The organism is Haloarcula quadrata (assembly GCF_003634715.1).
Classification (GTDB): Archaea; Halobacteriota; Halobacteria; order Halobacteriales; family Haloarculaceae; genus Haloarcula; species Haloarcula marismortui.
In genome coordinates this window covers 631902-687794 of the sequence record NZ_RBWW01000002.1, presented here as the reverse complement: position 1 = coordinate 687794, position 55893 = coordinate 631902, and the positions used below count along the sequence as shown (strand labels likewise).

Annotated in this window: 49 protein-coding genes and 5 pseudogenes (1 of these 54 cut by a window edge); 23 read left to right on the top strand and 31 right to left on the bottom strand. The window is 59.5% G+C overall.

What is annotated here, in order from left to right; genetic code table 11:
* Window positions 1-110: 110 nt before the first annotated feature.
* Window positions 111-2140, top strand: a pseudogene (locus BDK61_RS24300) (AMP-binding protein).
* Window positions 2141-2253: 113 nt separating this feature from the next.
* On the opposite strand, the gene npdG reads toward BDK61_RS24300, so the two are convergent.
* Complete coding sequence (gene npdG, locus BDK61_RS20500; protein WP_049919470.1) at window positions 2254-2925, bottom strand: NADPH-dependent F420 reductase; 672 nt, start codon at window positions 2923-2925, stop codon at window positions 2254-2256.
* A 134-nt stretch (window positions 2926-3059) separates the two neighbouring features.
* Entirely contained in the window at window positions 3060-4421 is a 1362-nt protein-coding gene (locus BDK61_RS20495) for an NAD-dependent succinate-semialdehyde dehydrogenase (protein WP_004966564.1), read from the bottom strand.
* Between the two features lie 104 nt (window positions 4422-4525).
* Between BDK61_RS20495 and BDK61_RS20490 the strand changes: the two genes are divergently transcribed.
* The 4 genes from BDK61_RS20490 (at window position 4526) to BDK61_RS20475 (ending at window position 8856) form a co-directional block, all read left to right on the top strand.
* Complete coding sequence (locus BDK61_RS20490) at window positions 4526-5245, top strand: EthD domain-containing protein (RefSeq protein WP_208644703.1); 720 nt, start codon at window positions 4526-4528, stop codon at window positions 5243-5245.
* A 1-nt stretch (window position 5246) separates the two neighbouring features.
* Complete coding sequence (locus BDK61_RS20485) at window positions 5247-5831, top strand: HD domain-containing protein (protein WP_004966566.1); 585 nt, start codon at window positions 5247-5249, stop codon at window positions 5829-5831.
* An 872-nt stretch (window positions 5832-6703) separates the two neighbouring features.
* Window positions 6704-7534 carry an IS5 family transposase gene (locus BDK61_RS20480; RefSeq protein WP_121303441.1) on the top strand — a complete coding sequence of 277 codons (831 nt, stop codon included), beginning with the start codon at window positions 6704-6706 and terminating at the stop codon, window positions 7532-7534.
* A gap of 569 nt (window positions 7535-8103) precedes the next feature.
* Complete coding sequence (locus BDK61_RS20475) at window positions 8104-8856, top strand: IclR family transcriptional regulator (RefSeq protein ID WP_121304406.1); 753 nt, start codon at window positions 8104-8106, stop codon at window positions 8854-8856.
* Between the two features lie 256 nt (window positions 8857-9112).
* Here the strand turns inward: BDK61_RS20475 and BDK61_RS20470 are convergent, their stop codons facing one another.
* The 6 genes from BDK61_RS20470 to paaK (BDK61_RS20445) all read right to left on the bottom strand — a co-directional run bounded on the left by BDK61_RS20470 (window position 9113) and on the right by paaK (BDK61_RS20445) (window position 18342).
* A complete protein-coding gene (locus tag BDK61_RS20470; RefSeq protein ID WP_121304404.1) occupies window positions 9113-9835 on the bottom strand; it encodes an ABC transporter ATP-binding protein in 723 nt (240 codons plus the stop codon).
* Window positions 9832-10596: an ABC transporter ATP-binding protein gene (locus tag BDK61_RS20465; RefSeq protein ID WP_121304402.1), complete on the bottom strand. Its 765-nt coding sequence runs from the start codon at window positions 10594-10596 to the stop codon at window positions 9832-9834. Before BDK61_RS20465 ends, BDK61_RS20470 begins: the two co-directional genes overlap by 4 nt.
* Window positions 10589-12613: an ABC transporter permease gene (locus BDK61_RS20460; protein WP_121304401.1), complete on the bottom strand. Its 2025-nt coding sequence runs from the start codon at window positions 12611-12613 to the stop codon at window positions 10589-10591. The genes BDK61_RS20465 and BDK61_RS20460 overlap by 8 nt, the downstream gene beginning before the upstream one ends.
* Before the next feature lie 8 nt (window positions 12614-12621).
* Window positions 12622-13869, bottom strand: a complete 1248-nt coding sequence (locus tag BDK61_RS20455) for an ABC transporter substrate-binding protein (RefSeq protein WP_011224934.1) — start codon at window positions 13867-13869, stop codon at window positions 12622-12624.
* 129 nt (window positions 13870-13998) lie between these two features.
* On the bottom strand, window positions 13999-16848 hold the full coding sequence (locus BDK61_RS20450) for a penicillin acylase family protein (RefSeq protein ID WP_121304399.1): 2850 nt from the start codon (window positions 16846-16848) through the stop codon (window positions 13999-14001).
* Between the two features lie 207 nt (window positions 16849-17055).
* Window positions 17056-18342 carry a phenylacetate--CoA ligase PaaK gene (gene paaK, locus BDK61_RS20445; RefSeq protein WP_121304397.1) on the bottom strand — a complete coding sequence of 429 codons (1287 nt, stop codon included), beginning with the start codon at window positions 18340-18342 and terminating at the stop codon, window positions 17056-17058.
* Between the two features lie 214 nt (window positions 18343-18556).
* On the opposite strand from paaK (BDK61_RS20445), the gene BDK61_RS20440 reads away from it, so the two are divergent.
* Window positions 18557-19027, top strand: a complete 471-nt coding sequence (locus BDK61_RS20440; protein ID WP_004966575.1) for a VOC family protein — start codon at window positions 18557-18559, stop codon at window positions 19025-19027.
* A gap of 58 nt (window positions 19028-19085) precedes the next feature.
* Here BDK61_RS20440 and BDK61_RS20435 read toward each other — a convergent pair whose 3' ends face one another.
* Window positions 19086-19412, bottom strand: coding sequence for an EthD domain-containing protein (locus BDK61_RS20435; RefSeq protein ID WP_121304395.1), 327 nt, complete (start codon window positions 19410-19412; stop codon window positions 19086-19088).
* Window positions 19413-19524: 112 nt separating this feature from the next.
* Here BDK61_RS20435 and BDK61_RS20430 point away from each other — a divergent pair, with 112 nt between their 5' ends.
* Window positions 19525-20295, top strand: coding sequence for an IclR family transcriptional regulator (locus tag BDK61_RS20430; protein ID WP_004966577.1), 771 nt, complete (start codon window positions 19525-19527; stop codon window positions 20293-20295).
* A gap of 105 nt (window positions 20296-20400) precedes the next feature.
* On the opposite strand, the gene BDK61_RS20425 is transcribed toward BDK61_RS20430, so the two are convergent.
* Together BDK61_RS20425 and BDK61_RS20420 are read right to left on the bottom strand one after the other, a co-directional pair.
* Window positions 20401-21213, bottom strand: a complete 813-nt coding sequence (locus tag BDK61_RS20425) for an enoyl-CoA hydratase/isomerase family protein (protein ID WP_121304393.1) — start codon at window positions 21211-21213, stop codon at window positions 20401-20403.
* The gene (locus BDK61_RS20420; protein ID WP_121304438.1) at window positions 21210-22094 is read right to left on the bottom strand and encodes a 3-hydroxyacyl-CoA dehydrogenase family protein; all 885 of its coding nucleotides are present in this window, start codon (window positions 22092-22094) and stop codon (window positions 21210-21212) included. Before BDK61_RS20420 ends, BDK61_RS20425 begins: the two co-directional genes overlap by 4 nt.
* 99 nt (window positions 22095-22193) lie before the next feature.
* Between BDK61_RS20420 and BDK61_RS20415 the strand changes: the two genes are divergently transcribed.
* Window positions 22194-23339, top strand: a complete 1146-nt coding sequence (locus BDK61_RS20415; protein ID WP_121304391.1) for a thiolase family protein — start codon at window positions 22194-22196, stop codon at window positions 23337-23339.
* A 6-nt stretch (window positions 23340-23345) separates the two neighbouring features.
* Here BDK61_RS20415 and BDK61_RS20410 read toward each other — a convergent pair whose 3' ends face one another.
* Together BDK61_RS20410 and BDK61_RS20405 are read right to left on the bottom strand one after the other, a co-directional pair.
* Complete coding sequence (locus tag BDK61_RS20410) at window positions 23346-24782, bottom strand: zinc ribbon domain-containing protein (RefSeq protein WP_121304390.1); 1437 nt, start codon at window positions 24780-24782, stop codon at window positions 23346-23348.
* The gene (locus BDK61_RS20405) at window positions 24779-25951 is read right to left on the bottom strand and encodes a thiolase domain-containing protein (RefSeq protein WP_121304389.1); all 1173 of its coding nucleotides are present in this window, start codon (window positions 25949-25951) and stop codon (window positions 24779-24781) included. Before BDK61_RS20405 ends, BDK61_RS20410 begins: the two co-directional genes overlap by 4 nt.
* A gap of 132 nt (window positions 25952-26083) precedes the next feature.
* On the opposite strand from BDK61_RS20405, the gene paaK (BDK61_RS20400) reads away from it, so the two are divergent.
* The gene (gene paaK, locus BDK61_RS20400; protein WP_121304388.1) at window positions 26084-27373 is read left to right on the top strand and encodes a phenylacetate--CoA ligase PaaK; all 1290 of its coding nucleotides are present in this window, start codon (window positions 26084-26086) and stop codon (window positions 27371-27373) included.
* A 3-nt stretch (window positions 27374-27376) separates the two neighbouring features.
* Here paaK (BDK61_RS20400) and paaI read toward each other — a convergent pair whose 3' ends face one another.
* On the bottom strand, window positions 27377-27772 hold the full coding sequence (gene paaI, locus BDK61_RS20395; protein WP_121304387.1) for a hydroxyphenylacetyl-CoA thioesterase PaaI: 396 nt from the start codon (window positions 27770-27772) through the stop codon (window positions 27377-27379).
* A 98-nt stretch (window positions 27773-27870) separates the two neighbouring features.
* Here paaI and BDK61_RS20390 point away from each other — a divergent pair, with 98 nt between their 5' ends.
* Both BDK61_RS20390 and BDK61_RS20385 read left to right on the top strand, forming a co-directional pair.
* Window positions 27871-28329, top strand: a complete 459-nt coding sequence (locus BDK61_RS20390; RefSeq protein ID WP_121304386.1) for a MaoC family dehydratase — start codon at window positions 27871-27873, stop codon at window positions 28327-28329.
* A 147-nt stretch (window positions 28330-28476) separates the two neighbouring features.
* Window positions 28477-29928: an aldehyde dehydrogenase family protein gene (locus tag BDK61_RS20385; protein ID WP_121304385.1), complete on the top strand. Its 1452-nt coding sequence runs from the start codon at window positions 28477-28479 to the stop codon at window positions 29926-29928.
* Between the two features lie 110 nt (window positions 29929-30038).
* Here the strand turns inward: BDK61_RS20385 and paaE are convergent, their stop codons facing one another.
* The 6 genes and pseudogenes from paaE to paaA all read right to left on the bottom strand — a co-directional run bounded on the left by paaE (window position 30039) and on the right by paaA (window position 32937).
* A complete protein-coding gene (paaE, locus tag BDK61_RS23625) occupies window positions 30039-30206 on the bottom strand; it encodes a 1,2-phenylacetyl-CoA epoxidase subunit PaaE (protein ID WP_004594293.1) in 168 nt (55 codons plus the stop codon).
* Entirely contained in the window at window positions 30203-30637 is a 435-nt protein-coding gene (gene paaD, locus BDK61_RS20380; RefSeq protein ID WP_004966591.1) for a 1,2-phenylacetyl-CoA epoxidase subunit PaaD, read from the bottom strand. The genes paaE and paaD overlap by 4 nt, the downstream gene beginning before the upstream one ends.
* A complete protein-coding gene (gene paaC / locus BDK61_RS20375; protein WP_121304384.1) occupies window positions 30630-31463 on the bottom strand; it encodes a 1,2-phenylacetyl-CoA epoxidase subunit PaaC in 834 nt (277 codons plus the stop codon). The genes paaD and paaC overlap by 8 nt, the downstream gene beginning before the upstream one ends.
* Window positions 31463-31762, bottom strand: a pseudogene (locus BDK61_RS24400) (PacF protein); the annotation flags it as partial. The pseudogene BDK61_RS24400 and the gene paaC, both read right to left, overlap by 1 nt.
* Window positions 31763-31816: 54 nt before the next feature.
* Window positions 31817-31990: pseudogene (locus tag BDK61_RS24395) on the bottom strand (PacF protein); the annotation flags it as partial.
* 5 nt (window positions 31991-31995) lie between these two features.
* On the bottom strand, window positions 31996-32937 hold the full coding sequence (gene paaA / locus BDK61_RS20365; protein WP_007188584.1) for a 1,2-phenylacetyl-CoA epoxidase subunit PaaA: 942 nt from the start codon (window positions 32935-32937) through the stop codon (window positions 31996-31998).
* A 106-nt stretch (window positions 32938-33043) separates the two neighbouring features.
* Between paaA and BDK61_RS20360 the strand changes: the two genes are divergently transcribed.
* Window positions 33044-33700: a helix-turn-helix domain-containing protein gene (locus tag BDK61_RS20360; protein ID WP_079891029.1), complete on the top strand. Its 657-nt coding sequence runs from the start codon at window positions 33044-33046 to the stop codon at window positions 33698-33700.
* Between the two features lie 73 nt (window positions 33701-33773).
* On the top strand, window positions 33774-34535 hold the full coding sequence (locus BDK61_RS20355) for an enoyl-CoA hydratase/isomerase family protein (RefSeq protein ID WP_121304383.1): 762 nt from the start codon (window positions 33774-33776) through the stop codon (window positions 34533-34535).
* On the opposite strand, the gene BDK61_RS20350 is transcribed toward BDK61_RS20355, so the two are convergent.
* Complete coding sequence (locus tag BDK61_RS20350) at window positions 34532-35407, bottom strand: amidohydrolase family protein (RefSeq protein ID WP_121304382.1); 876 nt, start codon at window positions 35405-35407, stop codon at window positions 34532-34534. The two genes, BDK61_RS20355 and BDK61_RS20350, sit on opposite strands and share 4 nt — an antisense overlap.
* A gap of 214 nt (window positions 35408-35621) precedes the next feature.
* Here BDK61_RS20350 and BDK61_RS20345 point away from each other — a divergent pair, with 214 nt between their 5' ends.
* Complete coding sequence (locus tag BDK61_RS20345) at window positions 35622-36455, top strand: HpcH/HpaI aldolase/citrate lyase family protein (protein WP_121304381.1); 834 nt, start codon at window positions 35622-35624, stop codon at window positions 36453-36455.
* A gap of 42 nt (window positions 36456-36497) precedes the next feature.
* On the top strand, window positions 36498-37220 hold the full coding sequence (locus BDK61_RS20340; RefSeq protein WP_007188588.1) for a class I SAM-dependent methyltransferase: 723 nt from the start codon (window positions 36498-36500) through the stop codon (window positions 37218-37220).
* Window positions 37221-37261: 41 nt separating this feature from the next.
* On the opposite strand, the gene BDK61_RS20335 is transcribed toward BDK61_RS20340, so the two are convergent.
* The 8 genes from BDK61_RS20335 to BDK61_RS20300 all read right to left on the bottom strand — a co-directional run bounded on the left by BDK61_RS20335 (window position 37262) and on the right by BDK61_RS20300 (window position 47703).
* Entirely contained in the window at window positions 37262-37726 is a 465-nt protein-coding gene (locus tag BDK61_RS20335) for a MaoC family dehydratase (protein WP_004966601.1), read from the bottom strand.
* A gap of 3 nt (window positions 37727-37729) precedes the next feature.
* A complete protein-coding gene (locus tag BDK61_RS20330) occupies window positions 37730-39448 on the bottom strand; it encodes an acyl-CoA carboxylase subunit beta (protein ID WP_121304380.1) in 1719 nt (572 codons plus the stop codon).
* A gap of 2 nt (window positions 39449-39450) precedes the next feature.
* The gene (locus tag BDK61_RS20325; RefSeq protein WP_121304379.1) at window positions 39451-41235 is read right to left on the bottom strand and encodes an acetyl/propionyl/methylcrotonyl-CoA carboxylase subunit alpha; all 1785 of its coding nucleotides are present in this window, start codon (window positions 41233-41235) and stop codon (window positions 39451-39453) included.
* Window positions 41235-42401 carry an acyl-CoA dehydrogenase family protein gene (locus tag BDK61_RS20320; protein ID WP_121304378.1) on the bottom strand — a complete coding sequence of 389 codons (1167 nt, stop codon included), beginning with the start codon at window positions 42399-42401 and terminating at the stop codon, window positions 41235-41237. Before BDK61_RS20320 ends, BDK61_RS20325 begins: the two co-directional genes overlap by 1 nt.
* Before the next feature lie 45 nt (window positions 42402-42446).
* Window positions 42447-44129, bottom strand: coding sequence for an acyl-CoA synthetase (locus BDK61_RS20315; protein WP_121304377.1), 1683 nt, complete (start codon window positions 44127-44129; stop codon window positions 42447-42449).
* A gap of 170 nt (window positions 44130-44299) precedes the next feature.
* Window positions 44300-45703, bottom strand: coding sequence for a UbiD family decarboxylase (locus BDK61_RS20310; RefSeq protein ID WP_121304376.1), 1404 nt, complete (start codon window positions 45701-45703; stop codon window positions 44300-44302).
* The gene (locus tag BDK61_RS20305) at window positions 45700-47205 is read right to left on the bottom strand and encodes a UbiD family decarboxylase (protein ID WP_121304375.1); all 1506 of its coding nucleotides are present in this window, start codon (window positions 47203-47205) and stop codon (window positions 45700-45702) included. Before BDK61_RS20305 ends, BDK61_RS20310 begins: the two co-directional genes overlap by 4 nt.
* A 3-nt stretch (window positions 47206-47208) precedes the next feature.
* Window positions 47209-47703: a hypothetical protein gene (locus BDK61_RS20300; RefSeq protein WP_004966609.1), complete on the bottom strand. Its 495-nt coding sequence runs from the start codon at window positions 47701-47703 to the stop codon at window positions 47209-47211.
* Between the two features lie 518 nt (window positions 47704-48221).
* Between BDK61_RS20300 and tnpC the strand changes: the two are divergent.
* The 4 genes and pseudogenes from tnpC to BDK61_RS20280 all read left to right on the top strand — a co-directional run bounded on the left by tnpC (window position 48222) and on the right by BDK61_RS20280 (window position 52141).
* Window positions 48222-49695, top strand: a pseudogene (gene tnpC / locus BDK61_RS20295) (IS66 family transposase).
* A 48-nt stretch (window positions 49696-49743) separates the two neighbouring features.
* Window positions 49744-50574 (top strand): IS5 family transposase, encoded by an 831-nt coding sequence (locus BDK61_RS20290; protein ID WP_121303441.1) that lies wholly within the window; start codon window positions 49744-49746, stop codon window positions 50572-50574.
* 143 nt (window positions 50575-50717) lie between these two features.
* Window positions 50718-51710, top strand: coding sequence for a transposase (locus tag BDK61_RS20285; RefSeq protein WP_121303151.1), 993 nt, complete (start codon window positions 50718-50720; stop codon window positions 51708-51710).
* Between the two features lie 194 nt (window positions 51711-51904).
* The gene (locus BDK61_RS20280; RefSeq protein ID WP_394295550.1) at window positions 51905-52141 is read left to right on the top strand and encodes an SHOCT domain-containing protein; all 237 of its coding nucleotides are present in this window, start codon (window positions 51905-51907) and stop codon (window positions 52139-52141) included.
* A gap of 21 nt (window positions 52142-52162) precedes the next feature.
* Here the strand turns inward: BDK61_RS20280 and BDK61_RS23620 are convergent, their stop codons facing one another.
* Together BDK61_RS23620 and BDK61_RS20275 are read right to left on the bottom strand one after the other, a co-directional pair.
* Window positions 52163-52336: a hypothetical protein gene (locus BDK61_RS23620; RefSeq protein ID WP_160164335.1), complete on the bottom strand. Its 174-nt coding sequence runs from the start codon at window positions 52334-52336 to the stop codon at window positions 52163-52165.
* Window positions 52337-52714, bottom strand: a complete 378-nt coding sequence (locus BDK61_RS20275) for a tautomerase (protein ID WP_121304374.1) — start codon at window positions 52712-52714, stop codon at window positions 52337-52339. It lies immediately after the preceding gene.
* Between the two features lie 310 nt (window positions 52715-53024).
* Between BDK61_RS20275 and BDK61_RS20270 the strand changes: the two genes are divergently transcribed.
* The 4 genes and pseudogenes from BDK61_RS20270 to BDK61_RS20255 form a co-directional block, all read left to right on the top strand.
* Entirely contained in the window at window positions 53025-53228 is a 204-nt protein-coding gene (locus BDK61_RS20270) for a hypothetical protein (RefSeq protein ID WP_011225062.1), read from the top strand.
* A 60-nt stretch (window positions 53229-53288) separates the two neighbouring features.
* A complete protein-coding gene (locus BDK61_RS20265; protein WP_121304373.1) occupies window positions 53289-54905 on the top strand; it encodes an SLC13 family permease in 1617 nt (538 codons plus the stop codon).
* Between the two features lie 31 nt (window positions 54906-54936).
* A pseudogene (locus tag BDK61_RS20260) lies at window positions 54937-55332 on the top strand (MFS transporter); the annotation flags it as partial.
* A 179-nt stretch (window positions 55333-55511) separates the two neighbouring features.
* On the top strand, window positions 55512-55893 hold the 5' portion of the coding sequence (locus BDK61_RS20255) for a universal stress protein (RefSeq protein ID WP_121304371.1). 62 nt of this gene lie beyond the right edge of the window; only the first 382 of its 444 coding nucleotides appear in the window; its start codon is at window positions 55512-55514; the stop codon falls past the right edge of the window.

Below are 55893 nucleotides of genomic sequence, written 5' to 3'. Positions count from 1 at the left end.
TACGCCGAAGACGATACACAGGTCGCGGATGCACGCGGCGTCTACAAGACGGGGTAGCTCGACTGCAGCAACTAAACAGCTTCTGGACATCGTCACAGCCACTAATCCCAATGTCAGATTCACTCACAGCACTCGACGAGGTACGGTACGAACCGAGCGAGACGTTCGTGACCGAGAGCAACGTCTACGCGTTCATGCAAAAGCACGGCATCGAGGAGTTCGAAGAACTCCACAGGCGGACGGTCACCGATATCGACGGTGAACCGGCATCCGGACTGGACTGGTTCTGGGATGAGATAGTCGACTATCTCGACCTAGAGTTTTACGAGGAGTACGAGCAGGTCCGCGATGACACAGACGGCCCGCAGTTCACGGACTGGTACGTCGGCGGGGAACTCAACATCGCCCACAACGTCGTTGACCGTCATGCAGCCCCCGACGCTGCGAACCGAAATACAATCGCGACACTCTGGGAAGGTGAGGACGGGACAGTCCGTGAGATAACCTACCACGAGCTCCACCAGCAGGCCAATCGCATTGCCAATGCACTCGAAGCGCGCGGTATCGGACCCGGTGACACCGTCGGGCTGTATATGCCGATGGTCCCGGAAATCGTTCCGTTGCTGTATGGCTGTTTCAAAGTCGGTGCGATTGCTGTCCCTATTTTCTCCGGCTTCGGGGTCGACGCGACACGCAACCCGTATCCGAAGACGCCGAGTGTCCAGTTCCCCTGATTCACCGGCGATGGCTCTCTACCCGCCGGGGCAGCGAAAATCGACCTGAAATCGGCCGCCTGACGAGGCTACCGGAAGCGGCGTGCCACTGTCGAACACACCATTGTCCTTATAATCGGCTTGGGTTCTACGGACTCTGGGCTCTCGTGGGACTCAGACCGGTGGACGATATGGTGGGGCAAGACGCCAGTCGGGTCCCAATCTTGATGAGATTACGGAGACCCAGTCGCTCCCCGCCGACCACGAGTCGATGCTGCTGTACTCATCCGGGACAACAGGCAAACCGAAGGGTATCGTCCACACACACCGCTGGCGGGCTCGTCCAACCCGGCGAAAGAAATCTTCTTTTCCTTCGACCACAAGCCGCAGACCGGTTTTTCTGGGTCTCGGACATCGGCTGGATGATGGGGCCGTGGACGCTGATCGGCAATCACGTCCACGGTGGCACCGTCTTCCTGTATGAGGGGGCCCCCCGGACTATCCCGAGCCGGACCGGTTCTGGGAAATGATCGACACCCACAATCTGTCGGTGTTTGGGGATTTCACCGACAGCGATCCGTTCGCTACAGAAACACGGCGACGAGTGCTGGAGGGCCACGACCTTTCGACGTTGCGCCTGCTGGGTTCGACTGGTGAGCCGTGGGACCCAGATTCCTGGGAGTGGTTTCTGGAGAACGTCGGCGACGGCACGACACCAATTATGAACATCTCCGGCGGAACGGAGATCTTCGGCTGTTTCCTCCAGCCGACGCCCGCTGCATTCGCTGAAGCCGGGGACGCTTGGTGGCCCGGCGCTCGGCATGGACATCGACGTTGTCGATGCACAGGGGGAATCCGTTGCCGAAGACAACGAGAAGGGGTATCTGGTCTGTCAATCGTCAGCGCCGTCGATGACAAAGTCGCTGTGGAGTGGTGACGAGCGGTATCTTGCGGAGTACTGGTCGCGGTTCGGCGATATGTGGGACCACGGTGACTGGGCACAGAAAGACGAAGACGGGTTCTGGTTCTTGCACGGTCGTTCAGACGATGTCCTCAACGTCGCCGGTCGGAAGGTCGGCCCGGCCGAGGTCGAGAGTACACTTATCGAACACGATGCGGTCAACGCCGCTGTTGCGATCGGTGCGGACGACGAAACGAAGGGGACTGCAGTTGTCACATATGTCATCCTCAACGAGGGGTTCGAGGAGTCAGCGGACCTTCGCGAGGCGCTGCGCGCGCAAGTCGGGAGAGCGCTTGGCAAGCCGTTCCGTCCGCGTGAAGTCCGCTTCGTCGATGAATTTCCGGAGACCCAGTCGGGAAAAATTGTACGGCGAATCATTCAGAATGTCTACGAGGGCGCAGAACTGGGGGACCTCTCAAGTATCGAGAACCCCGACGCGATCGACGAAATCGACAACGCGCGGTGAAATACTTCCCTGTCTGTTTGTGACTGTTTGCGGACACAGGCAATACAAGCACACAATCAGCCGCACGACGACACTACTTGAATCACGGCGGAGGACAGAACCGCTGCCGGAGTCTACGTAAAGCTCACACCGACATCGTGCATATCCTCGTTGTATCGAGCGATATTGATGAGCAGTGGCGTCAGACTCTCGACCTCCGTAGCGTTCGATAGCGGCCCAGCAGGGATAGGCCGGATACCTGCGAGGTCAGCAGTTAGCGCCACGACTCGCTCGCTGATCGTCGGGTCATCCGCGACCACCAGCGTATCTACATCGAGCGTGGCCTCTAGATCTGCCAGCCGGTCCGCTGCAAGGTTGTGGAACGCGCCGGCCACTGGAACAGATTCAGGGGCTCGCTCCGCGACAAACTCAGTAACGCTCCCTGTCGACGGTGGTCGGTAGTGAAGTCCATCCCCATCGCCGTTCATTCCGACGGCGGGGCTAATGAGCAGTTGGTCTGAGAGCACGTCATCTTCTGCCAGTGCTTCAACTGTATCGCCGACGTGATGTGGTGGAATGGCCAAGATAACCACGTCTGCACTGGCCGCGGCGCTACTGTTATCCGTCCCGTCGATTTCAGTCTCGACACCGTGATCGGATAATCGTTCTTCGTACGCTCTGGCTCGCTCGCCGGCCTTTGCAGCGTCCCGCGAGCCGATCGTAATCGCATGGTCCGTATCGGCGGCAAACCGCATCGCGAGTCCCTCACCAATGTCACCAGTTCCGCCTAAGATAGCTAACTCCATGCACCTACATAACGCCCCTTGAAACAAGAAGCTTTGTCCTGCCACACGGATCGCTACCGACCGTACGTTGCTGCCATCACGTCAAAACCGGGCACGCCAGCAATAGAAGTACCGTCCAGTATCAACTGCGGTGGTTATTCGACCCAGACCGTCTTTTTGTTGACGAACTCTTTGATTCCCATCTCCGAGAGTTCACGGCCGTAGCCAGCGTCCTTGATGCCGCCGAACGGGACTCGCGGGTCGGATTTGGTCATCTCGTTGATGTAGACACAGCCCGCGGAAATATCTCGTGCCAGCCGCTGGCCGCGTTCTCGGTCCGCTGTCCAGAGGCTTGCACCAAGGCCAAACCGGGTGTCGTTTGCGACTGCGATTGCTTCCTCCGCATCGGCAACCTCGTAGACGGTCGCCACTGGTCCGAATGTCTCCTCTGTGTCGGCAGGGCATCCTGAAGGGACATCAGTCAGTACTGTCGGTGGGTAGAACGCGCCGGTCCGGTCAAGCGGCTCGCCCCCGGTCAACAGCGTTGCTCCGGCGTCGACGCTGGCCTGTACCTGGTCGTGGAGTTCGGCCATGAGGCCAGGGTCGGCCTGTGGACCGACATCAGTTTCGTCGGACATCGGGTCGCCGACAGTGAGGCCTTCGAAGGCAGCGACGAGTCGATCAACGTACTCATCGTAGACGTCTGTGTGAACAATAAAGCGCTTGGCGGCGATACACGATTGGCCACCGTTCAGCGTCCGTGCTTGCACCCCAGTTTCGAGGGCCGCATCGAGGTCTGCGTCGTCAAGGACGATAAACGGGTCAGACCCACCGAGTTCCAGTACGGTCTTTTTCAGGTGTTTGCCGGCGGTTTCGGCGACGGCACGGCCAGCAGGGCCACTTCCGGTCAACGTCGCCGCACGGACACGGTCGTCTGCGAGGATGCCGTCAACGTTACTGGAGCCAACCATCAGCGTCTGGAACGCGCCGTCAGGATAGCCGGCTTCAGCAAACACTTCCTCAAGTGCGAGCGCACAGCCGGGGACGTTTGAGGCGTGTTTGAGGAGGCCAACGTTGCCGGCAGTGAGATAGGGTGCAGCAAAGCGAATGACCTGCCAGAAGGGGTAGTTCCAGGGCATCACTGCAAGCACTGGTCCGAGCGGGTCATGGACTGTCTTTACCTCTGTCCCCGGTGGACTGGGGTGGTGCTCCTCGGAGAGATACTTGTGTGCGTATTCGGCGTAATGGTCACACGCCCAAGCACACTTTTCGACTTCAGCGACGGCTTGCGTGATTGGTTTCCCCATCTCCCGGGTCATCAGTTCAGCGTACCGCTGTTTGTTCTCTCGTAGAACCTCACCGGCGTTTACCAGCAATTGCTCGCGCTTGCGCAATGGGACCTCACGCCAGTCCTCGAACGTCGACGTGGCACGGTCCAGTTTCCGTTCGACTGCGTCGTCGTCATCAAGGTCGTACACGTTTAGCCGCTCGCCTGTGGCTGGGTTGACTGCATCCATATCAGTTCAATATTCAGCGTCATGCATACATTAATCTTTAGTGACCCAAATATTCTGACAGGCAACAACGTTAGCTTTTATACTCATAGGTCAGAAATGTGTTGATGATGTACAAGCATGTAGCCCTGTTAGTCAGACAGGACGATATGTCTCACGAGGAGTTCGTTGATTACTGGCAGGCCAATCACACGCCGATTGCAAAAGACATCGAGGGCGTGGTTCGCTATCAACAAGTCCTGCCAACAAAACCAGCACACGCCGAGTTTGACGGATTGGCGGAACTGTACTTCGAGACGCTTGAGGACCTGCACGAGGCACTGGGTAGCCCCGGCTCCCGGGACTATGACCCCACCAAGGAGATCGCCGCAAAGGCCCGCGAGGACGTGAACAACTTCCTCGCTGTCGAGGAACGGCCGCGTATTATCGGCGAAGAAATCGTCCAGAAAGACGAGGTCGACGGCGACACTGACGGTCTCTACAAGCACTCGGCGTTTCTCGTCCGACAGGACGACATGACCCACGAGGAGTTCGTCGACTACTGGCAGACCAACCATACGCCGATTGCCCGCGAAATCGAGGGCGTCGTCAAGTACAACACGGTCATCCCAACAGACCCCGAGAACGCCGAGTTCGACGGTGTCGCCGAACTCTATTTCGACGATATTGAGAAGCTATACGACGCTCTCGGTAGCGAAGGCTCACGGGACTACGCACCGGACAGAGGCAAAGCGAAAGCGGCCCGCGAGGACGTGAATAACTTCCTGGCTATCGACGAGCGGCCCCGGTTTATCGGACAGGAACAGCTCGTCAAGGACGAGGGGTAGTATGCCCGATTACGAGGAGCAGGTCACGCAGGCGTTCCCGGAACTCGATTACATCTCATCGGACGACCTTCGTAGCAAAGTCATCGAAGCGTGGACACTCGCGCTCGACCGAGGCGGCTGGCGCGACATTATGGACATTCCCTATGCGTGGAATATCCACGAGGTAACCAACGTCAGGCACGTCCGCGGTGTCACCAAAATTGCGCGGGAATCCGCTATCGAACAGCAGGAGTTCCACGGAGCCGACCCCGATATCGACGTCATCGTCGCGGCGACATTACTCCACGATGTCGGAAAGTGCTATGAGTACGTTGACTTTGTCGAGGACGAGAAGCTACTCGACCCAGACCCAAGATACGCAACCGAAGAGATCCCACACTCCCTGTCGGGCTATGCGCTTGCTCACGAAGTCGGCTGTCCGCTGGCGGTCCAGCGAGCGATTCCGCACTTTATCGGCGAGATTCCGACGCGGACACTGGAAGCCGAACTCGTCAAGAGTGCAAACTCCGCGTCCTCGAACGCGATTACGCAGTCAACGATGGGTATCACGTTGCAGGAATGGGTTGATGAGTACTCCCAGACGTAGTCACTGGCGCGAGCGATAACGCCCCGCGAAAGAATCGGTCGGCGGAGTTAGTCCCTCGTAGCCCACCGATAGTAACTGCGTAATCCAACGCATCGTTGTCACCCGGTAGCTTCGAGGTTGGCAGTACTGAAGACACTACGCCGGGGTTCCCCTACTCGTATTTTGCGATCAGCAGCTTATCTCTACCTGCTTAGCAGCAATTTACACCTAAACGCACGGAAAGTATTTTGACCGAATGATATCCATTGGTATAAATATCTCTACAACAGGTCGACCCATTCATACCTGTCTCAAAGACAATTAAAATTATTTTTAATGCGCGTACCTGGGGAGAATACAACTCTTTGGACCAGATATGCACATACAACGGGTGTGCTGTAACTCAGGTGCTAAACTCAATGTACGATTTGATGCTATCCGATGAGCGCTTGCGTAGTATTCAATATTCTCTCCCCACGAGCGAGGACAAGAGTTTGTTTCATAATGTGAAATTATTCGGACAACCGCCAGAAGTAGCTAGCAAGGCGGAATCACTTCCTAAATGAACTCTCATAGCTGAGAGCTGTTAAGATAGCACCGCTGCTTTGTTTCGTAATGCGACATCTGCGGAGTGTTCAGATAACAGGCGTACAGGTATTATTAGAGTGGTCTCCATCTCTCACCAGACGCACAAGAGGAGCAGGAAGACACACTCATTCCTGCCTGATATTCAACAGATATGAACAACACAATATAATCCTGATGGTTGCACTGTGGGACACTACTACTCGCAAGTTCCAGAGTATCGGTCATAGCGGCTCTGTTGAATCACTAGACGGCGTCGGGATAGGTCGCTAAATCAAAGGAGTTGAAGCGGGATGATTCGGTTGCCTATGACACAAATCTCCCGCTTCACTGGTGAGATTGTGCCGATTGCTCAAGTTGTTACCGGTGATGGAGACGAATCCGCCGCCCCGGAAGGCGGCGGCGGATTCGCCGACTATGCCATCGTTTCCCTGCATTGTCTGCGGATCTATCTTGATACATCCTACCGGATGACGATTGACCTGCTCAAAGAGATGCCACAAATAATCGGGGAGATCGGCCTCAGCGCGGCCGATCTCCCCTCTCCATCTACGTTGTGTAAAGCGTTCGACCGAATCGAAATGAGCGTCTGCCGAGTGTTGCTGCGCCAGTCGGCGCAGCTGCACGACCCATCGAAACACGCTGCTATCGACGCTACATTCTACGAACGCTCAGCAGCGAGCCGTCACTACTGCCAGCGCATAAGCTACCGCGTCCAGAAGCTGAAAGTCACGAAACTCGTCGATACAGAGACCCAAGCAATCCTTGACGTACACTGCTCAACGACTCGGGAAGGAAGCGACGCAGACCTCGCTGAGCAGATCGTCCGCCGGAACGCGGGCGATCTGCGGTCTCTAGCGGCCGATAAAGGCTACGACAAGCAAGCGCTCCGTAAAGCACTGCGTGAACTCGGCATCAGACCGCTCATCAAGCACCGCATCTTCGCTCCCTACGACCACGCTCACAACGCCAGAATCGACAAACAACGCTACAATCAGCGCTCTATGACTGAGACCGTTAATTCGGCCGTGAAGCGCTCGCTCGGCTTCGCCGTGCGAGCGCGTTCCTGGTTTCGTGAGTTCCGAGAAATCGCCCTGATGTGTGTCGTCTATAACATCAAACGTGCCGTCAAACAGTGAATTCCACCGCCTTATGGCGATTCAACACAGCCGTCATAGCATAACAGGTGTGCAGCTATTATTCAAACTGAGTATCGCACTGAGAATCGCCGATTTCGGGTGACAGTGTTGGACTGCAGCAACTCATCAGTATTGAGGCGCTACAGAAAGCGGTTGCAGTTGTGCAAGGAGAGCGTGAGTACGCACAGGGCCAGCCGAAGCGGACTGGGATACGGTGGCGGGACTGGTCTCGGTTGCCGCTGATATCCTTCGCATGGTTTCACTGCATTTCGTATGCTGCGTTCAGATTCAATCAGATTGAACACGACACTGAGCAGTAAACGTGCCAGCCTTCAATATCTGCAGCAGTCGAAGCTAGTACACTACTATGAGACCGTCCTCCTCCGTTTTCAGTGACTATACAACGTCACCAGAAAGAACGGAGTCCAAGGAAGTAGTCTGCGAGGCTGGGAGGCCGTGTCGCAGTACAGTCACCGGGACGCCACTGAGAATGCACCGGGCAGAACACCTTGAGGTCAGAGTTCAATGTGGTTGAATAATTTTATAAACACTTAGCCAAACATACGTGTATGACAGGACAAGACACAATCGAGTCCGCCGGGAGAGTGCTGGATATTATTGAAGCACTGAAAACGGAGCAGTCACTCGGCGTCACCGAACTGGCAGAGCGGGTGGGGATGCCAAAGAGTACAGTCCACGTTCATCTCTCAACTCTCAAGAGTCGAGGCTACGTCGTACAGGACCAGAACAAGGCCTATCGGCTGAGCTTACGGTTTCTGGACATCGGGATGAAAGTCCGCGAGCGACAGGAAATGTATCAGGAAGTCGCTCCGAAACTGAACGAAATAGCCAACGAAACTGATGAAAAAGCGTGGTGGATAGTCGAAGAGAACGGCAAGGCAGTCTTCCTGGCCAAAGCACTCGGCAGTCGGGCGATCCAGACAAACTCACAGATCGGCCAGTACACCGAACTGTACAGGCTGGCTGGTGGAATGGCGATCCTCTCAGTGTTGCCGAAACACCGGCGAGAATCAATCCTCGAAAGCTACGACCACCCCCTTCCGGACGGTCGAAATCGGCAAGAACTCGAAGCGGAGCTCGACGAGATTCAGGACCGTGGGGTCGCCTACGGCATTGACCAGTTCCTCGAAGGCGTAGCCGGTGTCGGGGCACCGCTGGTAGACAACGCCGGCAACGCGTACGGTGCAATCAGTGTCTCGGGCCCAGCGAACCGGTTGGACTCGGAACGCATCGAGAACGAACTGACCGACCTCATCCGTGGGATCTCCGGCGAACTACAGGTGAATCTCTCATACCAATAGTTCTAATAACTCGAACACCGCTGATTTGGGCGATCTATCCGCAAGACCGTTTGTTCCCCATCCAATAAGGCGCTGACACGACAACTCCCTATTCAATAGAATAGAACGTTCCATGTGGTGTGTTTACATCAAACTAGTCGCTACTGCTCGGTGCATGGCACTCGAACGATGGTCGAGGCCTTGCGTTGAGCGAGGTCCTACGCCATATGATCCAATGACCGGAGATTGGATCGATATCTGCCGATTGTCGCCGCAATCAGTCAGTGACACCGACGCCGAGGTGTCTGTCGAGTACGTCCTCGTCATCCTGGATCTCCGCCGCAGTTCCCTCGTGGACTATCTTGCCCTTTTCGAGGATGTACGTATACTCCGAGACCTCCAGTGCAACCGGGATGTTCTGCTCAACGACGAGTACTGTGATGCCTTGCTCGTTCAGCTCACGGATGAGGTCCTCTATCTGCCGGACGACATATGGTGCGAGTCCTTCGGTCGGTTCATCAAGCAACAACAGATCCGGGTCGGCAGTCAGGGCACGACCGACTGCGAGCATCTGCTGTTCGCCACCCGAAAGGACCGACCCGTCTCTGTGTTCGCGCTCTGCAAGGTTCTCGAACATATCCAGTACGTCGTCAACTGACGGCCCGTCAGGTGACTCGGAACCGATCTCACCCATTCTGATGTTCTCTCGGACGGTCAGTTCGGGGAAGATCCGCCGCTCTTCGGGAACGAACCCGATACCGCGCCGGATCGTCGTCTCGGAAGTGAGTGTCGTGATGTCCTCGCCGTTGAACGTTATTGACCCTCCGTTCGGGGTGATGTTGCCGACAATCGACCGGAGCGTCGTTGTCTTGCCGACCCCGTTTCGCCCGACCAGCGACACAACGCTTCCGCGTTCGACATCCACTGAGACGCCCTGTAGTACCTCAGTCATCCCGTACCCGGCCCGGACATCTTCAAGAGAGAGCAGTGGGTCGGTCATTCTCGAACACCACCGAGGTACGCATCGCGGACATCCTCGTTGTTTGCGATCTCTTCGGGTGTCCCGCTGGCGAGTTCTTCACCGCGAGTAAGGACGGTAATCCGGTCCGAGACACGCATCACAAGGTCGATATCGTGTTCGATGAGCATCAGCGACCGGTCTGAGAGGACGTCATCGATAAGGTTCATTGTGGCCTGTGTTTCCTCGCTACTCATTCCGGCAGTTGGTTCGTCAAGCATGATGATATCAGGGTCTGTCGCCAGTACGAGACCCAGTTCAAGTCGGCGCTGGTCGCCGTATGCCAGTGCTTCTGCGTGCTCGTCAGCCCGGTCTCGAAGGCCGATCTGCTCCAGTACCGTCCCAGTTTGCTCCGTGATCTCGTCGAAGCCGTTCTTGTCACGGAACAGTGCCTCGCCGGGGTTGATCTCGTCACTGTGGACGGACTGGGCTGCCAGACGCACGTTTTCTCGAACGGTGAGGCCGCCGAAAACATTCGTAATCTGGAACGACCGCCCCAGTCCGCGGCCGACCCGTTCGTGTGGCGCGACGTTAGTAATATCTTCACCCTTGAACCGAACGACGCCTTCTGACGGCGATAGTGCGCCAGTGATGAGATTAAACGTCGTTGTCTTCCCGGCCCCGTTTGGCCCGATAACGCTCCTGAACTCACCATCCGCAACCGACAGTGACACGTCGTCAACAGCGGTGAGCTTGCCGAACCGCTTCGTCAGTCCATCCGTTTCGAGTACAGTCTCAGTCATCGCTTCTCACTTCCGGCTCATCCATATCTACGGACCCATCCGCGTTGTTGGCCGTCTCCAGTCGCTGTGCGACGAGAGACGGAATCGATACGATACCGCGTGGGACGAACAGCACGAACAGGATGAACATCGTCCCGATAATAAGCCGCCACTGGTCGGTGTACGACGAGAGGAATTCTTCGGCGCCGAAGAAAACGCCGGAGCCGATCATGGGACCGTACAGTGTACCCATCCCACCGAACAGCGCAATAACGATGACCTCCCCTGAGTGAATCCAGTTGAGTGTCTGGTCTGGTGAAATGATGACTGTCGATGGACTGACCGCGAGGAGGCCGCCGGCCAGTCCAGCCATGCCGCCGCTGATGACAAACGCTCGGCGTTTGTATCTGTTGACGTCGTACCCGATGAACTCCGCCCGTTCTTCGCTTTCCCGGATCGACTGCAAGACGCTGCCGAAGGGCGCGTTCATCATGCGCCGAGCGAACAGGAACGAGAGTACCGCAATGAGCAGGGCCAGATAGTAGAACACGAACTGTTGGCCGATTTCGTACCCGAGGAGCCCGAACTCGATATTCGAGAGTGACGCCCCGAGGCTACCGAGTCCGATGAACGCCTCAAAGCCGAGCAAGCCGTCGCTCCCGCCGGTGAAGTCGAACTTGAACACAGCGCTGTAGAGCAACTCCGCAAACGCCAGCGTAATCATCGCGAAGTACACGCCGGACACCCGGATAGAGAGGCTGCCGACGATCCAGGCCAGGATAGCACAGAGGAGAATCGCCCCGAGTAACACGACAAAAACCGACTGCGAGTAGTGCAGCATGACGAGCGCAGCGGTGTACGCGCCGACGCCGTAGAACATCGTGTGGCCGAGCGGGACCAGTCCGGCGTACCCCATCACGATATCCAGACTCAGTGCGAAGATGGCCCAGATGAGGATCTCGTTGAGAACGACGAGGTAGTACTGATCGCCCATGAACAGAATCGCGACTGGGGCAAGTGCGAGCGCGACAACAGCGATACCGCCGAGCCGTACCCGTGTGCTGTCTGCCAGTATCCCGCCGTACCCGCCGACGAGAATCTCGCCCTCGCCTTCCGACTCTTCACCTCGCGTTCCGAACAGTCCTTGCGGTTTCACGAGCAACACTGCAATCATAAGCAGGTACACAGTCAGTCCTTCGAGATTGGGGACGCTCAGCGTCGTATCACCGAACGTGGCCAGGACAGTTCCGTTGTAGGCCCGCATCAGCGTCTGGACGATACCGACGAGCAACCCGCCGAAGACGGCCCCTCTGAAGCTACCGAGGCCTCCGAGGACGACGACAACGAATGCTGGAATAATGACGCTGTTCCCCATCCCGGTGTTCACGTTCTGATAGCCGCCAAGGACAATCCCGGCGACGGCGGCGAGCGCTGCACCGACGCCAAAGACAAGCGTGTAGTACTGGTCGATATCAATGCCGACGTTCCGAACCATTTCGCGGTCCTGCGACCCGGCACGGATGATCATCCCGTACTTTGTCCGGTTCAGCAGGTACCACGTCACTACCGCGAGCAACGCTGCGAAAACGATCATGAAATAATTATACACAGACACCTGGACACCCAGTATGGATATTGGCTGGCTTAGATACTCCGGGACAGCTAGCTGCCGTTGCTGTGTCCCCCAGATAAGACGGATGCCGTCGTTGATCACGAGCACCAGCCCGAACGTCAGGAGAATGTGATACAGCGGGTCGCGGCCATACAGCGGCCGGACAGTCGTTCGCTCAATAGCGGCACCGATGAGACCGACGACGACCGGGGCAACCACTATCGCGACCCAGAATCCAGTCCCAGCTCCGAACGGCGCAATGATGGTCAGCGCGAAATACGCACCGAGTGCGAACAGTTCGCCATGGGAGAAGTTGATCACGTCCATGACGCCGAAGATGACTGACAGTCCGGCGGCTAGCAGGACATACACCATCCCCAGGGTGAGGCCATTCAGCAGTTGTTCGATGAAGTCGGCAGCAACCATTGTGCTACCTACATCTCACAGCCGAGGTCACTGGCTGGTGGCAGCGTCTCCGAACCCGGGACCTGCTCGAGGAGTTCGACATCCGCTGAACCACCATCGCCTTCGACGATTTCAGCCATCCACGTCGGATTCGTGGCCTGATGGTCGCTCTCCCGAAGCGTAATGTCTCCCAGTACTGTCGTGAACGTGCCACCTTCCAGAGCGTCTCGGACATCCCCCGGTTCGGTGCTCCCAGCCTCGTGCATTCCCTTGGCCATCAGCCGCATCGAGTCATAGCCGACGCGGGCGAAGTTGCCGGGCTGCCTGTCGTTCTCGCTGGAGTAAGCCTCAACGAACGCCTGATTGTCTCCCGTCTCGAGCGAGGGGTCGTACCGAGCGCCGCCGAATGTGCCGACGCTGTTTGCCCCAGTCCCGGCACGGACACTCTGGAACGTCTGGGTCGGCCCGACAACAGCGATCTGGTCGGTGAGACCCTGGTCCGCGGCCTGATTGGTGAAGTTCACCAGATCACCACCAGTCATCCCCAGTACGACCACGTCAGCGTCGGAGTTGCTGATCTGCGTGATGAACGAGCCGTAGTTGCTTGCACCCAGCTCCGACGTTGATGTCCCGACCTCGGTGTAGTCGTCGCTGGCACTTTCCATACGCCTGCTCGTGCGGTTGTACACCGAGTCGCCGTACGCGTAGTCCGCGTAGTGGAACCAGACGTTGTTCCCCAGATTGTTGACTGAATACGACGATATCGCCTCGGCAATCTGTGCAGTGTTCGTTTCAAAGCGGAACACCCATTCGTTGCAGGCAGACCCAGTGATCGGAACGGCTGCACCGCCGGGGAAGTAGATGTGCTCCGACTGAGCGGCAAAGTCATTCAGCCCGAGCGCCACGGAACTGGAAATCGCACCGAATACGAACTCCGCCCCGTCTTCCTGAACGACGCGCTGTGCCTCAGACTGTGCAGCGCCGGCCTCGGTTTCTGTATCGCCCGTCACTAGCTCGAACTCGAAGTCGTAGTCGTCGTTGTTGTTTATCTCCGTTACAGCGAGTTCGGCCCCGGTACGCTGGCCCGGTCCAAGAGAACTGAACGGGCCAGTCATTGGGTTCAGGCTCGCAACAGTCACTGCCGCCTCGCCGCCTGTTGACCCGCCTTGACAGCCGGCGAGCCCAAGCGCGCCGGCTGCCCCGGCAGCGGCAATGAACTGTCTCCGTGAACGGTCGATTCCCACACTACTGTCTGGTGAGGTACCTTCGCTCGACATAGGTTCATTATCTATTGTTAAGCAAATCGTATTAAAGCCTTGCCCCCTGTCGGCGCGTCTCACGCTGTTCGCTGCGTTCAGTCGCGTGGTTTCGCGTCCTGTCGCTCACGCTTCCCGGTGCCGTAGTGACTAGCTGGTGCTGTCGTCCTGTCTGTACAGCCACGCAAGCACAGTCCCGAGTACCGCGGTGACCCCAGTGAGTGTGGTAAAGCCGGGCCCACTGGCGTCCGTCCCGGTGTTTGCCTCCGTCGCTGTGTTTGTGCTCTCTGTTTCTTCGGTAGCTGTCGGGCCGCTCGCCACAGTATTCTCGTCTGTCTCAGTGCCGTCACTCGTCGGCGTGTCACCGATAGCAGCACCAGCTGTATTTGCTGGCCTCGACAGCGTTCGAGTCTCGGCTGTGGCGGACTCGATATCTGCGTCGGCGAACAACAACTGCTTGTACTCGAAATTCTCGAACATCGCCAGCTGGTCGTCGTAATGCTCGCCAGTAGTGCCGTCCGAAGCGACGTAGCCGTCGTTTCCGGGCGGGAGGATGTTCTCTGCCTCCGGGTCGTCGCTGAGCCGGACAACGTGATTCTCAGTCCCGCGGTTCAGCAGCGCCGTGTTCCCCGCGGACGTGACGCCGATAGGCATCCCGAACAGCGCGAGGTTATCGAACTCGTGCAGGGCCGCCTCACGCCGCCAGGTCGCCGGTTCACCGTCGTATTGCTCGGCGAGTTCGCTCACGGCGGTTCGGAACGCGCTGATTAGCGCGTCCGTGATATCTCCATCGGCGTACTCGGCCTGTGTCGCCAGTGCTGTCTCCGCCGGGTTGAGGACCCGCATCAGGGTGCCGCGACCGTAGTCGTAGTTGAGGAAGTACGATGCTGGCCCGTATGCGCTCCCGAACGTCTCGCTGAAAACCTCCTCCAGGATGTACGGAAACGTCGCATCCCAGATGGTGTAGCCAGCAGAGTGTCGGCCTTCGTTGTCTTCGCCGTCGGCCTGCGCGAAGTGGTTCCATGAGGCCAGTTCGTCGCGTGCTTGCTGTTCGGTATTAGAGAGGTCTGCGTCTGCAAGCGCGTCAAGCAGATGGTCTCTGTACCGAATCGAACGCAGGTCGGTGAAAGAGATGTCGTAGATAACGGTCTTCAGGAAGTCATAATCGACTGTCCCCTCCTGATCTAACCGCTGCTCAAGCAGATTGATGATCCGTTGCACGCGGTGGTCGGTCGACCATGAATGACTCAGGTCACCGTTGTTCCACGCGGGCGCAGGTTTGTTGTTCCACTGTGCCGAGTACCCCGGATTGGGATTGATCGCGTAGGGGACATCACCGTCAGCCGCGCGGAGGTAGTCCGCCGACGTGAGTTCGTATTGTGTTCCATCGGCTGGCAACCGAGTGTCCCAGTCGACTGCTTCGCTATCCGGGTACCGACCCAGATGGACATACGCGATGTCACCATCCTTGTCGGCCCACATGAAGTTCAGCGCATAGTCACAGCGCTGTGCTGACTCCCGGAACTCCTCGGCGTCCGTCGCGAACTGACACTCATAGAAGGCTCGCCAGCAGTTCATGTGCCGGCCGGCGTATGACTTCGTCTGCGCCAGTGCTTCCCCGTTGTCGGGGTCCCACTGGGTCACAACACCGTGGCGTGTGAACCGCTCTGTATACGTTACGTCCTCGCCATCGGCGACAGTGATTGTCTGCTCGGCCGTTTCAACCTCGTACTCCTCACCACGGAAGGTGTACGTGTCCGGGCCGGACGAGTTGGTCGTGATCGATTCCGTAAACATCTGGATGCAGTTGTCGATCCCGGCAGTCGAGGTCATTGCCCCGTTGCGATTGTGTCCGAACATAATGAACGGATACCCCGTAACGGTGACACCGGCGACGTCGAAGTCCGGGCCATGCAGGCTTGCCTCGTACATTATCGAGGGAGTGTTGAACCCCATCTGGGGCCCGCCCATCAGTAGCGCATCGCCACTGGCCGTGATATCACCCTGGACAGCGAGGGCGTTGCTGCCGTACTTGATCGGGAGGCCAAGACTGTCGAGTCCGGACGCAAGCGTTCGCATCCGCTCTATCTCTCCGTCGTGCATCCCTTCGGCATCAGATGGCGGCGTGTAGTCCCCGCCAGTCACCAGGTTGCTCGGTGTCGCAGACGGACCGCTGGCCCCGCGCGTCACCCTGTCTGTCTGCTGTCCCCCGGCCACATTGGGTGTCGGCCCTGTGCCCACGTCAGTATAGGGTGGGGCATAGATATCCGATGGCTGGACCGTCGAGGTCGGACAGCCAGGGTCGTCGCCCCACTGCAGGTCCTCGAACAACTCCATCGCACGTTGTTCGCTCCCGGTTTCCTGCGTGAGTGCGTCAAGAACAGTCGCACTAAGCGTCTCAAGCTGGAAGCCGCTGAAATACGCCATACTGGCGACGAACATCCCGGCGGCGTCCGTCGTGGTAAATTCCTCAGGCTCGAACCCGTGTTCCTGAAACGCCTGATGGAATTCCAGTTCCTCGCTCTCGCGGACTTCAGTAATATACCGGTTGATACCGTCGGTAAACGCCTGCAGGACCGCTCGCTGGTCCGCTGTCAACTGTTCAGCAGCCTGCTCGTCGAGTGATGGCTCGCCGGCGGTGTTACGCCGCGCCTCGATATCGAACTGGACCCAGTCGGTGTCCCCGTCACCTGAACCGAGGACCGCCGCGACAGTCCCGTGATAGTACCGCCGGTACAGTTCTAGCTGATAGAGCCGGTCTGCCGCGGTTGCATATCCGAACCCGTAGAACACCGGCGCGCGGCTGTCAGCGTCGCGGGCGTAGATGTGTGGGACGCCGTAGTCGTCTCGTCGTATCGTGACCGTGGCATCGTCTTCCTGCGCGTACGCCAACTCCGTCTCAACGGCTCCGATACCGGTCATGCCGGTAACCGCCGCGCCTGTCTTCAGAAGCGTTCGTCGTGAAAGGTGCTGCCACGACTGCTGGTGCTGTGCTGACATCCCGTAGTTGACAGTCTGGATATTTAATAAATATTTGGGGACATGTCTGGCCACACTGACAGCATGGCTCTCCAGTTCTGGTATCAACGTCGGTCACTCCCCGTGGCGCGCTGGACAAATTCGCCCAGCGGCTGCCATTCTCCCAATGACCGTATCAAGATACCCTAACAGCGGGTAGCTGAGACGATAGCTGTCGGCAACTGCCAATCAATTGCGATGGTCGTAGACCCGCTGAATCTTGCCGACTTCGGTTCGCTCGATAGTCCCGGGGTTGACGAGGTCAAGCTGGTCCGGAGTGAACGAAAGCACGGATTGCAGGCGAGACAGAACGTCGTCACGGAGTTCGCTGTGGTCTTTGCTGGACCCTTCAGCGCGCTCAACAGTGAGTTCCATGACGTCGAGATTGTCCTCCTCGTAGAGGTCGATCCGGTAGTATGGCGCGACGCCGTTGATGTCAAGCACTGCGTGTTCGATTTCGCTTGGATAGAGGTTCACGCCGCGGACAATGAGAAGGTCGTCGGTTCGACCGGTGACGTTGTCCATCCGTACCATTGTCCGCCCACACGCACACTCGTCGTAATTTAGCGTCGTCAGGTCACCCGTTCGGTATCGTATCACCGGCTGTGCCTGCTTGGTAAGCGTCGTGAGAACGAGTTCGCCCTCTTTGCCCGCCTCGAGTGGCTCTTTCGTGCGTGGATCGATAACCTCCGGGTAGAAGTGGTCTTCCCAGATGTGGAGTCCATCCTGTGCTTCGTGACATTCCGCAGCCACACCGGGGCCGATAATCTCTGAGAGCCCGTAGTTGTTGATCCCGGTGGCGTTCAGTGCGGTCTCGATTTCCATTCGCATCGGCTCTGTACACGTCTCAGCGCCGTAGGAGACAACCGAAATCGGAAGCGCCTGCGGGTCATATCCCATCTCCTCGGCCGTTTCGGCGAGGTACAGTGCGTATGACGGGGTACAGGCCAGCACGTCGGTGCCAAGATCAGCGGCGAGTTCGACCTGCCGCTGCGTGCCGCCACTGCTGGTCGGAACGACGGTCGCTCCGAGTTCTTCAGCGCCCTCGTGAAAACCCATCCCACCGGTAAACAAGCCATAGCCGTAGGCGTTCTGAACCGTATCGTCGGGCTCCACACCAGCAGCCGACAGCGACCGCGCCATCGTCTTGCCCCACAACTCCAGATCTGCATCGACGTAGGAGACGATCTTGGGTTTCCCGGTCGTGCCAGAGGAGGCATGAAAACGGCTGACCTCGTCGTCATCGACGGCGAAGAGTCCGTCTGGATATTCGTCTTCGAAGTCCTCCTTGGTCGTCATCGGGAGCGAACTGATGTCGGCAATCCCGTCAATATCCGTCGGAGAGACCCCTGCGGCATCGAGCCGGTCTCGGTAAAATGGCACATTTTCGTACACGTAGTTCACGATTGACCGGAGCCGCTCGCTCTGCACGCTCCCAAGCTCGGCGCGGTCGAGACACTCGTTACTGTGGTACATACGCAGCCGCTTCGACTAGCACCGGGAAAAAGTTCGGGGACCACCAGCGCAGATGACGGTTGATACGGTGACCGCACAAAACAGGACGGCTGAAGGCTGGTTCGCAGTTCAGTAGCGCTTTCTGCCACTGCGAGGGCGGCCACGGAGACAAACGTAATCACGGCCTCTACTCCCGACCCGAGCATATAATGGGGAGCCTGACGCAGTCTTTGCCATGTCTCAGGAGACCCCGATCCGTGTCGACCACATCGGAATCGCTGTCGAGGACATCGGCGACGCTGAACCGTTCCTGTTCGCACTCGGCTGTCGGAAGCTCATCGAAGAGTCCGTTGAGGGGCGGTTTCGCTGGGCACAGTACGATTTCGGTCGGGAGGCGTCGCGGCTAGAACTCATCGCACCGGAGGCATCGGACACATTCCTTACGTCGTATCTCGACAACCACGGTCCGGGCCTACACCACGTCACGCTCGAAGTGGCCGCTGTCGACGCAGTGAAAGCGGTACTGGAGCGCAACGGATACAGCGTCATTGAGTACCGCGAGTATCAGGACTGGACAGAGGCATTTGTGCCACCATCGAACCCGACCGGGGCGCTGTTTCAATTGTTCGAGTATCACGATAGCTACGACGCTGACCGGCCACCTGCCGGCAAACTCTACGTCGATGGAAGTCGACTTGATGGGTAATATCTGCAGAAGGTCGCTCAGGGAAAACGCATCGGTCGGCAAAACAGGTGGAGCGCTATCAGTCGTCTCTTTCGTCGAGCTGGACCGTTTCCTCGACGATAAGCCGGGGGCCGGCCTCCAGATCGATAAATTCGGCTGCGTCGGCCTGCACTGTTTCGGCAAGGTCTGAATCAAACGCGGCGCTGAGTGCATCCATGTCCTCGAAATACAGCTCAAGCACGCCGTCGTAGGCCGCACGCTCCGGGTCTGTTGGCACGGATGTCACGTAGCGCTGCAACCCCGGCAGATCCTTCGCTAGCTCCGAGTGGTCGCCTTGCCATCGGTCGGCGAACTCCTCGTGAGTGTAGCCATCTCTCCGGACGAGCAAATCAACGATTTTTGTCATGCGTGCGCCATGTCGTCACGGATTGGCTTTTACCTGCCGATCTGGCAGGGCCACCACTGATTCAAGCTACTCGAACAAAACACTTGTAAGCCGATTAGTCATGTGTGTACGTATGGCAATCCCACCCGCTGTCAACAGGCCGGTCGGAACGATCGAGAGAGCAATCGAGATCATGGAGTATCTCAAGGAACACGACACGGCCACGGTGTCTGAAATGACAGCCCACCTCGACTGTGCGAAGAGTACAACACACAGATACATGAAGACACTCGCGGCCAACAGTCTCCTCGTCGAGGACGATAACGAGTATCAGCTCGGGATCCGCTTTCTGGACTACGGCGAAGTGGCACGGAACAAATACCGGCTCTACGACGAGGCGAAGCCAAGAGTCGACGAACTCGCGGAAGAGACCGAGGAAAAAATCTGGTGTGCCGTTGAAGAACACGGCCGGAGCGTCCACATCTACGGCGCTCAGGGGAAACACTCGGTGCAGACGTACGCCCGGGTTGGCCATCGGAACTATCTCCACCAGCACGCCGCGGGGAAGGCCATACTGGCACACCTTCCAGACAACCAGATCACGAAGACCATCGACAGGCATGGCTTGCCTGGCCGGACGCCACAGACGATCACCGACCGGGACGAACTCTGGGAGGAAATCGAGGCCATCCGTGACCGCGGATACGCGTTCAACTTTCAGGAGTCGGTGGAGGGACTGCACGCGGTCGGGGCCCCGATCACGGACGAGAACGACATCGCCATCGGGGCGATCAGTGTCTCTGGCCCAGCAAGCCGGCTTGAAGGCCCCATTCTTCGGGACGAACTGCCGACGCTGCTACTGGGCGTTGTCAACGAGATCGGGATAAACATGGCCCATCCTTGAGGCTACCAGCGTAGTTCCAGCGGGGCAACGAGCAGTTTTCGAGTTGTACTTCGCTGCGTGTGGCTGCGGTCGAACGATGGACCCCGTTTTGGGGACGAGATGCGCTCACTCGCTGGCCCACTCCGGCTCCCTGTCTTCGAGGAACGCGTCGATACCTTCGTCCTTGTCACCGGTTGCGAACAGTTGAGCGAACAGTTCGGCTTCGTACTCAATGCCGGCTTCGAGGTCCATTCGGGAACTGGCACGAACGGCTTTCTTCGCTAATTCGAGCGCCGCAGGGCTTTTTTCTGCAATCGACGACGCGATGTCGTAGACACGCTCATCGAAGGAGTCGTCATCGTGAACTTCGTCGACGAGGCCGATATCGACAGCCTCCGACGCGTCGATAAGTTCGCCAGTGAGGATAAGCCGCATTGCGTGGCCCTCGCCGACCAGGCGCGGCAGTCGCTGTGTGCCGCCACCACCAGGCATGATGCCAAGGTTGATTTCCGGCTGCCCAAATTTCGCATCCGTATGCGCGATCCGGATATCAGCCGCCTGAATCAGCTCACAGCCGCCGCCGAGGGCGTGCCCGTTGATACGGGCGATGACCGGCATCGGGCACTCGTCGACGTACTCGTAGACCCGTGGTCGCTTGCTCGCCTCCCGTTGTTCTAACATATCCCGCTCGCGGAGTTCCGTTACGTCCGCACCCGCAACGAATGCGCCGGTGTCTGCCGCGCCAGTCAACACGACAGCACGAACGTCGCTGTCCGGGATTGCGTCGAAGACCTGCTTGAACTCCGACCGCAACTGGGTGTTGAGCGCGTTTCGAGCCTCCGGGCGGTGTAATTCGACGGTAGCGACGTTCTCCACGCGGTCCCCGACGCGCACCGAGACCGTTTCACAGTCTGCCGCAATGTCAGCGAGGTCCGTCATGCGTCCCCCCACTCGCCGCTGGTGCCAACGATGTCACCGTCCTCCCAGACGTAGAACCCCTCGCCGGATTTCTTGCCGAGTTTGCCCGCACGGACCTTCCGTTTCAGGATCTGTGGCGGACGGAACCGTTCACCGAGTTCGTCACGCAGGTATTCGAGGATGTCGAGTCGGACATCAAGACCGACGACGTCGCCGAGTTCGATAGGTCCCATCGGGTGATTGTAGCCGAGTTCCATCGCGGTGTCGATGTCCTGCGGTGTTGCAACGCCTTCCTGCACCATCCGCATCGCTTCGACTCCCAGCGAGACGCCAAGGCGGGAGGAGGCAAAGCCCGGTGCATCGGCCACCTCCACCGGTGTCTTGTCGATCCCGTTCACGAACTCCCGGGCACGCGCAATCGTTTTGGCACTCGTCTGTTCCGCGACGACAATCTCGACGAGTGCCATGATATGCACCGGATTGAAAAAGTGAAGGCCAATAGCTCGCTCGGGATAGTCAAGGACGCTCGCTATCTCAGTCAGTGACAGCGAAGAAGTGTTTGAAGCGATAAGCGTCGCCGGGTCGACGTGGGATTCGACCGCAGTGAGCGTCTCGTGTTTGATCGCCATCTCTTCGGGGACTGCTTCCACGACGAGGTCTGCCCCAGTCACGGCCTCTTCTAGCGAGGTCGTCCCTTTGAGGCGGTCTATCGTTGCCTCGGCCGTAGATTCGGTTACTTTCTCCCGGGCAATACCCTCTTGGAGATTTGACTCGATGGCGGCCAGGCCGTCATCGACGATATCCGCATCGATATCACGGAGAGAGACGTCGTGACCGGCCATTGCAGATACTTGAGCGATACCGTGGCCCATGGTACCGGCGCCTAGGATAGCTACGTGCATCATTTCTCAGCACAGTAGCAAAGGATAAAAACGTTGCTTGCGTCTCACCCCCGGTGTGACCTGCATTTAATACGGCGGCCACGATAGGAGTCGGTGAGGATGACTGCTTCCGACTCGCAAGCCGTTGTTGTCGACGCCGTACGGACGCCACAGGTACCGAAGGATGGCGCATTGGCTGGGACACATCCCGAAGACCTCGTCTCTACTGTGCTTACTGCACTTGTTGACCGGACCGGTGTTCCAGCGGCTGAGTGGGATGACTTCCGGCTCGGGTGTGCAAACCAGGAGGGCGAGCAGGGCCGAAACCTCGCCCGGCAGTCGATACTCGCCGGCGGGTTTCCCGAGACAGTGCCCGGGGCGACAACGACCCGCCTGTGTGGCTCTTCGCTGACGACGCTTGTCGACGCCGCTCGCGCCATCGAGGCGGGCGACGGGGCGGTGTATCCGGTGGCCGGTGTCGAGCACATGAGCACCGTCCCTTTCTCCGACTGGCTGCATCCCGCTATCGAACAGCGGTACGACCCCGACAGGCTCCCGATGGGACAGACGGCCGAAACCATCGCACGGACCCACGATATCAGCCGAAAAGCCCAGGACGAGTTCGCGTTGCGTTCACACGAGCGGGCGGTCGCTGCCATGGAAAGCGGTCGGTTCGATGCAGAGACCGTGCCAGTCCACACCGACGAGGCAGCGATAGAGACCGACAAAACACCACGGGCAGACACGTCAGTCGAGCAGTTGAGCGAACTCCCGACAGTGTTCCGTGACGACGAGGCAGCGACAGTCACGCCGGGGAACGCATCACCGCTGACCGACGGGGCTGCTGGGATGCTTGTCACCTCAGCGGCGTACGCGGACCAGCACGGTCTCGATGTCCTCGGCCGGATCGAGACGCGGGCCGTCGCCGGTGTCGACCCGCTGGTCATGGGACGGGGACCGATTCCGGCGACGCGTGCCGCACTGGACGACACTGGCCTGACAATCGACGATATCGATCTCGTGGAACTCAACGAGGCCTTTGCCGCGCAGAGTCTCCACTGTAAGCGCGAACTGGAGATTCCGACTGAGCGGCTCAACGTCAACGGTGGGGCTATCGCGCTCGGGCATCCGCTTGGCTGTTCGGGGGCACGAATCACGACGACATTGTTACACGAGATGCAACGGCAGGACGCGACCCACGGACTGGCGACGATGTGTGTCGGTTTCGGTCAGGGTGTCGCGGTTGTGTTCGAGAATCCCTGCTAGTGCCGGCTACCGGCGCTGGCTGGCGACCTGTGCTTTGAAGCCGTATCTGATGACCCCCTCCTGCGTGTAGATGCGTCGCGTCGTCAGCACGACAGGTGTGCCTATCGTGACTTCGTCCGTCGCCTGAAGCACCTGTGCAGGGACGCTCACAGTCTGCTCGCCTGATTGACTATCGAGCGCGACGATAGCACTATCGAACTGGCCGCTTTTCGACTGCTGGGCGACGAACTCCGGTGGCGCACCGCCCTGTTGGATAGTCGTTACTGCCTCGACTGTCCCTGTCCCGGGCAGTTCGACAGCCTCGAAATCGCTGGTACGCTCGTGACAATCCGTACAGGCCCCGGTCGGCGGGAAGTTCAACGCCTCACACGCGGAACACCGACCGGCGACAAGCCGGTGGCGTTGCGGAATCGTCCGCTGCCAGGACGGGACACTGACGTACGCTCCGCCACCTTCGGGTTCGTCGCGCGTAATCTCGCCTCGCCGCCTGAGGTACGCGGCGTAGGACAGGGAGACAGCACCGTCCAGCGCAGTGTTGACCGGAACGGGACCAGTGGCGACGAAGAGCGTCGCACTCGCGCCGCTTCCGTACGCAGCAATCAACACACGTTCAGCGCCATCCGCAAACGCTGTCGCCGCCCCGAGAAATGCGCTTGCTGCGCCGGTGTCCCCGAGCGAACTAACTGTGTCAGCGGCGGCGATAGTCGCTGCGTCAACCCCGAGCGCACCTGTTGCCCGATACGGGAGCTTTCCGTCCGGAGACTGGACCGCTGCTGCATCGACTGTCTCCATCGGCACGTCCAGTCTGTCCGCCGCACTGCCGAGTGTGGTCGTGAACGCCTCGCGGTCGTACTGCGTCACGCCCAGACCGGTCGTCCGGTCGTCCCCGCCCGTTCTGAAACGCGTTCCGGGGTAGGCCTCCGTGTGTGACGCTCGCTCAATGACGGTTCCGGGACCGTCATCGTCGACAACGAGCGCGACGCTCCCGGCACCGGCGGCGTGCTCGACCTCGCTGTCAGGGTCGCCCCGCGGACAGTCACTGATGATGACGAGGCCGATGTCCTCCCCGAACGGCCCGCCGTCCATGGTTGCGTCCAGTGCTTGCGCACCGGCGTGCGTGGAGCCGGTCATCGTCTGCGTCTTTGCATCGTCGGGGACGTTGAGAATACTGCAGAGTCTCGCTGCAAGGTCCTCTTCGGCCATCGGCGGTGTCGTCGTCGCAAAGGCCAGATGCGCAACGGCCGCGCCGGACGCGTCAGCCGCAGTGAGCGCACGGCGGGCCGCTTCGACACCCATCGTGACTGCGTCTTCGTCGGCATCGGGGACCGCCTTCTCGTCGATCCCCGCCGCATCGAACCGACCCCAGGCGGCTTCGAACTCTTCAGCGTCGATCCGCAGGCGAGGTGCGTACGCACCGATGGCCGCAAGCCCTGCGGCAGTCATCGTGCGGCCTCCCGTTCGAGGATGTGGACAACTGCGCTGCCGCCGCTCCCACCCACGTTGTGAGTCAGCCCGTACTTCGGGGCCGCTAGCTGCCGGTCCGCAGCGCCGCCGGTGAGTTGTTTGAACGCCTCGACAAGCTGTCCGGCACCGGTTGCGCCGATAGGGTGACCCTTTGATTTCAGCCCGCCGGAGAGATTGACCGGCATTGCTCCGTCAGATTCGGTCGTTCCCGCTTCAAGTAACTGTGGGGCCTCGCCGCGGTCACAGAACCCGAGGTCCTCGTATGCAAGCAGTTCGGCGATCGTGAAGCAATCGTGGACCTCTGCGAAATCGAGGTCGTCAGGGCCAACGCCGGCACGGTCGTAGGCTGTGTCTGCGGCCATTTCCGAGGCAGAAATCGAAGTGTAGCTGTCTCGCTGGAAGAGACCGACCCGGTCGCTGGCCGCGCCGACCCCGGCGATCCGGACCGGGTCGTCGGTGTACTGCCCGACGACGTCCTCACTCGCGATGAGCGCGACCGCTGCGCCGTCAGAGGTCGGACAGCAGTGATAGAGGTTTAAGGGGTCTGCGACGACCGGTGCGCCGACGGCGTCTTCGAGGGAGCATTCAAAGCCCAGGTGGGCCTTCGGGTTCTTTGCGCCGTTCCGATGGTTCTTGACCGCCACCATCGAGAGGTGCTCCTCGCTGGCCTCGTACTCCCGTAGATACGCACTTGCCATCTGTGCGTAAACGCCAGAGAAGGTCGTCCCAGTCAGCCGTTCCCACTCTGTTTCACCGGAAACACCAAGCCAGTACTTCGTCACATCGCTGCTCATGTCTGTCATGACTTCGACGCCGCCAGCCAGCGCTACGTCGGCCATCCCGCTTTTGACTGCCTGCACTGCCTGTCGGACAGCGTAGCCCGACGCGGCGCAGGCGTCTTCAACGCGCACGCTGGGGACACCGTGCAGCCCAGCGTGTTCGGTCGCTGCCGGTCCAGAGAGACCGAGCTGTCGACCGCCCACGCCGAGTGAGCCGACGACCGCTTCGTCTATCGCGTTCGTATCGATACCGTGGTCGACACTGTCGATGGCTTCGCTGACTGCGTGGTCGAACAGTGATCTGTAGCTCTCTTCGGGCATCGAGCCAAACGGCGTTTGCCCTGCGCCGATGAGATACGCATCCCGCATACATGGAACTCTGAGGGTACTGAAAAATAGCTTTGCATCGTTTGCTGACAGCCCTAGACCAAGCACGCAACTGGCGGCGCAGTGACCAATCCCAAACCATTTTATCATTAACATTCAATTCTATCATTGAAGATGGTGTACAAGCCACTGGAGGCGTCTGACCGGACAGAGCTGCGTGCGTTGCAATCTGACCGATTGCAAAGAATTGTCACACACGCCTACGAGAACGTCCCGTTTTACCGGGAGAAACTCGATGCGGCAGGTGTCTCGCCCGAAGACATCCAGAGTATCGACGACATCACGAAACTGCCGATGACGACGAAAGAGGATTTCCGCGACGAGTACCCAGATGGACTCTTCGCCGTAGACGACGAGGAGGTCGCCCGCATCCACGCGTCGTCCGGAACGACCGGGAAGCCGAAAATCGTCTCGTACACGGATGACGACCTCGACACCTGGAGTGAAGTTGTCGCGCGTTCGCTGGCTGCGAGCGGCACTGAAGCGGGCGATACCGTCCAGAACGCCTACGGGTACGGGTTGTTCACTGGCGGACTTGGTATCCACTACGGAACTGAGGAGTTGGGGGCCTCAGTTGTTCCTATCGGAAGCGGCCAGACACAGCGACAGGTCGAGTTGATGACCGACCTAGAAAGCGATGTGTTCACATGCACCCCATCGTATGCACTCTACCTCGCCGAAACGGCCGAAGAGATGGGCCACGACCCCAGAGATCTGCCGATCTCGACGATAATCTTCGGCGCTGAGCCGTGTACCGACCCGATGCGGGGGGAAATCGAAGAGCGACTGGGCGTTGATGGCATCGATATTTACGGACTCTCGGAGATCATCGGTCCCGGGGTCTCGTGTGAATGCCACGAAGCGAAGGATGGACTCCACATCTGGGAGGACCACTTCTACCCGGAAGTCATCGACCCACACACGAAAGAACCGGTCGAGGAAGGCGAAGAAGGTGAACTCGTTCTGACAACACTCACCAAGGAAGCGTTGCCGGTCTTCCGGTACCGAACTGGCGACCTCACGACACTGAACTACGACGAGTGTGCGTGCGGACGGACGATGGTACGGATGGACAACGTCACCGGCCGGACCGACGACCTCCTCATCGTTCGGGGCGTGAATCTCTATCCCAGCGAAATCGAACACGCTGTATTGGATATCGACGGCGTTGCTCCGCATTACCGGATCGACCTCTACAAAGAGGACAACCTCGACATCCTAGAACTCACCATCGAACGAACTGCAGAGCAAGGGCCGGGTGACAAAGCGCTGGAAGATGAAATCATCGAGCGGCTAGAAAACGTACTCGCGTTCACCCCGGACGAACTCGAACTCGTTGCGCCCGGCAGTATCGAACGAACGCAGGTCGGCAAGGTAAAACGCGTCTACGACCACCGTGACTGACTGTCAGGGCCGGTAGACTCGTCCACGAAACGTCGCGATGCGCTCGCCATCCTGTGCAGTCACCGTTACCTCGTACTCTGCGGTGCTGCCTGCGAGATGTGTTTCTTCAGCGATCGCAGACAGCGTCTCACCGGTGTCGACGGCGTCTAAATACGAGATGTTCGTCTCCAGTGCGACCGCTGGCTCGCCATGAGAGTTCGACGCCGCGGCGAACGCCGCATCTGCAAGTGAGTAGATCGCTCCGCCATGCGGTGTCTCATGAAAGTTCAGCAGGTCCTCGGTAATCGTCAGTTCAGTCTGGGCGTACCCCGAATCAAGTTCGACGACATCGATACCAAGGGTTTCGCAGTACGCATCCGATTCGATACGCTCTCTGACTTCGTCGGCGACACCGGACATACGGGTCGTGGTTCCATCACTAATAATAAATATATACCGGTCACTGCTGCTGTCAGCGGAGCGTAAAAATATAAATGGCTGCTATTAGATGAAAAAATATGGCATACAGCTACGAGCCACACCACTTCGAGGACTTCGAAGAAGGACAGGAATTTATCAGTGTCGGCCGGACCGTTACCGAGTCCGATTTCGTCATGCACTCCGGCCTGTCTGGAGACTGGACAGAGCTGCATACGAACAAGGAATACGCGGAAGAACAGGAGTTCGGTGAGCGGATCGCTCACGGTCCAATGACGTTCGTGCAGGCGACCGGCTTCGTCTACCGGACCGGGATCGTCGAGCGGACCGCATTCGCGTTCCTCGGGATGAACTATATGGACCTCCCAAACCCGGTCCACATCGGCGATACACTCCAGCTGGAGATTGTCGTTGACAACACCAAAGAAGTCGGACGCGACGACGCCGGGCTGGTCGTCCTCGACACTGAAATGGAAAACCAGGACGGGACCGTCGTCTTCGAGGGCGATATGAAGTTCCTGATCAAGAAACGCGAGTGAGTCTACTGCCGCGGCCGAAGGCGATGCATCGATAGCGCGTAGTACCGCAATTTTGCGGCTTGAAACTCGAAGCTAGCGCTCTTGTCGCCCAGACATTAATAATCAATAATAACAACTAAGACGCCGCGCACTCCTTCTGTTACTGCAATGAAGTACACCGGCCCGACAGACCTGTATATCGGCGGAGAATGGCGAGAAGCGACCAACGGCGACAGCATTGAGACGGAGGACCCGGCAACTGAACGGACCTACGCGTCAGTACAGAAGGCCGAGGCGTCCGACATCGATGCTGCAGTAGAAGCGGCACAGGCGGCCGTCGCAGAGGGTTCCGAGTGGGCGACGATGGACCCCGGAACGCGCCGGGCGAAACTCCATGCGATGGCCGACGCCATCGAGGCGATGAAAGACGAACTGTCCATGGTTGAATCCCACGACAACGGAAAAACGCCGTTCGAGGCTGGGCTGGAAATCGACATGGTCATCGATACGTTCCGCCATTATGCCGGCTGGACGGACAAGGTCCGCGGTGACGAGATTCCTGTCGAAAATGGCCGGCTCAACTACACCACTCGTGAGCCAGTCGGTGTGACCGCACACATCGCGCCGTGGAACTATCCCTTCCAGCTCGCCGGCCGCGGCCTAGCACCGGCGCTGGCGACAGGAAACAGCGTTATCCTCAAACCGTCCGCTATGACGCCGCTATCGGCGCTGTACTACGCGAAAGCCGCGGAGGAAGCGGGCCTTCCGGACGGCGTCGTCAACGTCGTTCCCGGGAAGGGGTCCGAGGCCGGTGACGCACTCACCGGACACGAGGGCGTCGATCACGTCACCTTCACTGGGAGTACCGGTGTCGGAAAGACAGTCCAGCGCACTGCTGCCGATGCAGTCGCTGACGTAACGCTCGAACTCGGCGGCAAAGGGCCAGCAGTTGTGTTCCCCGATGCTGACCTTGATGCCGCCGCCCGTGGCATCCAGTACGGGATCTTCATGAACGCCGGGCAGATGTGCTGGGCGAACTCGCGCATTGTCGTCCACGAGGACGTCTACGAGGAGATGGTCTCCCGGATGGCCGAAATCGCTGAAAACATCCCACTCGGCGGCGGTATCGACGACGATGGCCAGATGGGACCAGTCGTCAGCGCGGGCCAGCAACAAGAGATTCTCGATTATATCGAGACCGGCAAGGAAGAGGGGGCGACTGTCGCGGCCGGCGGTGGCGTTCCTGCGGACAAAGAAACCGGCCACTTCGTCGAGCCGACCGTCTTTGCTGACGTGGACAACGAGATGACGATTGCGCAGGAAGAGATCTTCGGCCCCGTTCTCACTGCAATCGAAGTGAGCGACGAGGAAGCGGCCATTGACGTGGCGAACGACTCGCCGTTCGGCCTCACTGCCTGTGTCTGGACGAACGACCTGACTCGCGCTCACACCGTCACAGACAGACTTGACTACGGGATGGTGATGGTCAACGAGACGCCCAACACGTGGCCACAGACGCCCTTCGGCGGCACGAAACAGAGCGGTCACGGTCGCGCACAGGGCGAACAGGCTATCGAGAGCTACACCGAGGTGAAAAACGTCCACATCAACCTCGGCTGAAGCTCTCTTCGACGAGTCGGCATCACACCGCCAGTCAGTGCAATCAATGGCACCATTGCCCTGATTCACGATATAAAATTGCGACGCCAGAACTAGCGAGTAATAACTGCTTACTCGAACTTCTTGAACTGCTGCAGGCACTCGTTACAGTAATGAATCGACTGACAGCGTGACGGTCCTCGTGGGTGTTTCCGTTCGGTGTCGGTCGAGCCACAGTACGGGCACTCCGCGCCTGTCTGTTCGCCGCTGGTCGTAACGCTGGGGTCCGGCTCGCTCATCCGTCAAAGCTCATCCCGAAGTCACGCAACGCTTCCTTGCCCTGTTCGGTGACCAGATCAATGGACCAGTCCGGGGACCAGACCAGCCGGACCGATGCAGTCTCGATTCCGTCGACACTCTCGGCGGCTTCTTCGACTTCATCGAGGATGATTTCGCGTGCCGGACAGCCGCTGTAGGTGAGCGTCATATCGACCGTGGCTTCCCCGTCGGACACGTCGAGCCCGTATATGAGGCCCAGATCGACGATGCTGACCGGCATCTCCGGGTCCTCGACCTGATACAGGGCCGCCCACACGTCGCGTTCGATGCCGTCGGCGTCTTCGCCCGTGGCTGGCACGTCGTCCGCCGCGTGGTCTTTGGTCTCATAGTCAGTGTACGAACACGCGGTGGCATCAGCGTCTGCGCGTGGCCGGTCGTAGTCGCTACTCATCGTCGTCCGCCATTATCAGCGTCGCTTTGTCACGTCCCAGATTCCGGTAGCTCGAAGTCATTTGTTCGTGAAGGTCGTGCCAGTGGTCAGTGTGTTCGTTGTCCCGGCCCGTCGGCGTTGCGGGGGCAACGTCGGTCGGCACGTCGAATCCCAGTTCGGTCAGGAACGACTCGACGCGAGTCTCCCATTCGCTGCGCATCTCATCGAGAGTCATCGTCCGGATGCCCAGCCGTTCGATGTCGGCCTCCACGTCCCCGACTGGTTCGAACAGCGTGAGGGCGTACGGATAGAGCTCCTCGATAGCCGCCTGCACGCGTTCGCTGGCCTCCTCGTCCAGTGCCATCCGGTCCAGCCAGCTTTCGGCGTGTTCGAGATGATAGCCTTCCTCGCCCTGGATGCGGCTCGTTCTGTTCCGGATTGTCTCGTATGACGAGTTCTCAAGCGCGGAGAGGCGGATGTCTTCAGCAACGTCGTAGAGGTACGCTCTGACGATGGCGTCGGCCCAGTCACCTTCCGCAAACGGCAGCTCGACGAACGTACTGTGCTGGAAGTCGCTGGGGTCGCTCTGGTAAATGAGCGATTCCTCGGAATAGCCCAGTTGCTGCACTGCATCGTACCACAGCCGTGCGTGGCCCAGCTCGTCCTGTGCGTTGTTCGAGATCGAGAGGTCCGATTCCAGTGTCGGCGCACGCACCTGCCAGAACGTGTAGCGTTCGGCCTGAATCAACTCGTCGTCAGCAAGCCGGAGCAGCTGTGCCTCGACTGCGCGCTGTTCTTCCTCCGAAAGGTCGGTTGGACCGCCGAGGTCGGATTCTGTTGTTGCCATTAGATTTCACCTCGTTGTTTCTCCGCTTCTATCTGCTCAGACTCGGAGGCTTCGACCTCCTCAGCAGCCGGGTTGACGTTGTACGTCTGTGCAAACCGGTAGGACTTGTTGGTCGTCCCGCCAAACGTTACGTCATCCGCTGTGACTTCACCAATGTACTGGTGCTTGACGACCCAGAGACTGTTCGGGTCGTCGTCAGTGAACGCCGCGATCGCCGCCTGTTCTGCGTCGGCGGCGCTGGCAGCGTCGACATCACCGCAGTGCGTATGATACCCACCGGGCTTGTCCTGCCGGAAGACGGCCCACGGTTTCTCGGCACCGTCCCCAGTCTCGTCGCGGCTCTCTGCATCGGGGTCGACCTGCGTGATTTTCTCCTGCGGGGCAACCCAGAGGGCGTGGGTTGGCTTCCGTCGTCCGTGCTGAATGACCGAGAACTGCTTCGCCATCTCTCGGTCGGGTGCGTGGACATCCCGGCAGTGAACGAAATCCGCGTCCGGACTCTGTTGTCGGAATACTTCCCAGATCATTGTTCTCAGTCCGCCGCCTGTGACTGCGGGCCGCTGTTCGTCGTCGTCTGGTCGTCCATCATGTCACGGACCCACTGTACCGCTTCCTGAGCCTGCCGGCGACCGGTGATCTGCTCGATACTGCCCTCGTATTCGTTCTGTGAGACCGTGAAGAACTCGTCCCAGTCGAGGTCATCCTCAACGACCTCGTAGCTCCCGTCACCGTTTTCGCGGATGCGTGGCTCATCGGGCATCTCCAGGCCGTATTTCTTGGCCTTCGGGATGTACGTGTTGAGGAACGCGGTTCGAAGTTCGTCGTTTGTACACGTCTTCAGTCCGACTTCCGCAGCGAAGTCGTGGTGGGTGCTCTGGTCGTCGGTCGGGCCGAAGAACTGCAGGATTCGGGGCCACCACTCTTCGAAGGCCTCCTGAGTCATACGCTGTTCCTTCCGGGAGCCGTTCATCAGTTCGCGGAGGATCGACTCACCGTGTTTGACGTGCATCCCCTCTTCGAAGCAGATCTTGTCCATCGCGTGGGCGTATGGCTCCCAGCTGGACTTTTTCAGGGTCGCCTGACGACGCATCGCAGCCCCGTCGACAAAGAACGCGATCATCGGCGTCTCGACGTAGCTCTCCATTGGGTAGTGGAAGCAGTTCAGGAACTTTCCGTCTCCGTTCGCCAGATCGTCGAGCATCTCTTCACGGGTCTTGACGCCGAGCGATTCCGCCGCTCGGTAGAGCATCTGGCCGTGGCCGATCTCATCCTGAACCTTCGCGCTGAAGGCCATCTTTCGCTCGATACTCGGTGCTTTTCTGATGAAGGGCCGTTCAAGGAACGCACCCATAATCTCGCTGTTGGCGTGGAACTCAAGCATCCGCGTGGCTGCCTTCCGATACTCTTCGGGAAGGTCGTCTTTCGGGCTGAACTCCCGGGGTCCGGCGCGGTCTTTGACTTCGTCGACGTTCATATCTATTCTATAAATCGTGAGGAATGTTCTTACTAATTTGCCCCCATATAGGCGGATTTTATAAGTACGTCCGCACATGTGCGAGGCAATGATAGAGGAGTGCCTGATGGTCGAGTTTCGCATCGAGGGTGACGACTGCCCACTGGCAGATGCGAGCAGTGTCACGGGGACACCCATCGAGGCGGCCCCGCCGCTCCTCCGGGAGGACGGTAACGTCTTGCTGCGGTTCAGCGCACAGGCGAGCGACGACCTCAAAGACTACCTCGACGGAGACGACCGGATCCGCTATCTCTACCAGTCAGTTACCGAGGGGCGGTATAACTATCGATGCCTGTCACTCCAGCAGTGTGTTGTGCATAAACTCATTAGCGCGGGGTTCATGGTAGAATCGCTGACGTATCGGGACGGGAACGCGGTTTTAGCTGGTGCTGTGGTTGGGCACGAGATTCTCCAGACAGTCATGGAGACGGCCGGTGAAACTGTCGGCGTGAAACTACAGCGGGTGTACGCACTGCGTGCAACAGAAGACGCGTCTATCGCACAGCAATGGGACCTGACCCCGGCACAGGAGGAGAGTCTCCGATACGCAGTCGCGATGGGCTACTTTGTCGTCCCACGACAGACGACTGCGAGCGAAGTCGCTGGCGAGCTCGGGATCAGTAAGTCTGCATTCCTCGAACGACTTCATCGCGCACAGCACTCGTTGTTCACACAGCTGTTCGGCGGCGTCGGTGACGGCCATCCGGGAGACGGTGGAGAGTAACGACGACGGCCGACCAGGCGACGACAGAGAAAGACGGGTTCGGAGTTAAATACTCGGGCGTGTGAGTACGACCATGCGCGTTGAAGACGGCGCTGTTCGACGAATCGTATTCGACCGTCCAGATTCGAAAAACGCGATAACGGCAGCGGTCGCTACTGAATTAGCCGATGCGCTCGAGGATCTCGACCCGGCGACGCACGACGCCGTCCTCCTCACTGGCGACGGTGATTCGTTCAGCGCTGGCGGGGATATCGAGGCGATGAGCGAGCGGGAAGAATCGGCAACGGAAGCCTACGAGCGAGTCCGGACAACACTGGGCCGGGTCGCCAGCAATATCCTCTCGGCACCCGTGCCTGTCGTCGCGAAGGTCAACGGCGACGCAGTCGGTGCCGGGCTGTCGCTTGTGGCCGTCGCTGATTTCGCGTACGCCGCCAGTTCCGCGCGGTTCGGTGCATCGTTCATCAGCGTCGGCCTCGTGCCGGACATGGGCGCAACCGCCATCCTCCCACGGCTGATCGGTCTCAGGAAAACCAAAGAACTCGCGTTCACCGGGAAGCTGATCGACGCCGAGAGCGCCGCCGAAATGGATCTGATCAACGAGGCTATCGACCCGGCCGAGCTCGATGCGCGGACAGCTGACCTGCTCGAAACGCTTCAGGCACAGCCAACGGAGAACCTCGGGCTGGCGAAGGAAGCGATCCACGACAACATCGGCCAGCCCCTGGAAACCGGGCTGCGTCGAGAAGCACGCATCCAATCACTGGCGTACGATACGCCGGCACATGCACGTGGTGTCGAGGCGTTTCTGGACGGCCGAACCCCGGATTTCGACTAGCGGTCGAAAAACTCCTGTGCGTTCTCGAACAGAATCTTCCGCTGGACATCCGTATCAAAGTCAGTGTCGCGAGCGAACGATTCGAGCCACGTTTCTGGGTCGATCATCGGATAATCGGTGCCGAACATCACCTTGTCTTTGAGGACCGTGCCGGCGTAGTGGAGTACCTGATCGTCGATATACTTCGGCACCCAGCCGGAGAGGTCCATGTACACGTTGCCCTTCTGCTGGCAGATTGCCAGCTGCTCTTTCTCCCACGGGAAGGCGGGATGGGCGATGAGGATATCGAGGTCCGGATGTGCAGCAGCCACGTCGTCGATAAGCATCGGGTTGCCGTACTTGATTTTCAGGCCGCGACCGCCGGCGCTACAGGCTCCCAGTGTCGAGTTCCCGCCGTGGAAGACAACGGGGACGCCGAGGTCTTCGATGGTACTCCACAGATGGTCGTGGCGTTCATCGGAGGGGTCAAAGCCCTGTGCGATCTGCTGGAATTTGAACCCCGAAAGGTCTAGATCCTCAACGCACCGGATCGCCTCCTGCACGCAGTCGTCTTTCAGTGGGTCGACGCTCCCGAACCCGACGAAGAAGTCGGGATACTCGTCCCGGACCTCGGCGACGTAGTCGTTCGGGACGGGTGGGTTCCCGGTGTTCGTCTCCGCGTCCCAGCCAAGCAGGACAACACCACCGACGCCCGCCTCGTGGTACTCCGCGAGCATTTCGTCGTAGTCCCACGTCTCCAGATCAGTGCCGAACCGGTCGGCGGCGTCTTGCATCATTTCGCCGCCAGCGTCGTGGAGGAACTCACTGGTCGGTTGGTGCGCGTGCGTGTCGAACAGTTGCCTGTCGGCGACACCCGGGAGGTCAGTTGTCACAGAGAGAGATTTTACCCAGTATCATAAAAATCCATGCTGTTTGTGCCGTGCAGCAGACCCACCGAAGTAGACGGATAGTTGTGATACCGATAGCTGATTCACGAAGCGGCGTACTGACTGCGACAGGGAACGAGTCGCCAGACCCACGGTCATCCTGTGCATGGCCGGGCGTCTATCCCCTACCATCTTACTGCTGGGGGGTGAACGCACAGCTATGGTTCGTCGCAGTGTTCTGTTTGCGCCGGGAAACAATGCGGAGTTAATGCGGAAAGCGGCCGGTGGCGACGCTGATGTCGTCGTCTTCGACCTCGAAGATGCGGTTGCACCCGCGGATAAAGAGCAGGCACGGGACTCTGTTCAATCAGTACTCTCGGCTGTCAACTCGAACAGCCACATCTGCGTTCGTATCAATCCCGTGGGAGTTAGCGCCACAGCCGACCTCGGGGGGATACTATTGGACACCAGTCCCGACAGTGTGATGCTCCCGAAGGCCAGTTCCGCCGAGGACATCTCGGCACTGGAACGGCTCCTCGATGAATACAGCGCGGATCTCCCGGTGCTTGCGCTAGTGGAATCGGCCGCCGGCGTCCTCAACGCGGCGGAGATTGCAGCCGCCGACCCGACCGATGCCCTCCTCTTTGGGGCCGAGGACCTTGCAGCCGACCTCGGTGCGAGTCGCACCAGCGATGGACGGGAGGTGCTCTATGCACGCCAGCGAGTCGTCGTTGCGGCCAGCGCCGCGGGAATCGATGCAATCGATACGATCTACCCGGAATACGGCGATCTGGATGGCCTCCGTGACGCCACTGCGTTCGCTGCCCAACTCGGGTACGACGGGAAGATGGCAATCCACCCAGATCAGGTCGCGGTCATCAACGACGCGTTTACCCCAAGTGACGAGGAGATAGCATGGGCCGAACGCATCATCGCGGCCGACGAAGAAACAGATGCTGGGGTGTTCGAAGTCGACGGGGAGATGATCGACGCACCGCTTATCGCACAGGCAGAGCGTGTCCTCGAACGCGCTCGCGAGGCCGGGCAGCGGTAGCCAACGACAACACCTATCCGGGACCTGACTGTGCTGTCGTGTATGAAAGCCGTCGTCCGGCAGAACTTCGATGCCAGCGTCGACGCCTACACGGCCTACGAGCGGCGGACCAATCGCTTCACGTCGCTCGCACGCCTGCTCGCTGTCGAGATGAGCACTCATGCTGACGACGGGCTTGGGACAGTGCTCGATGCGGGCGCAGGCACAGGTGTGAGCACACGCGTATTCACCGAGACAGCAGCGGAGACTATTGCGCTCGACATCAGCCGCGAGATGCTGAGCGAAATCGAGTCCACTGCCCGACTGCAAGCTGATTTCGACCACCTGCCGCTCTGTGACCAGTCAGTCGACGGGGTGGCGTTTACCGCTTCGCTCTTTTTGGTCCCCGAGCCAGCGGCCGCAGTGCGGGAGGCCGCCAGAGTGCTCCGGTCTGGTGGGGTGGTCGGGGCCGTCGCGCCGCTTGGCTGGTTCCGTCCTGACGGCACGGACGTGTTCGAACAGTTTGAGCGCGAGTCACGCTCCCCGACTGACACATCGGCTCTCCAAGACGCCCTCGCGGGTGAGTTCTCAACGACGACAGGAACGTGGCGGTTTTCGACGACTGCCGAAAACATCCGGCTGTTCCACGCGATTCCCGCGATGGCCGCACGGCTCTATCCAAAGTTCGACATCGAAGAACGGGTTCTGCGAGCCCGTGAACTCCTCAGCGCTCTCAATGGGACGTTCGAGCAACGATGGCGGTGGGTCATCGGTGTCCCAGAGTAGGCGACTGGGACCCGGGCTTCGTCCGTCAACCGGTCCCGGCGTCACTCAGCGGTATCGCGTCGCAGTGACAGCACGGTCCGGTCGAACTCACAGACGAGGACATCGTCCGAATCTGTGAGTTTGAACACCTCGACGTGCATCGTGACGATGCCGCGGTCACCGTCGCTAGTCTCGCGTTTGTCGGTCACGGTCGACTGCACGCGGATGGTGTCGCCGTGAAATACCGGGTTCGGATGCTCGACGCTGTCGTAGGACAGGTTCGCGACGATAGTGCCATCGGTCGTCTCCGGGATGGTCAGTCCGACAGCTAAACTCATGGTGTAGAGCCCGTTGACCAGTCGCTCGCCGAACTCCGTCTCGGCCGCGAACTCGGCGTCTAAGTGCAACGGCTGCTGGTTCATCGTCATATCACAGAACTGTTGATTGTCGCGCTCGCTGATCGTGCGGCGCTTCTCGTGTTCGATGGTCTCGCCGACCTCGAACTCTTCGTAATAAAGTCCTGTCATAGCTCAGAGGATGGTTCCGTGTTTCTTGTCTGGCAGGTCTTTCTCGACGGTCTCGTAGAACGCAAACCGGTTCGTCAGTTCCGTTCTGAGGTCGCTGGGCGGAACGATGTCGTCGACGACAACTTCGCTGGCCATTCGATGAATGTCGATATCCTCGCGATAGGCTTCGCGGAGTTCTTGCTCCTTTTGCTGTCGTTCATCCTCGTCATCGATCTCGGAGAGCTTGCGGGCGTAGACGGCGTTGATAGCCGCCTCGGGCCCCATTATGGCGATTTCCCCGCTCGGAAGCCCGATCGTCGACTCGGGGTCGTAGGCGGGACCGGACATGGCGTAAATGCCCGCACCGTAGGCCTTCCTGACCACAACGGACTGCTTGGGCACTGTCGCCGAAGACGTGGCGTAGATCATCTTCTTGCCCTGTTCGAGGATACCTTCCTTCTCGACGCCTGACCCGGCCATGAACCCCGGCGTGTCACAGAGATACAACAGCGGGATGTTGTAGGCGTCACAGGTCCAGATGAACTGGGCGGCTTTCTCTGCTGCGTCCGGGAAGATGGCTCCCGCGCGCTGGGCTGGCTGATTGGCGATGACGCCGATTGGCCGGCCGTCTATCCGGGCAAACGACGTGATTATTTCCTTGCCGTACTCGGGCCGGAGCTCGAGTGTCGACCCAGCATCGACGACTCGCTCGATCACGTCGAACATATCATAGCCCTTGTTGGGCTTTTCTGGCACGACGGCATCGATACCCTCCGGCGAGCGCTTCGGGGCCGTCCCGCTGGTCTGTGGTGGGTCTTCGTCGGCGTTGTCGGGCAAATAGTTGATGAGTTGCGCAACGAGTTCGCGGGCGTGTTCCTCGTCGTCGGCGATGAGGTCCGCACTCCCGGAGTGCTGTGCGTGGATGTCAGGGCCACCAAGTTCTTCGAGACTGATCTCTTCGCCGGTGACCATTTCGACCATCCGGGGACTGGCGATCGCCATTGCGCTCATATCCCGGACCATAACGGTGAAATCCGCGAAGACGGGCGTGTAGGCTGCGCCGGCGATACAGGGACCGTACAGCACACAGATCTGCGGGACCCGCCCAGAGAGCATCGAGTGATTGTAGTAGAACTTTCCGATACCTTCGCGGTTGGCGAAAAAGCCCGTCTGCTGGTCGATACGACCCCCCGAGGAGTCCATCAGATACAGCACCGGTCGCCCGGTTTTCAGCGCCCGCTGTTGCATCCGGAGGAACTTCTCGACACCCTTTGCGGCCATGCTGCCGCGTTTGACCGTGTAGTCGTTGGCCATGAAATGCAGGTCACGGCCCTCGAACTCCGCGGCCCCCGTGATGAGCCCGTCGGCCGGGAGCTGGTCGTCGGCGTCGAACTCCGCAAATTTCCCGTCTTCGAACAGGAAATCGTCACCGAACCACAGGTCGATACGGTCCCGGACGAACAGCTTTCCCTCCTCAGGCAACTGCTCTTTGTACTTTTCCGGCCCGCCTTCGAGGATCTCTGCAATCTCCTCGCGCAGGGCCTCCTCGCGTTCGGTCGGGCCGAGGTCGTCCTCGACTGGGTCCGTGGATTCATCCTGCCGAGTGCCGTCGTACGTGGCACTGCTGACCGTTTCGCCGCCGTCGACAACGAGGGTAATGTCGTCCTCGAAGTGTGTCGCCAGCGCCTCGGCAATGGCCTGTGCTTCCGATTCGGTCGCGTCGTCTGAAATTTTGACTTGCATACTTATTCCTCCAGTACAACCAGGGTGTCACCCATGTCTACGGAATCGCCCTCTGCGACCGGGACAGATGCGACAGTGCCGCCCGCAGATGCCACCACGTCGTTTTCCATTTTCATCGCCTCCAGCACGCAGACGACATCGCCCGCAGCAATATCGTCACCGGGTGCAACTTTAGTCGAAAGAATAGTGCCCTGCATCTCGGCCGTAATCGCACCCGACGTGGTCACGTCCACCGTGCCGCCACCGGATGAGTTGCCGCCCGAAGTGCCACTGCCGGAGCCGCCACTGGCGTTGCCATCACGGGAGATGCGGGGCAGTCCGTCCGTAACGACGACATCGAAGCGCTTCCCATCGACTTCGACAGCGATTTGATCCGTCGACGCCGCCGAGGCGTCGCCACCGACCTCGTCAGTCCCCCATCGTGCAACAGCCGCGTCGAGGGCATCGTCGGCGAGTTCCTGGTCGAGGTATTTTGTTGTATGCGTCCCGGCGCGGAAGGTGTCGTCATCCAGCATCAACCGATGGAACGGGATGGTGGTATGGACCCCCTCGACAGTGAAATGGTCAAGAGCACGCTTTGACCGGTCCAGACAGTGCTCCCGGTCCTCGCCAGCGACGATGAGCTTCGCGATCATCGAGTCGTAGTCGCCCCCGATATCGTCGCCCTGGGAGACCGCGTGGTCGAGCCGGACACCGATACTGCTTGGCGGCGCGTACGTCGTTAGCGGCCCTGGCGTCGGCGCGAAGTCTTCCGCCGGATTCTCCGCGTTGATCCGGTACTCGACGGCGTGCCCGTCTATCGACACGTCGTCCTGTGTAAAGTCCAGTCGCTCGCCTGCAGCGACCCGGAGCTGCCAGCGAACGATATCGATCCCGGTCACTGCTTCAGTGACGGTGTGTTCGACCTGAATTCGGGTGTTCACCTCCATGAAATAGAATTCCCCGTCTTCGACGAGGAACTCCACGGTCCCGGCGTTCGTGTACCCGGCTTCACTGACACCGCGTCTGGCGGCCGCCCCGATCTCCGTACGCAGTTCGGCGTCAAGCGCTGGACTCGGGGCTTCCTCGATGACTTTCTGGTGGCGACGTTGCAGCGAGCAATCGCGCTCGCCGAGGTGGCGGACATTGCCGTGTTCGTCCGCAAGCACCTGCACTTCGACGTGCTTTGGGGCTTCGAGATACTTTTCGACGTACACCGAGTCATTGCCGAAATACGCTTCCCCCTCGCGTTTTGCGCTTTTGAGCGCCTCCGCAACTTCGGCCTCGCTCCGAACGATCTTCATGCCACGACCGCCACCGCCGCCTTCAGCCTTGATTGCGATGGGGTAGCCGTACTCTGCACCCAGTTCCCGCACTTCCGCTGGCTCGTCGACCAGATCCGTTGTGCCGGGGACGACTGGGACACCGGCGTCCTGCATCACTGTCCGGGCTTTCGTCTTTTCGCCCAGCGTCTCCATCGCGTCGCTTGGCGGACCGACCCACCTGATACCGTTGGTAGCCTCAACACGGCTAGCGAACTCGGCGTTTTCGGCGAGGAAGCCGTACCCGGGGTGGATTGCGTCGGCCCCGGCCCGCTCAGCGACATCAAGGATAGCGGTCTGGTCGAGGTACGACTCGCTTGCAGGTGCCGGGCCGACGTTGTATGCGTCGTCGGCGTACTCAACGTGGCCGGCGTTGCGGTCGGCGTCGCTGTAGACGGCGACCGTCTCGATACCCAGCTCTTCACACGCAGCCATCACACGAACCGCGATTTCGCCGCGGTTTGCGACAAGGACTTTCTCGAACATTAGTAGGATCTGGGGAAGCCGAGGTGCTGGCCGATATGGTTGTACGCCATCTGCTGGGAAACTGGGGCCAACCGTGTCAGGTTGATTTCACGCCACCAGCGCTCGACGTCATACTCCTTCGCGTAGCCCCAGCCACCAAACGCCTGCATCGACTGTTTGACCGCTTCGATACCAGCACTGACGGCCGTCGCCTTCGCGACGTTTGTCTCGTATCCACACTCTTCGCCCTGGTCGTAGAGCCATGACGCCTTCTCACGCATGAGTGCCGCCGTTTCCATACGGGCGTACGCCTTGGTGATCGGGAACGAGACCGCCTGATGGCTCCCGATAGGCGCATCGAACACCTCCCGGTCGCTGGCGTACTCGATAGCAGTGTCCGCGGCTAGTTTGCCGATACCGGTCCCGGCGGCGGCAAAGCCAATACGTTCCGGGTTCAGCATATCGACCAAGGTCCACCAGCCGTCGTCTTCCTCGCCCAGCAGGTTCTCCTCGGGGACCCGAACGTCCTCGATAAAGACTTCACAGGACTTCGAGTAGTTGATACCGTGTTTGGGAATCGGAGACACGTCGATGTTGGGGTCGTCCATGTCGACGATGAACAGGCTTATGCCGTCAGTCCCGCGCTCGACCTCGTCACGTGGGGTCGTGCGCGTGACGAGAATCATGTTGTCAGCCCGGTCGGCGAAGGTAATCCAGGCCTTGTTCCCGTTCAGCACGTACTCGTCGCCGTCTTTCTCGGCACGGGTCGCGACGTTCAGCGTGTTTGTCCCGGCTTCGGGCTCTGTGATACCGATAGAGAAGTTTCGCTTGCCGTTAGCGATGTCCGGCAGATAGGTCTGTTTCTGCGCTTCTGTCCCGTTCTCGCTGATACCGACAGCAGCCATGCCGGCGGTGAGCACCAGATACCACGTGCCCGCCATGCCACAGCCTTCGGCACAGAGTGTCTCCATGACCAGCCCCATCTCCTGTATGCCCATCCCGGCCCCTTCGTACTCCGGCGGGACCAGCAGGCCGTGGAAGCCGGCTGCAGCCAGTTCGTCCCAGAATTCCTGTCCGAACTCGCCTGCTTCTTCTTTTTCGCGCCAGTACTCCGGTCCGTACTCGGCCGCCACGTCCGCTGCGGTCGACCGAATTATCGAGCGTTCCTCTGTAGCTTCGAAATTCATTGTGGTTGTGTCTGCGTTGGCACTCGTACTGCTTGATACCCTGTGTCAGGATTCGACTTCAGCTTCTGCTTCGGCGTCGTCGTGGAGCTCGGTTCGGCGGATTTTTCCAGTCACGGTCTTGGGCAGTTCCTCGCGGAACTCGATTTCGCGCGGGTACTCGTGTGCGGAGAGCTCTTCTTTCACGTAGCTCTGGATGTCTTCTTTGAGTGGGTCGGACGGCTCCGCGTCCTCGCTCGGCACAACATAGGCCTTGACGATGTTGCCCCGCGCTTCGTGAGGTTTGGGAACGACGGCCGCCTCAGCGACCGCTTCGTGTTCGCCCAGCGAACTCTCGACCTCGAACGGCCCGATGCGGTAGCCTGAAGAGAGGATCACGTCGTCTGCCCGCCCTTCGAACCAGAAATACCCGTCCTCGTCCTTATGTGCCAGATCGCCCGAGAGATACCATTTCCCGTCAGGACCGTCGATGAACGCCCGCTGGGTTTTCTTGGGCTTGTTCCAGAACTCGGCGAAGAAACACGGATAGTCCCCTCGTTGCGCGATCTCGCCCGTTTCGCCGGGTTCCAGAACTTCACCGCTCTGTGGGTCGACGATGTCGGCCTCGATTCCGGGGAGTGGTTTCCCCATCGACCCGGGCCGGAGTTCCATCGTCGGATAGTTGTTGATAATCATGTTCCCAGTCTCGGTCTGCCCGTACGTATCGAGAATCGTGACACCGAGTTCGTCCTCTCCCCACTCAACGACCCCGGCGCTGAGTGGTTCGCCAATAGAGAGCGCATGCCGTAGATCAAGGTCGACATCGGCAAGCACGTCTTCGTTTTCCCGGAGCATCCGGTAGGCCGTCGGGACCGAGAACAGGACGCTGATCGGGTATTCATCCAGCAGGGCGGCCCACTCGTCGGTGTCGAACTCGCCCTCGTACGTGAACAGCGACGCACCCCAGAACCAGGCACCGAGTGTGTTGATTGCACCCGTCAGCCAGCCGAGGTCGCCAGTCGACCAGTACAGGTCGCCATCCTGAAGATCCACGGCGTATTTTTGTGTTGCCGCGACACCGGCGATCCAGCGCTGCTTGTGGAGGACGCCTTTGGCCAGCCCAGTGGTTCCTGAGGTGTAGTACAGCAGTGCGTCGTCTTCCCCGCTGGTCTCGGCAATCTCGTAGGCTGTGCTCGCGCCGTCGAGCGCAGTATTGAAGACCACGTCACCAGCGGGTGCGCCGCCGCCGCGGTCAACGGTAATCACGTGTTCGACCGCGGGCGCATCGTCCAGTGCGTCTTCGACCGTGTCTCGATTGTCAGTCGTGGTGACGACGACCTTCGCGTCGCAGTCGTCCAGACGGTACGAGATGCCATCGGGCCCGAACCGCTCGTTGACGCTTCCCCAGACCGCACCGTGTTTGAGCGTTCCGACCAGCGCCACGTAGTGCTCGGGGATTCGAGGCATATACGAGAAAACCCGGTCGCCCTGCGCAACCCCGAGGTCGTCAAGGACGTTGGCAAACTGGCTTGAGCGGTCAGCAAGCTCCCAGAACGTCATCTTCGACAGCTCTCCGTCGGTCCCGACCTGATAGAGTGCGACCTGTCCACGGTCGGTCGCGTGTCGGTCGGCAACTTCGTGCCCGATGTTCAGGTCGTTCGGTGCATCCCAGTCCGCGTCCGCGTAAATATCGTCCCAGGAGAATTCTTGCCGTGCTGTGTCGTAGTCCGGGAGGTTATGGCTGGTCACCATACACCGCTCGGAATACCGGTTTCCGGTATAACTGTACCGGTTACTTTCCACGCAAAATATATTGTACCAATTACTATTTGGCTTCTTTCGTAGGTAGTATTTGTACTACGTATAGCGTAAACAGATGCGTTTACGACATCCTTGAATATATACACACTCGGGAGACATATTCAGCGAGACGCGCCGCTTTCATTCGTGTCTTCGAGACCGGTGTCGGATTCGTCCCACAGAGCACGCGCCACGTCGCGGACGTTGCCCGGGAAGGAGTTCTGGAACGTGACCCGTGGCGCGATGTACGTTTCCTTCCAGCGCGGGTCCCATGCCGCATTCACGTACAGACGCGAACCGGTTTCATTGTCCGTTCGGTAGTGCGGCCGTGTCGCCGCCGGTGCGTCCGGTTCGCTGAACGTCCAGTCGCGAGCCGGGTGAGATTTCAGCCAGACGTCAGCCAGAACGCGGCCGAAATCCTGTGGCGGCACGTCTTCGTCGACGATAACCACTGTGTCGAAAAGCGACGAGAACGAAAAGAGGATATTCGCGAGTTGCCACTCGAAGCCGCCATACAACACGTCACTGGCCACGAAACAGATACCAAGCTCGGCCTCTGCTGGTAACATGACCCATTCGACTGGTGAGATACCCCAGTAGTTGTTGACCCGGTGATAGAGCGTTGCGGCGGTCGCAAGCCCCGTAAGCTGGATATCATCCGCGAGTGGGCGGCCGACCGGGGAGATGGGGATGACTGGGGTGTCAGTAGCGCGGACGCTCTCAACCGACAGTGAGAGCGGCCCGCTCGCAACGACGTACTCCCAGCCTTCTCGACGGTCGGAGCGGAAGTCAGGTTGGCGGTCCACAACTGTCGTCTCGATAACAACCTCCGTCGCACTCGGGACGAGTCCGCCGTTGGTCGGGACGAGCGGAACGGTGCCAGTTACCCCACAGGACTGGATTGGCGTGGTCGTTTGCTCGGTGACAGCGAGCAGGTATGCGGTCGTAATCGCCGCCGGCGGCACGCCAAGCGCTATCGTCATCGTGGTCCCGTCAGCAACAAGCGACGACAGCGCGTCCGGGACGCGCACTCTGAGCGTGTCGCCGCCCACAACCGAGCCGTGAACCGGTGCCCAGTGTGTGCCGTCAGCGGTCGAGGCCGATGCGACACCAAGCGTCACTGCGGGCCACATATCGGTTTCGCCCTGTGGGAGCTGCAGGTCCTGTACGTCGATATCTGTCCCCGAGGCTGCCTGCCCCGCATATGTCGGCTCCGGATTCCCGCCGGTTGGGCCGAGAGTGCTGATTGTCTCCAGCAGATCAACAAGCGTGGCGTCCGGCTCAACTCCAAGGCCGAGCGCCAGTCGCGACCACGGCCGGGCCTCGCGGTGCTGTGTCTGGTCCGGACCGCTGAACACACCGCTAACTAGATCTATGCCTGTGGGTCGCTGGAACCGAAGCGCCGGCCCACTCGCACGGAGCGCCTCTGCCGCAAGCACGTCAACCGGGACCTCGAATGGGCCGTCGAGTCGGACGAGGTCGTCGTCGCCGGCCAGTCCACGGACGTACTGCGTGAACGGTATCACTGTGATTTGCCCTCCCGCTCGTCGAGCCGGTCGAACCGCGCAGCGTCTAGTCCCGCTTCGACCAGCCGCTCTTGGGCTCGCTTCCGTGTTTCTGCGGTCGCCGTCGTGTCTGTCGCGTCACCGTCAGTCGTTGCGTCGATGTAGGCTTTAGCCGTCTTCGCCTTCGAAGTCCCCACATCCGCACTGCCCTTCTCGTCGGGCGTCTGGTAGATGTTGAGCGGGACTTTCGGCATCCGCTCGACGCCGAACTGGTGGAAGTCGGCGTCCGGATCAGCCTCAAGTGCGATGGCCGTCAACACTGCCCGCGGGTCAAGCGGGTCGACAGCAGCGTCGACAAATACGAAGAAGTCGATGTGGAGCATCCCCCACGTCGTGAAGATAAAGTTCGCCAGTTCGTGGAGATACCCCGGATACGGTCGGTCAGTCGCGATGACCCAGACGGTGCGGGAGGTAAAGCGCCACGGGACCGCCATCGCAACGTCAAATCCGGCGGCTCGGAGTCCAACGGTCGCGTCGGGGCCGGCTGCGACGAGTCGGAGCGTACTCGTCGAGTTCTGTCCGTATCCGACACCGCTCCCCTCGACGCAAAACGGTAGCCGCGGTTCGTGGCGGTGGGTGATCGCATCGACCTCGAACACCGGCATGGAGCGCCGCGGGCCGTTCATGTAGCCGAAGTAGTCTCCGAACGGTCCCTCATCAAGCCGGTCGTCGGGTCGAACGTGCCCTTCGAGAACTAGCTCGGCCGTCGCCGGAACGTACAGGTCATTGGTTTCGCACTGGACGAGGTCTACAGGCGCATTTTTCAGGCCGCCCGCGAAGGCCGCTTCGCTCCGCCCTGTCGGGATCCACATATCTGCAGTACTCTCGACAGTGGGTTCTGCACCGATAACGACCGCGACTGGCATCGGTTCGCCCCGCGGCTCGTAGTCGTAGTAGTAGCGGTTGGGAACCTGCTCACCGGCCAGTAACAGCAGACTGGCCTGGGAGCTGTCGTGGATCATCATTCGATGGCTCGACCAGGTCCCCCACTCTGTGTCGGGGTCCGGTGCGACGATGGTGTGGTGGTTAGAATACCGCCCGCCGTCGCCCTCGTGGATATATGGCCACGGGAACGACAGGAGGTCGACCTCGGTTCCCGTCCGCACTGTTTCCTTACAGGGGGCCCTGTGACTCGCAACGGTTCGAGGCGCTTTCGTCCTGTTGAGGCGGGCAATCACTCGGTCGTAGTACGTACAGCCTGAAAGGCCACTTGGGAAGCCCAGCGCTTGAGCGAAGTGATCCCAGGGGCGTGTCTGAGGGCCGCGGTACGGGTCGCCAACCAGTTTCGACTCCGTTTCTATCCCTGCGATGGACTCGAACACCGGGACCGGTCTGTCACGGATGTTGGCAAGCATCGTCGCTGCACTTGCTTCGAGGTCCCACGACACCGGTTGGTCGAAGGACCGAAGCCAGCCGGTCGTGTCGAGCAAATCGAGGTACTCGCGGAGCGAATTGACTGCCATCTGTCACTCCTGTTTTCCGAGCACGCGCCTGAGTGGGTCGTCATCGGGTTCGCGGCGGACCTCCGCGTAGGCGTCCAGCAGGGCCGGTCGCTCTGTGGCGAGGTGGTCGAACGCGACCTCACGAAGCGCATCGGCCGTTGATTCGTACTCGCCAGTCTCGACGAGATACTGCAAGAGTACCTTCAGATCGTCGGACCGGGTGTTGAGGATATTCGACGCCGTCTCCTGTTCGGCCGCCAGATGGGCTACGAGCTCGTGATCGATACCGGTCGCATCGGTCTCATCAAGTAGTTCGACGTATCTGGTCTCGCTGACGCTCTCGTGTGGCCCGGCAACGATTGTAAGCGGTTCCGGGTCAGTGAGCTCAGCAGGGTCCTTGGCAATCCGGACGCGTGCCTCGAAAATGCGTTTCGTCTGCGCGTCCGTGATCTGTAGTGTGGTTTCTGCCTGTGCTTCCTCAGGGAGATGGTCTGTTGACGTGATGTAGTGGCTCGACATTACCTGCCCTCAGTTGGTCTGCTGATGTTCTTAGCAACCTCTTGTTCCAATGGCATATATGTACCGTCGTCGCGTCACTATCGCACCGGTTCGTACGTCACCGTCACAATCTGATCGAAGTGGCAACGGTAGATTGTGATCCCGGCATCTGTAGTTGGAGATGCTCCACACACCCACCCCACTGCTTCCGCTGTTAGGAAATAAATAGACGGCACCACCCCCGTGGGAGGAGGTGATTTGCTATTTTGTGGTAATGTAGTAATGTTATTGTTTTTTAGCGATATACTTGAAGTTATTTATTACCACTAGAAAATTTGAGGTTGCAGTTCGAATGGGCCACCGCAGGCTGTCAGGTCTAACAGCGGAAGCAGTGGAGTGGGAGTCCCTGTGTACTCCGTCTCGTACAGCAGTATCTTATACAGGCATCGGTTTACCCCCAGAACGATTTCGGTACTCTCTCGTAGATTGCCCCTGACCTGCCAGTAGGTCAATGCAGGCGACAAAGGCGATTGTGAGGGATGGTCTCTCTGACAGAGACCATCCCGTGTCGTCTGCTTTGGGGAGTGCAGTCGCGTGACTTCCTCAGATGACAGCGTTGAGGTTTCGCGTGAGGAACTTCTTGCGCTCAAAAATCGTGTTGAGAAGCTTGAACAGGAGAATCAACACCTCCGCGAAGAGAACAAGCGGCTCAGAGCCAAACTTCGCTGGCACGAAGGACCGCACACCCCCTCCAGTCAGAAACAATCTGACTCTGAGGAGTCGTCCTCGTCTTCATCCGACGAGGACGACGAAGAACCTCGTACTGACGGCGGGACACCGGGTCGAAAATCCGGCCATAATCCCGAGTGGCGGTCTGCACCCGATCCAGATGAGGAGGTCGAAGTCACGTGTGACTGTTGCCCTGACTGTGGTGAGCAGTTCGATGAGTCGGAGGGCATCAGCCCGCGACTCGTCGAAGAGATTCCTGATCCGCAGCCTGTGGAAGCTACCCAGTACAACCGCCATTACTACGAGTGCGACTCGTGCGGAACCGAGACGGTGGCATCACACCCCGACTGCCCCGATGAGGGGCAGTTCGGGGTGAACGTCATCGCGCAGGCGGCTCTTTCCCGGTACGATCACCGGCTTCCCTACCGAAAGATCGCTGATCGTTTCAACCAACTCCACGGATTGGACCTTTCGGGCGCGTCCGCGTGGCATGCGACCGAGCGCGCAGCGCGCGCCGGTCGCTCGGAGTACGAGCAGATACGTAGACAGATTCAACAGGCCGACGTGGTCAACGTTGATGAAACGGGAATCAAGCGCGACGGAGACCAAGCGTGGCTCTGGACGTTCCGAACGGACAAGCACACGCTGTACGCCGTCCGGGAAAGTCGTGGCCACGATGTTCCTGCGGAAGTCCTCGGGGAGGACTTCGCAGGAACGATTATCTGTGACGGGTGGACAGCGTACCCAGCTTTCAGCAAGAAACTCCAGCGGTGTTGGGCGCACATTCTCCGGGAGGCCGAGGATGCTGCCGAACAGCAGGAAGAAGGCGAACCGATCTACCGAGCGCTCACACAGTTGTATGCCGCTCTCCAGACTCAGCTGGAGAGCGACTTGACACTGCGCGAGCGGGCAGAATTACAGCGTGTCGCGCGGAGAGAACTCGAATCGTTGATTGAGCGGTCGGTCCCCGACGGACCAGTGGCAACACTACTCGGGAAGATCGAAGGAGGCCTCGACCACTGGCTCACCTTCGTCGGTGAGCCAGCGGTCTCGCCGACGAACAACGCTGCGGAAAACGCGCTACGTGAACCAGTCGTTCTTCGGAAAATCATCGGGACACTCCGGAACGACCGCGGAATGTTCGTCCACGAAACCCTCTTCTCCCTGCTGGCAACGTGGAGCCAGCAGGGACGCAATCCCTATGAGGAACTCAAGCGAGTCGTTCGGGACAACGAGATGATCTCACGAGCTCGCGCTGTACCGGTCGTTGAATCCACAGGGTAAACACATACGCTAAATCAAAGGAGTTGAAGCGGGATGATTCGGTTGCCTATGACACAAATCTCCCGCTTCACTGGTGAGATTGTGCCGATTGCTCAAGTTGTTACCGGTGATGGAGACGAATCCGCCGCCCCGGAAGGCGGCGGCGGATTCGCCGACTATGCCATCGTTTCCCTGCATTGTCTGCGGATCTATCTTGATACATCCTACCGGATGACGATTGACCTGCTCAAAGAGATGCCACAAATAATCGGGGAGATCGGCCTCAGCGCGGCCGATCTCCCCTCTCCATCTACGTTGTGTAAAGCGTTCGACCGAATCGAAATGAGCGTCTGCCGAGTGTTGCTGCGCCAGTCGGCGCAGCTGCACGACCCATCGAAACACGCTGCTATCGACGCTACATTCTACGAACGCTCAGCAGCGAGCCGTCACTACTGCCAGCGCATAAGCTACCGCGTCCAGAAGCTGAAAGTCACGAAACTCGTCGATACAGAGACCCAAGCAATCCTTGACGTACACTGCTCAACGACTCGGGAAGGAAGCGACGCAGACCTCGCTGAGCAGATCGTCCGCCGGAACGCGGGCGATCTGCGGTCTCTAGCGGCCGATAAAGGCTACGACAAGCAAGCGCTCCGTAAAGCACTGCGTGAACTCGGCATCAGACCGCTCATCAAGCACCGCATCTTCGCTCCCTACGACCACGCTCACAACGCCAGAATCGACAAACAACGCTACAATCAGCGCTCTATGACTGAGACCGTTAATTCGGCCGTGAAGCGCTCGCTCGGCTTCGCCGTGCGAGCGCGTTCCTGGTTTCGTGAGTTCCGAGAAATCGCCCTGATGTGTGTCGTCTATAACATCAAACGTGCCGTCAAACAGTGAATTCCACCGCCTTATGGCGATTCAACACAGCCTCGCAAACCTATACATATGTACAGGGATGGTAACAATTGAGTGCATATAAAATACTGAGGGTGTCATAGAACAGTTAACACACCAAAGAGCAGGGTGAATGCTGAGGTGGTATGGACTCAACGACCCTGCAAAATGATCCTTCGGTCGAGTCGTTCTTCAATGTCGTGGAGACAGAGACGCTTGCGTTGTTCGAGCACCTCTCCTTCGAGTTTCTCGAAGAGTTCGACGTGTTCGCCCCGACGGAGACGGGGCGAACACGAGAGCACGAGCCTCCAGAAATGATGCGTGGCTTCCTCCACTGCTATTACAAAGACATATACGGGATTCGTCCTGTTGCAAGAGAGCTGCACAACACGGTTGTCTGGCTTGGCTGTGGCTTTGATTCACCGCCGTCCAGAGATGCGGTTGATCGCTTTCTCACCGACCTCGAACATGTCGTCGACGACGTATTCGACCGGTTCGTCGAGCAGGCCGCCCGCCGCGGCCTGCTCGACTTGACCTACTGTATCGATTCAACCGACGTGAGGGCGATGCCCGCCGATCAAGACGCGTCGAAATGCTATGATCCAACCGACGACGAGTACTACTACGGCTACGGCTGCACGATCGTCTCGACCGGACAAAAGATCCCGATTGCGGCGGAGTTCACAGAGAGTAAGCAAGCGCCAGAAGAGACGGCGATGCGCGTCACACGTGACGCGCTCGCCGTCGCCACACCGATCTGGATGGTTGGTGACAGCGCCTACGACACACTCGACTGGCACGACCACCTGCTGGCTGCAGGGGTCGTGCCAGTCGCCCCGTACAACGCGCGAAACACCGACGACCCGAAAGACATCGAGTACAGGGTCGAAGACCGTATCGAACAACACGGCGAGGACGTTCAGCTGAAGCAGTCCACGTTGGATGAGACGTACAACCGACGTACGGGAGTCGAACGAACTAACGACTCAGTGAAGGACTGCGGCCTCGGGCGAACGCACGCCCGAGGCCGCGTTCACGCACGAGCACAAGTGTTCCTCGCTCTGTGCCTTCGTCTCGTCGTCGCAATCACCAACTACGAACGCGGAGACAATCCGGGAAGCACGATCATCACGGTGTGAGAAGAGTTCTATGACACCCTCAATACTGTTTAATGGGTTGATCGCATCGAAGCTTCGAATAATGCTCGCCGGTGCGTCGGTGTGACCCTCAGTGAGGTTTGTTGGGTGGCAGTCCGAAGATGCCATGGAACAGTCAGTATGGGTTTCTGAGAATCATCAACCCGAGTTCAACGATGAGGTTCGTCGAGGCGAACATGAACGCGAGGAAGTTCACCACGGGCGTAGGCGGTGGGTTCCTGTGGATGACGCTCTGGACGGTGGTCCTGATTAGTATCCCGCTCGGCCTCGGGTACCTGTTTCTCACCCAGCGTGACTCCGGTGGTGGCACGACCGACGACGCACTGACCGTCCTGCGGCGTCGCTACGCCAGCGGTGAAATCGACGAGGAGGAATTCGACGCGCGCCGTCGGAAACTGCAACGCGGTGAATGAGTGGTGGCCGACTCGCACGACTCAGGTGACGTGAGCCATCGTGAACACAGTCACGATGAGGGCCACACCCACCACGAGGAGCACAGCAGCCACGACGGTCACGGCGACCATGGCGGTGGCCACAAGCGCGGCGGGATGCACGCCGGTCACGAACAGATGTTCTGGCGGCGCTTCCGAAAAGTCGATGAGACACACTCACTCGTCGGAGTTCCACTCGCCACCGACTCTGTCGACGCCCATCATCGCCGATCCGGGATGTTCGGTGAATACGACTTTCATGTTTTCGTCGGGAATATCGAGTTCTTCCGCCGCATACTCCATCGTGGCGAGGGCGAACGCGCGTTTCCGGTCGATGGACCTCCCGCGACGGATTTCAGCGTCGAGGAACAGCAGCGGTCCATCGACGGCCCGTCCGAGATGCATCTCCGCCGGGTCGCGCTCTCGGATTGTGACCGCGATGTGGCCGGCAGTCGTCGCCATTTCGGTCGTGTAGAATTCTGTTACGCGTTCGGCTAGCGAGGTTTTCGCAGCATCCGATAGCGTCGGTGCGATGTCAAACTGTAGCAGTGGCATGGGGGCAGTCATCCCGAAAGCGACTTTTATTTTGTCCGTCCAGCCAACCACCCTAGTCAGTGGCATGACTATCGACCTCCCTCAGTCGAAGGGCGTGTTTCGGCTGCCTATCCCGTGGCCCATCTAACCAGCATCATTTAAATTGTGGGTGGTCATACTGAGGGCAGGTTGAACACATTGCACATCTGCCTCGAATCCCGGCCGAGGTCCGGTGAGTGTTCTAGGGAATACGGGCAACACGGTGGTGTTGAATTTGGTGACTGACAACTCCGAGACTGTCGAATACGCCGATGTGGACGATATTTCACCGATGGCGTGGCGACTCCTCCGGGTCGCGGCCGGATACGAGCAACGGGGCGTCGAGCGAGAAGTCGACGACCTCATGCAGGCACACCTCTCAATGCTTGAAAACGGAACTCGCGGCCTATCAGACGCTCGTCGTCAGGTCCTGTTCGACCTGTATGCGGTCGACCTCAGTCCGGACCAGATCAACGCGATAGTCACCAACTTCTAAAACGTCATTATACATCACCCAAGATTTAAGACCGGTGGCTGGGGAGTACCCTGTGTATCAATGATACACCGTACTCTGAGCGAGGTACAGACACGGCTGGTCAAGTTCGGGATTGTGTGTCTCGGGACGGTGCTCATCGCAGCCGCACCAACGCCGGCGGGGCTCTCGCTGGCCGGTCAGTACACGCTCGCGACGATGTTTTTCGCCGGGGCGCTGTGGGTAACGGGCACGCTCCCACTCGCGGTGACCGCGCTGTCGATTCCGGTGCTGCTCACTGCTACTGGGGTCTACGACGACATGGACACCGCGCTCGTCGGGTTCGCGGACCACCTCATCTTCCTGTTCATGGCGGGGTTCATGCTGGCAAACGCCCTCCAGAAGTACGACATCGACCGGCGTATCGCGCTGTACACGATGGCGAGGATGGGCAGTTCGCCCCGTCGCCTCATCGGCGCTGTCATGATATCCACTGCGGGACTGTCGATGTGGGTCTCGAACACGGCGACGGCAGCCATGATGACACCGATTGCGGTCGGTGTCCTCTCTCAGGTGCTCAGCAGCGAGGGCGTCGCGGCGGTCGGTGAGTCTACCCCAGAAGGGGCTGCTTCGGGAACGGCCACGGACGGTGGCATCGGCACCGCGGACGAGTTTACCAACATGCAGATTGGGATGTTGCTCGGGACGGCCTATGCCGCCAGTATCGGCGGTGTTGGGACGATAATTGGTACTCCACCGAACGCCGTGCTCGTCGGGCAACTCAACGCTATCCTTGGGTACGAAATCGGATTCGTCGACTGGCTACTCATCGGGCTGCCCGTCGTCTTCATCACGCTCCCTCTCGTCTGGTATCTCCTTACATACGTCCTGTACCCGCCCCAGATCAACAACGTCGACGAGGCACAGGCACAGGCACAGGCGTACCTCGACGACGAGGACAGTCTCGACCCGCGGGGGCGACGTGTCGCGATTATCTTCGGGGCCACGGCCGGGCTCTGGGTGCTCGGTGGCCTCGGCACGTTCCTGGCCCCGTATCTGCCGGCCGTGTGGCTGACCACGCTCTTTGGTGGCAGCGGGATGACGATCTTCGGACTTGAGGGCCACCAGGGACTCCTCTACTACGTGATGGTCGGTGTGATGGCCATCCCCGCGCTCGTGCTGGCCGACACGATGGAGTGGGACGAACTCGTCGACATCGACTGGGGAACGCTCCTGCTGTTCGGCGGCGGTATCTCGCTCGCCGACGCGCTCGCGAACACCGGAACGACCGAGTGGATAGCGAACACGGTGTTCGGCGGGCTCACCGGGATGCCGGTCGTGCTCATCATCGCCGCGGTCGTGCTCGTCGTCGTGTTCCTGACCGAGATGACCTCAAACACTGCGACGACGACCATTCTTGTCCCGATACTCATCGGTCTGGGCAGTGTCTTCGCGGCCACGCTCGGGCTGACGGATTTCAAGACGGCGATCTTCCTCTCGGTCTCTGGGGCGATCGCGGCCAGTTTCGCGTTCGCGCTCCCCGTGGCGACGCCGCCGAACGCCATCGTCTACGGGAGCGGATACATTAAGCAGAGCCATATGCTGCGAACCGGCGTTATCCTCAACATCGTCATGACTGCAGTGCTGACGGGGCTCATCTGGCTGCTGTTCACCTTCGTCTGGCCGCATCTCCTCTGGTGACACAGCGAGACTGGAGTGTCGACCCCTCTCTCTGGACAGGAATCAGCACCGAACGATATCCCTCGTCTTCCTGTGGCAACTCGCCGCGAGCATCTGTTACTACGCCGTGTTCGCAGCCACGCCGTTTCTCCGGGACGAGTTCGGGCTGACCGGAACGAAAGCCGGACTCGTGGTGACGGTACTGACGCTCGGCTACGCGGTGTTTTTACTGCCACTGGGTGCGGTCACGGACCGGTACGGCGAACACAGAACCCTCTCGATGGGCCTCGTCGGCCTCGCCGGGGGCGCGCTGCTCGTCCCGGTCGCGGACACGTACGGACTGTTGCTGTGCAGTGTCTTCGTCCTCGGTGCGGTGTATGGCACGGCGATACTGGGCACGAACAAGGCGATATTTGGAAACGTCCCGTCCGGGCGGCAAAACCTCGCTGGCGTCGCCGTCGCCGACGCTCAACAACGGGATAGTGGGCAATAGAATCCGGGGCGGCTCGGATAACTCTGGGTTCCCGAAGTCGGTTCGGATGATTCCCCAGTATGTGGGTCCGCCACGGGGAGCGCCTGTGTGCCAGTACCGGAACGTTTACAGCTGGACCGGTGTATCATTGATACATGGCACTGGAAACGGTACTGGTCGCTGGTAGGCCCGGTGACGAGGGTAACGGGCAGCAACTCGCATCGACGGCGATCGACATAGCGAAGCCGGCGGATGCCCGAGTGGTCGTCGGCCAAATATTCACTGATGAGGAATACGAAACTAGCAAAACAAGTCTGGGTTTCGACGACGCCTCTGAGGTGTCGCCCGGACAGATAGCGGCCCAACACGGGCTCTTCAAGTCAATCGTCTCACAGCTCGACTCCGCAGAAGTCGAGTACGAACTGCGCACTGCAACTGGGCCACACGCGAACAGCATCATGGACCTAGCTGCCGACGTAGATCTCATCATTGTCGGTGGAGCGAACCGCTCACCGACGGGGAAAGCCGTCTTCGGCT

What these genes read in the sequence shown, in the direction of transcription:
- npdG (WP_049919470.1), bottom strand. Translation starts at nt 2,925, where the DNA reads ATGGAGTTAGCTATCTTAGGCGGAACTGGTGACATTGGTGAGGGACTC.
- BDK61_RS20495 (WP_004966564.1), bottom strand. Translation starts at nt 4,421, where the DNA reads ATGGATGCAGTCAACCCAGCCACAGGCGAGCGGCTAAACGTGTACGAC.
- BDK61_RS20490 (WP_208644703.1), top strand. Translation starts at nt 4,526, where the DNA reads ATGATGTACAAGCATGTAGCCCTGTTAGTCAGACAGGACGATATGTCT.
- BDK61_RS20485 (WP_004966566.1), top strand. Translation starts at nt 5,247, where the DNA reads ATGCCCGATTACGAGGAGCAGGTCACGCAGGCGTTCCCGGAACTCGAT.
- BDK61_RS20480 (WP_121303441.1), top strand. Translation starts at nt 6,704, where the DNA reads ATGACACAAATCTCCCGCTTCACTGGTGAGATTGTGCCGATTGCTCAA.
- BDK61_RS20475 (WP_121304406.1), top strand. Translation starts at nt 8,104, where the DNA reads ATGACAGGACAAGACACAATCGAGTCCGCCGGGAGAGTGCTGGATATT.
- BDK61_RS20470 (WP_121304404.1), bottom strand. Translation starts at nt 9,835, where the DNA reads ATGACCGACCCACTGCTCTCTCTTGAAGATGTCCGGGCCGGGTACGGG.
- BDK61_RS20465 (WP_121304402.1), bottom strand. Translation starts at nt 10,596, where the DNA reads ATGACTGAGACTGTACTCGAAACGGATGGACTGACGAAGCGGTTCGGC.
- BDK61_RS20460 (WP_121304401.1), bottom strand. Translation starts at nt 12,613, where the DNA reads ATGGTTGCTGCCGACTTCATCGAACAACTGCTGAATGGCCTCACCCTG.
- BDK61_RS20455 (WP_011224934.1), bottom strand. Translation starts at nt 13,869, where the DNA reads ATGTCGAGCGAAGGTACCTCACCAGACAGTAGTGTGGGAATCGACCGT.
- BDK61_RS20450 (WP_121304399.1), bottom strand. Translation starts at nt 16,848, where the DNA reads ATGTCAGCACAGCACCAGCAGTCGTGGCAGCACCTTTCACGACGAACG.
- paaK (WP_121304397.1), bottom strand. Translation starts at nt 18,342, where the DNA reads ATGTACCACAGTAACGAGTGTCTCGACCGCGCCGAGCTTGGGAGCGTG.
- BDK61_RS20440 (WP_004966575.1), top strand. Translation starts at nt 18,557, where the DNA reads ATGTCTCAGGAGACCCCGATCCGTGTCGACCACATCGGAATCGCTGTC.
- BDK61_RS20435 (WP_121304395.1), bottom strand. Translation starts at nt 19,412, where the DNA reads ATGACAAAAATCGTTGATTTGCTCGTCCGGAGAGATGGCTACACTCAC.
- BDK61_RS20430 (WP_004966577.1), top strand. Translation starts at nt 19,525, where the DNA reads ATGGCAATCCCACCCGCTGTCAACAGGCCGGTCGGAACGATCGAGAGA.
- BDK61_RS20425 (WP_121304393.1), bottom strand. Translation starts at nt 21,213, where the DNA reads ATGACGGACCTCGCTGACATTGCGGCAGACTGTGAAACGGTCTCGGTG.
- BDK61_RS20420 (WP_121304438.1), bottom strand. Translation starts at nt 22,094, where the DNA reads ATGCACGTAGCTATCCTAGGCGCCGGTACCATGGGCCACGGTATCGCT.
- BDK61_RS20415 (WP_121304391.1), top strand. Translation starts at nt 22,194, where the DNA reads ATGACTGCTTCCGACTCGCAAGCCGTTGTTGTCGACGCCGTACGGACG.
- BDK61_RS20410 (WP_121304390.1), bottom strand. Translation starts at nt 24,782, where the DNA reads ATGACTGCCGCAGGGCTTGCGGCCATCGGTGCGTACGCACCTCGCCTG.
- BDK61_RS20405 (WP_121304389.1), bottom strand. Translation starts at nt 25,951, where the DNA reads ATGCGGGATGCGTATCTCATCGGCGCAGGGCAAACGCCGTTTGGCTCG.
- paaK (WP_121304388.1), top strand. Translation starts at nt 26,084, where the DNA reads ATGGTGTACAAGCCACTGGAGGCGTCTGACCGGACAGAGCTGCGTGCG.
- paaI (WP_121304387.1), bottom strand. Translation starts at nt 27,772, where the DNA reads ATGTCCGGTGTCGCCGACGAAGTCAGAGAGCGTATCGAATCGGATGCG.
- BDK61_RS20390 (WP_121304386.1), top strand. Translation starts at nt 27,871, where the DNA reads ATGGCATACAGCTACGAGCCACACCACTTCGAGGACTTCGAAGAAGGA.
- BDK61_RS20385 (WP_121304385.1), top strand. Translation starts at nt 28,477, where the DNA reads ATGAAGTACACCGGCCCGACAGACCTGTATATCGGCGGAGAATGGCGA.
- paaE (WP_004594293.1), bottom strand. Translation starts at nt 30,206, where the DNA reads ATGAGCGAGCCGGACCCCAGCGTTACGACCAGCGGCGAACAGACAGGC.
- paaD (WP_004966591.1), bottom strand. Translation starts at nt 30,637, where the DNA reads ATGAGTAGCGACTACGACCGGCCACGCGCAGACGCTGATGCCACCGCG.
- paaC (WP_121304384.1), bottom strand. Translation starts at nt 31,463, where the DNA reads ATGGCAACAACAGAATCCGACCTCGGCGGTCCAACCGACCTTTCGGAG.
- paaA (WP_007188584.1), bottom strand. Translation starts at nt 32,937, where the DNA reads ATGAACGTCGACGAAGTCAAAGACCGCGCCGGACCCCGGGAGTTCAGC.
- BDK61_RS20360 (WP_079891029.1), top strand. Translation starts at nt 33,044, where the DNA reads ATGGTCGAGTTTCGCATCGAGGGTGACGACTGCCCACTGGCAGATGCG.
- BDK61_RS20355 (WP_121304383.1), top strand. Translation starts at nt 33,774, where the DNA reads ATGCGCGTTGAAGACGGCGCTGTTCGACGAATCGTATTCGACCGTCCA.
- BDK61_RS20345 (WP_121304381.1), top strand. Translation starts at nt 35,622, where the DNA reads ATGGTTCGTCGCAGTGTTCTGTTTGCGCCGGGAAACAATGCGGAGTTA.
- BDK61_RS20340 (WP_007188588.1), top strand. Translation starts at nt 36,498, where the DNA reads ATGAAAGCCGTCGTCCGGCAGAACTTCGATGCCAGCGTCGACGCCTAC.
- BDK61_RS20335 (WP_004966601.1), bottom strand. Translation starts at nt 37,726, where the DNA reads ATGACAGGACTTTATTACGAAGAGTTCGAGGTCGGCGAGACCATCGAA.
- BDK61_RS20330 (WP_121304380.1), bottom strand. Translation starts at nt 39,448, where the DNA reads ATGCAAGTCAAAATTTCAGACGACGCGACCGAATCGGAAGCACAGGCC.
- BDK61_RS20325 (WP_121304379.1), bottom strand. Translation starts at nt 41,235, where the DNA reads ATGTTCGAGAAAGTCCTTGTCGCAAACCGCGGCGAAATCGCGGTTCGT.
- BDK61_RS20320 (WP_121304378.1), bottom strand. Translation starts at nt 42,401, where the DNA reads ATGAATTTCGAAGCTACAGAGGAACGCTCGATAATTCGGTCGACCGCA.
- BDK61_RS20315 (WP_121304377.1), bottom strand. Translation starts at nt 44,129, where the DNA reads ATGGTGACCAGCCATAACCTCCCGGACTACGACACAGCACGGCAAGAA.
- BDK61_RS20305 (WP_121304375.1), bottom strand. Translation starts at nt 47,205, where the DNA reads ATGGCAGTCAATTCGCTCCGCGAGTACCTCGATTTGCTCGACACGACC.
- BDK61_RS20300 (WP_004966609.1), bottom strand. Translation starts at nt 47,703, where the DNA reads ATGTCGAGCCACTACATCACGTCAACAGACCATCTCCCTGAGGAAGCA.
- BDK61_RS20290 (WP_121303441.1), top strand. Translation starts at nt 49,744, where the DNA reads ATGACACAAATCTCCCGCTTCACTGGTGAGATTGTGCCGATTGCTCAA.
- BDK61_RS20285 (WP_121303151.1), top strand. Translation starts at nt 50,718, where the DNA reads ATGGACTCAACGACCCTGCAAAATGATCCTTCGGTCGAGTCGTTCTTC.
- BDK61_RS20280 (WP_394295550.1), top strand. Translation starts at nt 51,905, where the DNA reads ATGAACGCGAGGAAGTTCACCACGGGCGTAGGCGGTGGGTTCCTGTGG.
- BDK61_RS20275 (WP_121304374.1), bottom strand. Translation starts at nt 52,714, where the DNA reads ATGCCACTGCTACAGTTTGACATCGCACCGACGCTATCGGATGCTGCG.
- BDK61_RS20270 (WP_011225062.1), top strand. Translation starts at nt 53,025, where the DNA reads ATGGCGTGGCGACTCCTCCGGGTCGCGGCCGGATACGAGCAACGGGGC.
- BDK61_RS20265 (WP_121304373.1), top strand. Translation starts at nt 53,289, where the DNA reads ATGATACACCGTACTCTGAGCGAGGTACAGACACGGCTGGTCAAGTTC.